The following is a 57,671-nucleotide window of genomic DNA, read 5'->3' on the forward strand; positions in this document are numbered from 1 at the left end:
TTCAGCGCTTTTTTTGTTTCTTTGTCTAAATCGGAACTCGGCAAATGACTCTGGCTTAAATCTCTACCGCGTATATAAGAGTGATTGGTAAAACGGGGGGAAGTCACAGCGTCCTTCAAACCAACATCTAACTTTTCAGCCTCTAATTCCATTGGATCAGATTGAAAAACCACAGGGAGCGATGATGACACAAACAAATGACTTAAATATTGATCTACAGCATCAAAATCCTGCGACTGATAACGGTCCACATGACTTAATACAACGCCATGTGCAGACTCGATTTGATCTTTAAAAATAGCGTGTTTGGTATAACGTTCATCATGAAGAGTGCGAGCATCTAGGACGCAAAATACGCCACTAAGCAACAACACATCACGATAAATATCACCGCGCAATTGTTGAATGATTTGCTTAGGATGACCAAGGCCGGAAGGCTCGATAAAAATGCGATCAGGGTTATGTTGGCGAATTAATTGGTTCAACCCCTGCTGAAACGCAGCCGACGTTGTGCAACACACACAACCACCAGCCACCTCTGTAATGGCAACGCCTAAGTCCGAGTAAAATGCCCCATCTAAGCCAATGTCACCGAACTCGTTTACCAGTACAGCCCATCGCTCATTAATTGGTGACTGCTCTAGCAAATGATGAATTAACGTCGTTTTACCTGCGCCTAAAAACCCCGTTACCAATGTAACTTTTATTCCTTGATAACGCATGTGCTGACAATCTCAATTGTTTGTAGGAATGACACTAGAAAGAATAAGAGAAAATAACACTTGCGATGCCATCAGTCTTCTTTTTATCTTCTAATGCGATGCTATTATGGGTAAGGCTATAAACGGCTTTCATTTGCAGGTTATCCCTAAGTTTTACATTAAAAGAGGTTTCAGATTTAGACGTAGAGTTTTTATCACTCTCTAGAGCGGTATCGGTACTTATGCCCTGTTGAAACGTCACATTAGGGTTAATTTCATATTCATATTGAAGCTCAATATGAATAATCGCATTTTTTTCCTCTTCCCCTGCATCTGTTTGACTAAACGAGTAACCTGGCCCAGCGCTGTAATCTAAAAAAGAAGACTCATCCTCATATATTCGGCCGGAATAACCAACTGACAAAGTGTTTTGATACTCGTAGCCACTAAACCTATCATCAGTGTAAGAACCATAAACAAACACCGAACTATTCTCCTTGGCTAGTTTATAGTCACTCTGGGCAGACAAAAACGTTTTATGGGCCGTTGTTTGGGTCTCTTCATCGTCATTATTTTTTCCGCGTTTATATAAAACGTCTGCTTGGTATTTTGCTTTCCACTCTCTAAAATCTTGTTTTATTGTTGCTTTAGTCTTCAAAGCAGTACTTTGCATATTGCCAGTCGTGGAGATAAGCCCTAATTCAAGCTCTAGGCTTAAGGGCTCTAGCGGTACAGATGACTTCTCAGCGTAACTTAATGTCGCGAAGCAAGCCCCAAAGGCAAGTACCACAATTCTCAAAGGCTTCATCTGGATGCATTCCCTCTATCTCATCAAACAAATTTCATTCTGGCGACAAAGAAACCGTACGGAAGGTCTTAATTGTTAAAATAGACTTTTACCTTCTTTCCAAATAACGCCATTAGATTGAAATGATATTTTTGCATTGATAGCAGACCATCACAGTCAACTTACTGTTAACTATATGAAAAATATTGGATAAGAAAACGACCAAACAAACATGCTGACACAACGCATTCAAATGCTATTGCGAACCTTTACATTGTTATTCACGTCTTTGCTTTGACGGATAAGCTCATCTCCTGCATCTGCACGGTCAGATTTCGCCAAGCGATCATAGAGTAATACATTGACTGAAGCGGCAAGATTCATACAGCCAATAGTGGGAACAAAGACCACATAGTCAGCGCGGTCGACGACTTTCTGATCAATAGTCCCATCTTCTGGCCCAAAGATGTACAACGCTTTTTCAGGGTGTATGAAGTGTGGCAAGGGCGTTGCGCCTTGAATTAAATCAACGCACACAATCTTGGTTCCTTCCTCTACCGCCTCTATCATGGTTGTCACACCAAGTGATTCAATATTTATTAACGGAATAGAAGACGACGCTTTTTTGGTGTCGGTAGACATTTTCGAAGCACGATCATAACGTTGGCCCGAGTACAAAACTTGGTTGACCTGATAACAACCAGCGGCTCTCATAACAGAACCAACATTGGAAATACTTTTAGGATTGGTTAGCCCTATAGACACGAACTCTTTTTTCATCGAAGATTTACTACACTAGTATTGACAGAGATTCGGCATAATAACACTTTTCGCCACCACAACGGCCTGAATAAATAACCTAACTTCACCACACAATGACGGCCATTCACTTACCTTAGTCAGGGAAAAGCATGAAACTTCTCAAGAAATTTGGCCTTACTTTACTCGCTGCTGCCAGCTTCCAAACTCAAGCAGCTTCCGTTTGGAAAGTGACTTCTGGTGCCAACACACTTTATATTGGCGGCACTATTCACCTGCTCACACCTCAGGACTACCCGCTCCCTAAAGAATACGAACAAGCTTACCAAGCAGCCAATAAGATAGTATTTGAAACCAATATGGACACCATAAGCCAACCGGGATTTAAACAAAAAATGCAGGAAGCGCTGTCCTATTCGGATGGCACGACCATCGACGAAATTCTATCCGCTGACACATTTAGCTCGCTTAAAGCCTATCTAGATAGCCGACAAATCCCTATCACAGCAGTACAAAACCTCAAACCAAGCGCGCTGGCTATTTCACTTAGCCTAATCGAACTCAAGTACCTCGGATTTACCAGTGAGGGGGTTGATCAGTTTTATGCACAAAAAGCTCAGAAAGACCAAAAAGCCCAAGGTTGGCTAGAAGAACCAGAGACACAAATAGACGTACTGAAAGACCTACAAGAACAAGACAACAACGCGGTAATTAACTACGCACTTGACGATATCAAAGACATGCAAAAAACCATGACAGATCTACGTGAAAGCTGGCGAAAAGGCGATGTAGAAACCATGGCAAAAATAGAACTAGAAGACTTTCAAACAGACTACCCAGACATTTATCACTCATTATTAGTGAAGCGAAACAACCTATGGATACCACAAATTGAAAACATGCTAAACGACGATAACGTCGAATTTATTATGGTGGGCGCCATGCATCTGGCCGGTCCAGACAGCCTACTGAAAAAACTCAAAGCCAGTGGTTACCAAGTCACACGGTTATAGTTTTAACAAACTAAGCAACGCTCAGTACACCTAAAGAACACCCAAAAGCCAAGGAATGGCCATTTTTTCGCTTATATTCAGTATAAAAGTGATTATTTGTTGCGATTTAGCTCCCAAATTTGACCTATTTTTTTTATACTTGCGCCCGAAATAAGAGACTGACCAAATGATCAGTTAATACACTTCCCTCGGTGAATATTAAGGTCCCCTCATGCTCGAACGTTATTTTCAACTAAAAGCGCACAACACCACGGTACGCAATGAAGTTGTTGGTGGTATCACAACCTTCCTAACAATGGCCTACATTATTTTCGTTAACCCTTCTATTCTTGCCCAAGCTGGCATGGACCAAGGCGCAGTATTTGTTGCGACCTGTCTTGCTGCCGCTGTTGGTTGCTTGATTATGGGGTTATACGCAAACTACCCAATCGCCCTAGCTCCAGGAATGGGACTCAATGCTTTTTTCACCTACGGTGTAGTATTAGGCATGGGCTACACTTGGGAACAAGCTCTAGGCGCAGTTTTCCTATCCGGTATTCTTTTCATCTTTATCAGTATTTTTCGAATTCGCGAATGGGTTATTAACGCCATTCCGTCTTCGCTTAAACTTGGCATCGCTGCGGGTATCGGTCTTTTCCTAGCCATGATTGCATTGCAAAACTCAGGCATCATTGTGAAAAACCCTGCAACTATAGTGTCAATGGGTGATCTTTCTTCTCCCTCTGCTATCTATGGTCTACTAGGCTTTTTTGTTATTTGTGCTTTAGCGTACTTAAACGTGACTGGTGCAGTAATGATCGGCATCCTTTTTGTGACTGTCTTATCTATGCTATTTGGTCAAAATGAATTTGGTGGCTTAATCTCTACACCACCTTCCATTGCACCAACATTCCTAGCAATGGACATCGAAGGTGCTTTCCAAATAAGCATGTTAAGTGTCATTTTCGCTTTCTTCTTCGTCGATTTATTTGACACATCAGGCACTCTAATCGGTGTTGGCCAACGTGGTGGCCTACTAGACAAAGACGGCAAACTGCCTCGTTTGAAAAAAGCGTTATTGGCTGACTCTGGCGCAACAGTTGCAGGTGCAGCATTGGGCACGTCTTCTACAACAAGTTACATTGAAAGCGCATCTGGCGTTGCTGCTGGCGGCCGTACTGGCTTAACCGCTGTGGTTGTGGCTTTATTGTTTATCCTTAGCTTATTCTTCGCACCACTAGCTGGTTCTATTCCTGCTTACGCTACTGCAGGCGCTCTGATGTACGTAGCAGTACTAATGACAAGCAGTCTAGCTAAAGTTGACTGGGATGACATTACAGAAGCGGCGCCAGTGTTAATCGCGGCCTTCACAATGCCACTAACCTACTCAATCGCAGATGGTATCGCGTTATCTTTTATTAGTTACGCCGTTATCAAACTGCTATCAGGCCAAGGCAAACAAGTTGGTGTTGCGGTTTATCTACTAGCGGCTTTGTTTATCGCTAAATTCTTTATCTTCGTCTAAACAAGACAAAGAAAGACCTATAAAAAAGCAGGAACAGAGGGCAACCTTGTTCCTGTTTTTTTTCGGCTTCGCAAAATTCACAAACTACTATATGATGCGCCATCATTTTCCCCTCTCCAAGTGAACAAAACATGTCAGACAATGCGCTCTACACGGACTTATCCGGCTACTACGATTTAATGTGTGCCGATATTAACTATCAAGCACAAAGTAATAGCGCTCATAGGTTTCACCAAATTTTCGGCAATGGTGGTAAGCGCCATCTAGACTTGGCTTGTGGAACCGGACCACATATCCAGCATTTTCAGTATGAAGGCTATGAATGCAGTGGCTTAGACATTAATCAGCCAATGTTAGATTTGGCTTTGCAGCGTTGCCCAGATGGACTCTTTACTCTAGGGAATATGTGCGATTACACGACAGCAGAACCCTATGATCTCATTACCTGTTTTCTTTATTCTATTCATTACAGTGGTAATTTGAACAACCTAAAAAGCTGTATAGAGAGCACTCATAAAGCGCTTAAAACTGGCGGGATATTTTGCTTCAACTCCGTAGACAAGAACCACATAGATAATACGCTATCGGCGAAACACAGCGTCGACTATGAAAACAGTATTTTTTCGTTTGGGTCTTCTTGGTTTTATCGAGGCGAAGGCGAACAACAAACTCTCAAGCTTAGCATTGATAAAACAACACTCGATCAAACCCAGCACTGGACAGATGAGCACCCAATGGTAGCGTTAAGTTTCACAGAGCTGCAAAACCTTTTAGCACCGTATTTTGATGTTCATGTGTTTGAACACGAGCACGACAAAATCGTGGCTTGGGAACAGCTTTCTGGCAACGCTATTTTTGTGTGTATCAAAAAAGAAAACGCGAATTGACTCGAGGTATCATTAATTCATCGAGCGATATTTCAAAATCAAACTAATAATTTCATGATCGCTAACGGTAGAAGACAAGGACTCATTGATAGAGCGTCTTTGTGGTAAACGGATATTGAATTTACTTTTTAGTAATCCAACTACTTGCGAATCAGAATTAGGGTCAAAGGATTGACTGGCAAAAATACTAATGCGCTGTAAAAGGAACTCTTTTGCTGTATTTATCATGTATTACCTATAATTTTTGGGAAAGCTACAAAGCAGCGCACAGTAAAAAACCATAAACACCAGCCGAGCTTGCTTCTAATATGAGCCGGATTACTCACTTTGTCCACTAATGCTTTCCCTTAATTTGAAATTCTTACTTCACATGCAAGGGCAATCTTATCTCAACCAACAATCCACCCAATGCGCTACGGGCTGCGTGAACGCTTCCCTGATGCTGACGAATAGCGTTTTCAGTAATTGCCAAGCCCAAGCCTGTACCACCACTGTGCCTGTCTCGCGCGGTTGAAACACGATAAAAAGGCCGAAAAATGGAGTCCAGCTCATCATCAGGAACACCTTCACCATCGTCTTCCACTTGAATAAGCAAGGCATCTGCCTTAGCGTCTAAAGAAACTCGAATCTGATGTTCCCCATAATGGATCGCATTCCGAATAACATTTTCTAAGGCACTCATTAATAATTCAGGGTGACAAACAATAAAACACTCAGGAATAGTAGAAACGCTCAGCACTTTTCCCATTTGCTCAGCTTCAAACTGGCTGTCTTCTAATAATTCACCACAAAGGCTAGAAAGCGGTTGAGCTTGACGATTCAAATGACTGTCCACTTGCATACTGGATAGCTCCAATAGCTTACCTATCATCTGCTCTAATCGCTGAGCTTCGGTATCAATGCGGGTCAAATCAGAACTTTCACCTAACTTTCTTCTTGCTAATGCTTGCGCCATTCTCAACCGAGTTAAAGGCGACCTAAGTTCATGGGAAATATCAGACAATAAGCGTTGTTGGCGGGAGATCATCATATTGACCGCCTCAACCATTTGGTTAAAGCTTGCCCCCGCCTGACGAAATTCAGACGTACCTTTTTCAAGCTCTGGATCGATTTCAAATACCCCCTGCGCCACTCGTTGCGCGGCCTTCTCCAACCGACGCGCAGGCTGACTTAACGCCCATGCCAACCAAAGCAACAAAGGCGTACTGACCAACATTACAGCCAATAGCAAGCGCAATGGATGATCAAATAATTGAATCAAAAAATGTGGTGGCTCACTCCAACGGGTGCCAACATACAAAAAGTAATCCCCCTTCGCCAGACGAACAGGAAGCGGTCCCGAAATCATAGTTCGCCCATACAGCCTTTGTTGAGGGTTCTGGGGGTTATCAATCGTCGTGACAAAGTTGCGCAGCGCCTTATAACTAAAGTCTGGACGACGATCTGTGGTGATCACATTACCATCAAGATCGGTAATAAAAAGCCGTAATCTATTATCACCGCCTCGATGAGACCAAGCTTCCAAATGATGCAGCACAGACTCTATACTTTGCTCAGTGGCAAAAACACGCTCAGCTCTGTCTCGAACTTCCAGCATCCGCTCATAATATGGGGGTGGAATATCACGAGGTTTGCGTGGGTCAAAGTGTGGCAAAGCCAAGACTGCCAAAATAACCAAACACATGGTGAACCAGAAAATAGCAAAGATGCGGCCATATAAACTGGTGATTTTGGGAAGCCTCACTATTCGCCCTCCACCAGCAAATAACCACGTCCACGCAAAGTTTTAATACGCGGCTTTGCATTAGGCCAATCAGGTAATTTTTTGCGCAGATTGGATACGTGCATATCAATCGCACGATCAAACGCCGCCAGCCTTTTACCAAGCACGTCTAAACTTAGCTCTTCTTTCGTTAACACCTTACCTGGATGCAGTATGAAGTAATGCAGCAACGCAAACTCCGTACTGGTCAAATCCAACAATTCACCGTTACAAAAAGCCTCTAAGCGTCCGGGATACAATTTAACATCCCGATACACGACTGCCTCATTTTGCGTCTGGCCTTTACTGGTTTGGGTGCGTCTGAGAATCGCTCTAATTCTTGCCAACAGTTCACGCTCACTAAAAGGCTTAGGTAAGTAATCATCTGCCCCCAACTCTAGGCCTATGACGCGATCGATTTCTTCTCCTTTGGCGGTCAGCATCAGCACAGGCACATCCCATTTTTCACGTAACTGCTTAAGCGTCTCAAAACCATTCAGTTTAGGCATCATCACATCAAGCAACACCAAATCGACGCTATCCTCCATGGTAGCCAAGCCCTCAATACCATCATAAGCGGTCGATACGACGCAGTTTTCAAAGGACAACACTTCCTTAAGCAAATCGCTCAACTCAACATCGTCATCAATAATCAAAATATGAGGCATGAAAAATCCCTAAAACAAGACGGACACAATAAATCAACAAACCCATTTTACGTCGAAAAACACACCGCAGCGTGGCATTTACGATACTTTACTTTGAGCAGACGTCAGTTTACCTAGCAACCTCTATTCTACTTCCATGCCTGCAAAGCGCAGTATTTATTTACTCTAGCCATTACTTAGTATGGAAGGAAAGTCCCATGAAAATAGCCAAAAAACTTATTATAGCGTCTGTTGTACTACCTCTAATCGTAAGCACGAGTGCCTTTGCCTTTGGCGGAAAAGGCCACAAGGGACCTCATGACGAATGCCGCCCAGGGTTTGGCTTTGATCGCAGCATAATGAAAGACTTAGATTTAACCGATGCACAAAAAGATCAATTCAAAGCATTGCGCCAAGCCAACAAAGCTGAAATGAAAAAACATGTCAGAGAAGACAAACCAAAAGCAGAAATGAGAGCCGAACGCACCCAGAAAATGAATGAATTATTGCTAGCGGAAACCTTTGATCCAGCAAAAGCAACCTCCCTTGCCCAAGCACTTTCTGATAAACAAGTAGTACGTCAAGTTGACATGCTCAGCAAGCAACACAAAATGCTAAGCATCCTAACGCCTGAACAAAAAGACAAATTCGTTGAATTACAAAAAGACCGTCAGGAGAAATGCGCAAACGACATGCCTCGCCATAAAGGCAAAGATCAAAAATAACCTGTCATACTGTCATAGACATAAATAAAACGGCCAACGGCCGTTTTATTTAGCAGACTCTTAATTTCGCTTCCAAATTCTTGCTACAGCTCTGTCACTGCCGAGTAAACCAACAATTTCACAGACCAAGCCGGTAAGCGAAAATAATAAAATAGGAATAACTCCCGCCGCTTCCTCCGTTACGATAGTCACAGCCAAAGAAGCAGACGCAATCACAAAACACAGTGCCCCTAATACAATCAATATTATGCGGTGAGATTTTTTGTATTCATATTCGCCAACACCCGACTCAAACATAGCCAATAATGGCGCACAAAGTTGTCTCATTGCTTTTTTCATAATGCCTTCTTCATTCATTAGAGGAGTTTGTATCCACTGATCAAAAATTTTCTGATATAGAATGCCTTTTATATCATCACCTTGGGTGAGAGATTAGGGCAACAACTCAAAACTTTACAATATTTGATTAAAGTTTGCCCGAATAGAACCGATTACGTGGAGGTAGGAATCAAGTTAGCACATGATAAAGATTCACACCTTTGGAATTTTCGGAGAAAAATATGAAAAATATTATTGCAACAGGAGTTGCAGCGGCTGCAATTTCCTTGTCTATGAACGCGAACGCTTCTCCACTGACGTTTATTGATTACACAATGGGCAACATTGATTATGATAGTGGTGCAGATGACGGTGACTATTCCGCATTTACTGTCTCTATCGATACACTCGTTATTCCACTTATTTCAATAGAATCTATCGATTTTAACGATGCTGATATCTTAAAATTCGGTATAGGCGCTTCTGCAGGTATTGGCCGAGCTAGCCAAATATATGGACTGGTTCACTACAATGACTATGATGATGAAGATTCTGACTTTAGCTTCAGAGTTGGCTTGAATAGCTCGCTTACCGATCGTGTTGAAGCAAGATTGTCATACACAATGTACTCAGACCAAGACACGTTAGACAACACTAAATTGTCCTTAGGTTATTACTTCACACAAAATTTCTCTTTGGCAGGCAACTATCAGATAGCAGACGATTACAACATTATGTCTGCAACAGCACGATTGAGCTTCTAAAGCCATATCACCGACTGCCGATCATAAAAAAGGCTGAAGTTAATCACTTCAGCCTTTTTTCTAACTAACATTTTCTAACCGCTTAGCAAACTTTCGTTAACCAGTTATGCTTGTCTTCTGCTTTACCCCATTGAATATCATTCAATGCTTGACGAAGCTTCTGAGCAATAGGACCTGGTTCACCAGTACCAACTTGATACTCTTTATCGTTATGGATAAACGTACCAACCGAGGTTAATACCGCTGCTGTACCAGACAGAACCGCTTCCACTCCTGGCTTAGCAGCACGCTCTAACAATTCAGCGACTGTCAAATCACGCTCAGTCACAGTCATTCCCAGATCCGCAGCAAGTGTCAAAATAGAAGAACGCGTGACGCCATGTAGGAAAGAAGAATCCAAACCTTTTGTGATGATTTCATTACCATCGATCAACAAGAAGTTAGCGGCACCAGTTTCTTGTACGTCGCCATTTGGGCAGAACAAAATCTGGTCTGCTTGCACTTCTTCTTTCGCTTTAGAGATAGGGCCCAACGCACTTGCGTAGTTACCACCACTCTTGATCATGCCCATGTGAGGAGCACAACGCATACCCGTTTCATCCAACAAAAGACGAAGCGCTTTCGCACCGCCAGTAAAGTAATCCCCTACTGGAGACAATAATACATACAGCATAGAAGTTGCTGTTGGTGCAGCCGCTTTACCCACTGCCGCTTCTGTTCCAATATGAGTAGGACGAATGTACATAGACCCTGGTGGCTCAGGAACGTCGCTGCCGAATTCAGCAACCACATCCAAAATCATTTTAGCGACTTGTTCTTCGTTGATAGTAGGCAAAGACAAAAGACGGCTACTTTGCGCTAAGCGCTTAATGTTTTGATCCATACGGAACACATGCACACTACCATCTTCATGGCGAAACGCTTTTAATCCTTCAAAACACGTACTTGAGTAATGTAAGACGTGAGCACCTGGATGCAATTGAATGCTATCGGATGCCACAATACTCTCTTCATTCCATTTACCATTTTCGAATGTTGCCAATGCCATCTTAGGCATGAACACGCTACCAAAAGCCGCCATTATTGTTTCCTATGTCGTTAAATGATTAAGATACCGATCTGCACAGCGGTACCATCAAGGCCAAGAATTTATTTTTTTAACCAATCTGCAAATAGTAAAACGGAAATCAGCCCGAAGAAAGTAAATCGTCAAACTCAAATCTGTCGAAAGGTATATTTCCAGTATATTTGCTAAATTAAAGAAGAGATAGAGGCAGATATCATTCAGAGGCAGCTAATATGATGCGATTACCGCCCGCATTTTTAGCCTTATACATAGCTTGATCCGCGTATTGCACTAAGTCCAACGGTTGTTTACCGTTTTCTGGGAAACGAGCTATTCCAATACTCGCCGACACGTTTACCACCACGCCATCAATATCAAACTCGTTAGCCAGTTCAGCACGAACTTTCTCTGCAACAGACAACATCGCATCATCGCTGTGAGCCTTGTTGAGAATAATCAAAAACTCGTCACCACCCAAACGTCCCACAGTATCAGATTGACGTACACAATCGCCTAACCTTTTAGCAATTTGCTGTAACAGTAAATCCCCAACAGCGTGCCCGCAGGCATCGTTTACCTCTTTAAAACCATCAACATCGATAAACAATACAGACAAACCAACCCGTTCTCGTTCAGCCAGAGACAAAGACGACTGCAAACGGTCTAACAGCAAGGTTCGATTAGGCAGACCAGTTAGATCATCATGACCAGCCGCGTATAACAACTGCGCTTCCATCTTCTTACGCTCTGTAATATCGTGAGCAACCGCAATACGAACTTGATGCTCTTCAGACCACCTAGCGGACCACAGCACATTAACCACGTCACCGTTTTTACGTACCCAACGATTTTCAAAGCGCGGTTGTATTTCACCAGAAATAATCGTATCGACGGTATCCAACGTTTTTACCTTATCTGCTGGATAAACCATACGCACCATAGGTGTTCCAATCACTTCCTCTGGCGAATAGCCAAACATAGCTTCAAACGCCGCACTGACAAAGACAAAATAACCATTGCGATCAACAATACAAACCGCGTCCAGCATCAGCTCCATTACATCAGCAAGGTCAATATTGAGTTCTTTGTTATTCATAAAGCCGCACACCTGAAAACATAGCCATGTCATTGTGAGAATATAAAAGGCGAGCAACACAACCCCGTCATCTAAATGCTGATTATCAATGGAGTTTACATAAAAAATCTACGGCAATTACATAATGTAACGAGATTAGCCCAAATCAAAACAACGAAAAATAATAGAAGCCATAACCAGTCACAGCGATATTCACTAAACACGTCAGCCAAAACATCGCTAAAAATCGCGGTTTCTTTGTCTTATGCCGAAACATTTTTTGTCCCATCAGAGCACCAAACCAACCACCTAAAAAAGACAACCAATGCAAAGTCGACTCAGGCACTCGGCGCTTGCCACGCTTAGCGGCCGACTTATCCATACTATAGAAACCAAAAGTAATCAGACTTAGAAAGCCATAAAAAACAAACACATAAATCATTTCAACTCGCTTAGGCTATCAAACCAAAAATCAGATATTTACGCCCTTTTAATAACGTAATTAAAAAGTAAAAGAAAGGAAACAAAGCAGTCCGAGATGAACTCTTCCAAGCTTCTCCAGTCTGAAGAAATAACCGATAAGTAAATTGGAGATTATAAATTATGAATATCAACTCACTGCTAAGCAGCGTTATGGGTTCTACAAGTTCTGGAGTAGACAAAGCCGTCAGTAAAGCCAAATCAGGCTCAATGCCCGGTGGGTTAATGGGGGGCGCGGCCGCTGGCGGATTAGCCGCCATGTTATTGACCAACAAAAAAGCCCGTAAAATGGGCGGTAAAGCCATCAAATATGGCGGCATGGCCGCCGTAGGTGGAATGGCTTACAAAGCGTGGCGTAATCACAAAGAAAGCCAAACCACGACACAAATTACCAACATTGAACCGAATCAGAGCTTCGGCTCATCCACCACACCCGCGGTTCCAGCCGGCAGCATTTTTGACCTTGCAGAAGAAAAACCAACTCAGCAAGTTGAAAACATGCGCCTAATCTTAATTCGAGCCATGATCAGCGCCGCCAAAGCTGACGGCCACATAGACACCAGCGAACAAACTCGGATCGAACAACAAATTCGTGATCTTGGCATCAATGCAGAAGAGCAAAGATTCCTTATAGAGCAACTGCGCGCTGACAGCGACCCAATCACCATTGCACGCCTATCAGAAAGTGAAGAGCAAGCCACAGAAATCTACCTTGTCTCCATGCTCGCCATCGATATCGACACAACAGAAGAACGCCATTACCTAGATCGTCTAGGAGACGCACTGCACTTGCCAACGGACCTACGCCAAAGCATCGAGCACGAAGTGAAGAATGCACAAACGCTTTAACGATATAGACCTATTTGCCAACAAAAAGGCGCTCTATAAACAATATAGAGCGCCGACAAATTAATCACTTATCACACTATCGATTGATTTTACGGCGAATGGCTTCCATACGTTTTCGATTCACCCCAAAGTCAGAATGACCAACTCGTGACGCCGAGCGAATATCGATCGTCACTTCGCCATTTCGCTCTTGCGAGAACAAAAACTCCACATCGTCCACAAAACGAAACACCAAAGACGTAAATTCAGCATGAATATAATCTGCGTCATTCACCACCACCTTAGCGCGTTTAGAAGACTCCAGCACGGCCAACACCTTGTCATGAGCGTCGACACTGGAACCTTTCACAACGATAGGTTCAATAAAATGCTTATCATTGGTTTGAGCCTGACTGCTCACACAATTGGGCGAGTTAGGACAATCCGCCAACTTCCCATTAGTAACCCCTAAATTCGGCATAATACTCGAACACCCCTGCAATAAAAGAAACACCAGTAAATAGAAAAGCTTTCTAGTGAACATATTCAATCCTAATGCCGAACAACGCTACTACGCAATGTCACATTCAATCTCGTTCTGTAACTTTTCCAGCTCATCAAGAATTCGAAGAAATTTTGTGCCAAAGCGAGTCACACGATATTCCACTCTAGGTGGTACTTCATTAAAGTCAACGCGTTCCAAAATACCAAATTTTGTATTTTTTCTCAGACACTCATTAAGCACCTTCGTCGTTAACCCCTCAACACTTCGGACCATGGCCCCAGGTCGATTAATGTCATTTGCCAACAGCTGGTAGATGGTTAATGACCATTTACAACCATAAATAGTCTCAACCATACGCGCACTTTTTTCAGGTGCAGACTTCTTTGGAAATATTTTTTCCTGTTCTTTCATAAAGATATACCAATAAGTACCTACCGCACCAAATTGTGCCTAATTTTCAATAGTCTACGGGGATTGTAATCTACTTCCACACTTTAATATTTACCTGTAGAGATAATCAAATGAAAAACATAAATAGTTCTTACGCTTTAATTCTAGGCGGCTCTAGCGGAATGGGATTTGCGACAGCAAAGCAACTACTCAAACGTGGCATTCCAACCATCATTGTGGGCAGCTCCACGACAAAACTTGCGACCGCTAAACAGGAACTTGCCGAATTGGGACATATTGAAACGCTGCAAGCAAACTTATACGAAACCGATGACGTTCAACGCATACTGGATTTTGTCGCTAATCATGACAGCCATATAGAGTATTTCGTAAATGCAGCGGGTAAATTCAAACCAACGGCATTTTTAGAACACGATCATAAGGATTACGATGCGTATCAGGAACTGAACCGTGCGGCATTCTTTATATCTCAAGCCGTCGCCAAAAACATGGCATCTAATGGCGGCGGTTCAATTGTACATATTGGCTCAATGTGGGCAAAACAAGCCATCAAAGCCACACCATCGTCGGCTTACTCAATGGCTAAAGCTGGCCTGCATGCACTCACACAACATATGGCAATGGAATTAGCTGACCAGAACATTCGCGTCAATGCGGTTTCTCCTGCAGTGGTAAAAACCCCTATTTACGAATCCTTCATTGACCCAAGTGCAATCGATGAAACACTCGCTACATTTGATGGCTTCCATCCAATTGGAAGAATTGGCACAGCCGAAGATGTCGCCAAGACAATTAACTTTCTACTAAGCAGTGATTCAAGCTGGGTAACTGGCGCTATTTGGGATGTGGATGGTGGCGTAATCGCAGGCCGAAACTAACCCCTTAATCAAAAATCCCCATTCACAATCCTACCAATAGGGTCGTGAATGGGGACTTATCCCCTAAATATTTAAACTAAGGAGTCTACAATGACCCAACCAAACCGAGTTTTTCTTTATGCTGAACTTCAAGTGTCAGCACCATTTACTGAAGAAGTATGGCAGGAAGCTAACCCAGCGATGCAAACAGTCACCGGGCTTAGAAATAAAACCTGGTTAAGCGGCATCAACAACCACTCCGTTGGCGGCTTCTACGAGTTTGATTCAGTACAAAACGCCCGCGCCTACGCAGAGGGCATGTTGTCCGATATAGCCAAATCAATCAACGCCAGCCTCAGCATTAAATTATTTGATGGTGACGTCGTGGCCGAAGCAAGTAAAGGCATGAGCTCTCCCTACTTCAACGCCCAACAGCCATAAGGGTTTTCCTTTAACCCCCTAACCTTCTCCTTTTTATTTCCAAGGGGAAGGCGGAGGATGGGGTTGTTCTTTGGGCCTTCAAGTATATTTGTTACTTCTCAATGACTTTGAGCTGCAAGTTTATTCCGCCCTGCTGGGCGGGTAACTTTTGCCCTCTGTTTAATTCAGAAAAGTACAAAAGTAACCAAAAGGTCTCTTTATCGGGCTATCGCCCAAACGTCTCATTCACTTTGCTTAACATCCTGATTAGCAACACGACTTTTATCGTAAGGCATAGATTGATCTTGCTGCTGGAGAGAGCCTTTCCGTTAATGACTCGGAAACTCCATAGAGTCGCGCAATCGACTATCTAATAGAAAACGCGTCGAGCTGACTTCTTCGTAGCTATTCGTGTAAAACCAAAACGTAGGGCATCATTAGCGCAGCGTAATGTGCCGCTGAAAGCGAAGCTTTCATTCTCGTCACTTTGGCCCTAAGCGGTCTTTATGTTCCATTCAAACGCTTTGGATTCACGACATTTATTCCGTCCTGCTGAGTGGGTAACTTTTGCCAATCGATGCAAAAACGCCAAGCGTTGAGAATCCATCTTAAATGCTTTGCTAGTTTACTTTTCACACAAATCGCACGATTTAATTAGATTGATCATTTCATGCGACTAACTATAATATTACTTTAGTTCCAAATTTGGAGATTGAATATGCACACATTAACAGCAAATGATGCTAAGCGTAATTTTGGTGAACTTCTGCTAAGCGCCCAACGTGAGCCAGTTAAAATTAGCAAAAACAGCAAAGATGCCGTAGTGGTAATGTCTATCAGAGACTATGAAGAACTAGAAGCAATGAAAACGGACTACCTTAAACATTGTTTCGAGTCAGCTAAACAAGACTTGGCGCAAAGCAATGTGGTTGATGGCGAAGACTTCCTAAGCGCCTTGTAACCCATTATGCAAAAGACAAAATACAAACTGAGTAAATTGGCTCAAACTCATTTACAAAAAATTAAAAGCTATACCGCCCAAAATTTTTCTGAAACACAGTGGCAAAACTATAAACACACATTACTAACTGGGTTTCAAATGCTAGCCGACAATCCAGACGTAGGCCGTAGTTGCGATGATATTTTTCCAAACAGTTTTTACTTTCCTGTTGGAAAACACACGGCTTACTTTACAAAAGAAGACGGTTTTATTTTGGTAGTAGCTGTACTCGCTCAATCACAACGCCCACAAAACCACTTGTAGTTAAATCATTAAGCCCTGCTGAGCGAGGGCTGAGTCCCTTCCCCTTTTGTCTTCCAAGGAGAAGGCGGAGGATAGGGTTGTTCTTTGATCGAGCTTTCGCCCAAAAGTCTCATTTATATTATTTACAAATAATGTTTACTGGAACTCCACGTGCTGTGGCAGTGTAAACACCAACACCTAAAGACCCATTAACAAGCTGTCCTTGATTTCCAGAAAAGCCACCGTAAACATTAAACTGATAACCCAAAATTGCATTAAAACCATTTCCAATTGCTCTTTTGAGCATATCAGATTTAAGCGGCCTTTCATCGATCTCATTTAGATATGAATGCCGTCCATCATTATATTGGTTATAAGTGCCAGCTTGACTCATTGAATACATTGAATCAGTTTTTATAACTTTACACCCATCCACTGGATACAAGTCAGTGGTAAAAAAACCCAAAAAATCTGATGCTGATGCTGATGCTGAAAATAACATCAAAATAGCTAAGAAACGCTCCATTATACCACCTTGCACTTTAATCCATTTTTAAGGGGCAATAAAATAGCCGACTAAAACTAGGTATGCAATTACCAAAAGAGAATTTTTTATAGATGAAAATCAGAAGTAACCAAAAGGTCTCTTCTAGGGCTTTCGCCCAAACGTCTCATTCACATTGTTTAACATCACGTCTAGCAACACGACTTTTATCGTAAGGCATAGATTGGTTATGCTGCAGGAGAGAATCTTTCCGTTAATGACCCTGAAACTCCATAGAGTCGCGCAACTTCGTCGCGTCGAAGGGGTAACGCCCCTGTTCAACGGTGAGGGCTTCTTCCGAATCCGTTGCAACGCTTTGTTAAGTTGCTTATATGTAAAAATCAGCATTAGCCAACTCGACATTCGAACCCGACAGATCAACTATTTCACCACAGACCCACATTGGGTGCCCTTCATGAAGAAATTTTAACTTTGCGATATCCTTTTCTTTGCTAACCTCGATATATGTACCGAATAGTGGTCGTTCTGTATCTAGGCGAATTCTGTAACAGTCCTCTTTTTCAGTAATTCCTTTATATGCACATTTCCACTGTACTTTTAGACCAAAATAGCTTTTCTCTCGGTGCTCCTTATCAAAAGGTTTAGCGCTTGAGATATCTGCATCAATTTCCGTATAAGAAGGAGAAATATTGTATTCATCGACATCAAAAGGTGGTGGCGTGTCATATTCGTCAATACGCGCAAGAAAAGGATACATTTGATGCATAAAGTCTTTACTTGGACCGGAGGAAGAGTCTTCTTTTCTCGCAGAAAGCTCCACTGTATTACTGTCAATTTCTTTTACTGTAAGAAAAACCTTAGACTCTAACTCAGTAAGCCGGCTCTCGAAGTCTTCAACATTAAGATTCTGTTTTCCACTTTCCGGCTTCAAACTAAATATTGAGTAGAAAAGCGCAACGATACAAGCAGCAACCTCTAATATAAGTCCTTTTACAAGCCACTCTCTTTCAGCCTCAGTTGGAGTACCGAAGCCAAGAAATACAACACCTAGAGTGCCTAGAACAGCTAAAGCAAAGAGAACAATGAATACCCAAAACAGTATCCATTTCATTAGTTGAGTTGATTTATCCACATTTCCTCTATTGAACTTAACATTTTGTTAATGCGCATGCGCATTTACACAGATTGGAAACCTTCTTAATATTACTATAAGTCACTGACTCTAAAACCATAAATAGAGATATCAACAAAAGTTAAAACAGGAAAAACGAGCATGCGTGTTATTCCTTTTATCTAGAGCGAGTTATTTCTACACTGTAGATTCTTATTCATTGATATTAGAGGACTTTCTTACTTACCTCCAGCACAAAACGCGCACAACCAGTTTATTTAAAATGGTTAAACGAGCAAAAATGCCTTCATCTCAAAAATAGACTGTATATCCACCCATAAATTGTGTTTTAAATTTCATCCAAAAATAAAGCCGGTATCACGTCAAATAGTATCTACCTAACCTATAAAAAATGATTCCCGCCTTCGCGGGCACTTGTCCCCTTGTGGGAAATGGCTTGCACCGGGTACGATGAAATCGGCGGATCACGGTCGTACCTCCCTCATCCGCCCTACAAAAACCAGCATCACACATGAAGTCAGTTCGACGCGACGAAGTTGCGCGCCCCTATGGAGTTTCAGGGTCAGTTAAAAAACCCCTCCCCTCCACCAACAAAAACAATCTATGCCTTACGGTAAAAATCGTGTTGCTAGACGTGATGTTTAATAATGTGAATGAGACGTTTGGGCGATAGCCCGATAAAGCGAATTTTTGGTAAGTTTTGTGGATCTGGACAAAAGTTACCCGCTCAGCTTTTTCCTGAATTAAAAAGCGGAATAAACCTGCAGCTCGGAGCTATTGAGAAGTAACAAATATCCTTTAAAACCCAAAGAAATAACCCCATCCTAACCTTCCCCTTGAAGAAAGGGGAAGGAACTAGCCCGCTCAGCAGAGCGGAACCAAGCTTGCAAGCTAGGAATCGCTGAGAAGTAACTATTTGACCTTATAAAAACAAAAAAAGAGGCCGAGGCCTCTTTCTAGTCGATCTTAAAAAAGATCTAAGATTTATCACCGGAAATCCGGCTACCCACCGCGGAGGTCTGGTCTTTATACTTAGCGTTATCACGTTTGTTGTAAGGACGATCCGCAGAACCCGACATGGTTTCGAAGTTGATGGCACCGATGGTCATGCCCGGACTTAGGGCGATGGGTAGTTTGCCGCCGTTGAGGAATTCTAGAACGATGCCGCCGCTCCAACCTGGGTCGATGCGGTGTGCGGTGACGTGAACCATTAAGCCAAGGCGTGCCAAGGAAGAACGTCCATCCAGCCAACCAACTAGGTTGTCAGGTACAGTGACAGATTCTTTGGTGACGCCAAGTACGAGTTCGCCCGGATGGATGAAGAAAGGTTTGCCGTCTTCGACAAGAATTTCTTCACTCATGACAGATTCGATGACTTTGCTTAAATCAGCCTTTGAGCTGCTTAGGTCAAGGTAAGGCGCTGGGTGACCTTGGAAAACACGGAACGAGTTGCCCAATCGTAAATCAACAGAAACACCGCTGATGACGCTGTTGTCAGGGCGCGGTTCGATCACAATGGAACCTTCGTCTAGGGCTTTAATTATATCTCGGTCACACAAACGCATTACTTTTCCTCAATCGTCACTCATGCCAATAATAGGCATCGCTGTTTGTTCATTTTGCTGGGATGCAAGGGTAGCACCAAGCTTGCGAGCAATCGACTGATAAATGCCTGCAGTATCACTTTCGGGTGCATTTACCACGATTGGTCGGCCTGCATCGCTCTGTTCGCGGATCGCTAGGCTTAGTGGCAGTTTACCTAATACATTGACATCGTATTCTTTGGCTAGGCTCGCGCCGCCTTCGTCGCCAAAAATGGCTTCATGATGACCGCAATTAGAACAAATATGCGTGGACATGTTTTCAACCACGCCCAACACTGGAATTTTCACCTTGTTGAACATTTCTATGCCACGACGAGCATCAAGCAGTGCGATGTCTTGAGGCGTGGTAACAATAACAGAACCCGCCACGGGGACTTTTTGCGCCAGCGTCAGTTGAATGTCGCCTGTACCAGGTGGCATGTCGATAAATAGGTAATCAAGGTTATCCCAATCGGTTTGCGTTAGGATCTGCATCAAGGCACCAGTCACCATTGGGCCGCGCCATGCAACAGGCGTGTCTTTGGTGGTTAGAAATGCCATGGACATCACTTGCACACCAAATGCCGTTGGTGGAATAAAGAATTTCTCGTCACGAACTTGTGGGCGAGTGCCCTCTTCAAACCCTAGCAACATACCTTGGCTTGGGCCATAGATATCGGCATCCAAGATACCGACACGAGCGCCCTCTTTTGCCATAGCAAGAGCAAGGTTAACCGTGGTGGTGGACTTGCCCACGCCACCTTTGCCAGACGCTACGGCGATGATATTTTTCACGCCTTTCATGCCTGGAATGCTGCCTTGTGTGGCTTGGCTTTTAACTTGAAAGTCGATGTCTAACACCAAGTTACGAGAATCGCCCAAGAGTTCTTTGATCTTGGCTTCTAGTTGAGCTTGTTGTTTTTGCGCAGGATAGGCGAGCGTTAAAGTGACATGAACTCGGCTGTCGTCTGCAACAACATTCCAAACAGCACCATAAGGTTGGCCGCTGTTGTCGTCGATTAGGGTTTCTAAAGTCGCCTGTAGTTGGGCATCAGTTAGCATGGGGGCTCCTAGTTAGGCGTATTTTAAAGAGTGTTTATTTTATAACGTTGAGCCAAGTGTGGGGGCAAATTGCAGAAAAGCAAGACTTGGAACGCAGACTAGCGCTTGCACACGCGGGATTGGGACTTATAATGTCGCTTTTCTAAGACTATCTATCCTTTAGGCGCTTTATTCATTCGTCATCTGTGCCTATTTATTGATAGAATACCCGACCTTTTTTAATCCAGTAGGCTTATCAAAAATGGCACAAACGCAACGCAAAATTTTAGTCACCAGCGCCCTTCCTTATGCAAATGGTTCTATCCATTTAGGGCATATGCTGGAGCACATCCAAACCGATATCTGGGTGCGTTTTCAAAAAATGCGCGGCCATATTTGTACAGCAGTGTGTGCGGATGATGCACACGGCACGGCGATTATGATTAAAGCCGCGCAAAATGGCATTACATCAGAAGAGTTAATCGAGGGTGTTCGCCAAGAACACATGACGGACTTTAACGACTTCTTGATTGGTTATGATAACTATCATTCCACGCATTCTGAAGAAAACCGTGAGTTCTCAAACAGCATTTACAAAGCCCTTCGTGATAATGGCAAAATCGCTGTTCGCTCTATCGTACAAGCGTACGATCCAGAAAAAGAAATGTTCCTAGCTGACCGTTTCATCAAAGGAACGTGTCCTAAGTGTAAAGCAGAAGACCAATACGGCGACAACTGTGAAGTCTGTTCTGCGACTTACACGCCAATGGAAATGATCAATCCGCGCTCTGTCTACTCTGGCGCGACACCGATCGAAAAAGACTCTGAGCACTATTTCTTTAAATTGCCAGACTTCCAAGATTTCCTAGCAAAATGGACCCGCAGCGGCACCTTACAGGACCAAGTAGCTAACAAGCTATCTGAATGGTTAGATTCTGGTTTGAAAGAATGGGACATCAGCCGCGACGCACCTTATTTTGGTTTTGAAATCCCAGATGCACCGGGCAAATATTTCTATGTTTGGCTAGATGCACCAATCGGTTACATGGCGAGCTTTAAAAACCTGTGTGATCGCACTGAAGGTCTAGAGTTTGATGATTACTGGGCGAAAGATTCCGACGCCGAGCTTTATCATTTTATCGGTAAAGACATTATCAACTTCCACGCGTTGTTCTGGCCTGCCATGTTAGATTGTGCTGGCTACCGCACACCAACAGCGGTGAACGCACACGGTTATGTAACCGTTGACGGTGAGAAAATGTCTAAATCGCGCGGCACCTTTATTAAAGCGCGCACTTACTTGAAGCATTTGGATCCGCAATACTTGCGTTACTACTACGCTGCCAAGCTGAACTCTCGTGTTGACGATATCGATCTTAGCCTAAGTGATTTCTTGCAACGCGTGAACTCTGACGTGGTTGGTAAAGTCGTTAACATTGCTAGCCGTACAGCCAGCTTCATCAACAAGAAATTCGATGGCCAATTAGCCAGCGAAGTGAGCGAAGCGCAAATGATCCAATCTTTCGTTGATGCAGGCGATGTTATTGCTGAGCACTTTGAAAGCCGCGAGTACGGTAAAGCCATTCGTGAAATCATGCGTCTTGCTGACGTGGCGAACGAATACATTGCACTTCAAGCACCTTGGGTATTGGCAAAAGACGAAGCAACTTTACCGAAAGTTCAGGATGTTTGTACCGTTGCCTTGAACCTATTCAGCATATTGGCAACTTACCTGAAACCGGTTCTACCAAACATGGTTGCTGACGCAGAAGCTTTCCTTGATAAAGAGCTAACATGGGACAACCGCAGCGAATTGTTGTTTGGTCGAACTGTGAATAAGTTCAAACCGTTAATGGGTCGTATTGAGCAAACTCAAATAGATGCCATTATCGAAGAAGGCAAGCTAGAAGCCGCGGCGGAAGCAGCTGCAAAAGAAGCAGCGCAACCGACTCAAGTAGAAACGGAACTAAGCAAAGAACCTATTGAGGCGGAAATTAACTTTGATGATTTCGCTAAAGTAGATTTGCGCATTGCTTTGATCGTTAAAGCCGAGCACGTTGAAAAAGCCAATAAGCTGCTAAAACTGACGTTAGACATTGGTGGTGAAACACGCACTGTGTTCTCTGGCATTAAGTCTGCTTATAAGCCAGAAGACTTAGAAGGCAAGCACACGGTGATGGTGGCGAACCTTGCACCACGCAAGATGAAGTTTGGCATGTCCGAAGGCATGGTATTAGCGGCAGGTCCAGGTGGTGAAGAAATTTACCTACTAGAGCCTCACGCTGGCGCAAAACCTGGCCAACGAGTCATGTAAGCCACAAAACACCGGCTTAAACAGCCAAAACAAGCAATGCAAACCAATGCTCACCTTAGTAAATAAGAAAGATTCTTAATAAGGTGAGCATTGGCATTAATATAGAAACATAAATCGAAATTATATAAGCGTAACCTATTATCTATATACTTAATCGGACTAAAAATGCGAGATTTTTAGCTTTGTTAGTTATAAGCAGATTGGTATAGTTACGCTCACAGATGCTTTTTCTCTTAAGGTATCTAAAACCACATAATATTCACCGCATACTTTGGATTTGAGATGACTGAATATCTCCTGATACTGGTCAGTACTATTCTGGTTAACAACTTTGTACTGGTGCAGTTTTTGGGCCTGTGCCCTTTTATGGGCGTGTCCGGGAAACTAGAAACCTCGATTGGCATGGCAATGGCGACAACCTTTGTTTTAACCTTGTCGAGCCTATGCAGTTACCTGACTTATACCTACATACTTCAGCCATTTGGTCTTGAATACCTACAAACTATTTCTTTTATCTTGGTCATCGCTGTTGTTGTACAGTTCACTGAAATGGTGGTTCATAAAACCAGCCCTCTGCTTTATAGAGTATTGGGGATTTTCTTACCTCTTATCACCACAAACTGCGCGGTATTAGGGGTGGCATTACAAAACATCAGCAAACAGAATGGCTTTGTTGAATCGATTCTTTATGGTTTTGGTGCGGCCGTTGGTTTCTCTTTCGTACTGATTCTATTCTCTGCCATGCGTGAACGTATTAACGTGGCGGACGTGCCAACTGTCTTTAAAGGCTCTGCTATTGGCATGGTTACCGCTGGCTTGATGGCACTTGCTTTCATGGGCTTCACCGCCCTTGTACAGATTTAGGAGCTGGCCATGTTGACTGTTTTGCTCGCTATCGGAATCTTAGTACTTCTTTCGCTTATCTTTGGCGCTATTTTGGGTTATGCCAATGTACGTTTTCACGTGGAAGGCGACCCAATCGTCGATCAGATCGACGCCCTTCTACCACAAACCCAGTGTGGTCAGTGTGGTCATCCGGGTTGTCGCCCTTACGCCGAGGCCATTGCTAACGGTGAAGCGATCAACCATTGCCCACCTGGCGGACAAAGCACCATCCAGGCCTTGGCCGATTTATTAGATGTGGAAGCGGTGCCACTAGACGGCGATCACGGCACAGAAAGCGCAAAACGCGTTGCGGTTATTCGTGAAGACGAGTGCATCGGTTGCACCAAGTGCATTCAGGCGTGTCCTGTGGATGCGATTTTAGGCGCAGCAAAACAAATGCACACTGTTATTGCAGATGAATGCACAGGCTGTGACCTGTGTGTCGAACCTTGCCCGGTAGATTGTATTGATATGGTAGAAATCGGCGTGACAGCGAAAACTTGGTCTTGGGACAAACCGCAGGGTATTGCGGCGACTTCATTAGATATTATTGCCACCGACCGCCAAGCGGAGGTTGCACACTGATGCGAACAGAAAAACCACAAACAGCGAAAGTTTTCTCTTTTCATGGCGGCATTCATCCGCCAGAAAATAAAGCGCAATCTTTGCAATTACCCTTAGGCAAACCAAGTTTACCGAGCGAGCTTATTTTACCCCTTGGCCAACACATAGGCCAAAGCTCTCGACCATTAGTCAAAGTCGGCGATAAGGTACTAAAAGGCGAAACTATCGCCATTAATAATGGCTTTTTAAGCAGCTTTTTACACGCGCCAACCTCTGGCACCATTACTGCGATAGAAGAACGCCTGATTGCTCACCCATCAGGGTTAAGTGACCTTTGTATTGTCCTTACGCCAGATGGTAACGAAACATGGACCGACCTCGAGCCACTAAACAATTGGCAAGACATCAGTAAAACAGACGTTCTGGCTTATCTGTCTGAAATGGGCATTGTTGGCATGGGCGGTGCGGGCTTTCCGACACAAGTCAAACTGCAAGGCGCACACAAGAATCCTCTCACGCATTTTATTATTAACGCGGCAGAATGTGAGCCTTACATCACTGCCGATGACATGCTGATCCGTGAAAAGACCTTAGAACTGGTTGCTGGCATCGAGATACTGCAACACCTTGTTGAAGCTGAAAATGTAATCATTGGCATTGAAGACAATAAGCCCACTGCCATTGCTGCTTTAAAAACAGTACTTACTCAGCGCAATAGCGACATTCAATTAGCCGTTGTGCCGACGAAATACCCTTCTGGCGGTGAAAAGCAGTTAATTCAGCTGTTAACAGGCAAAGAAGTTCCAAGTGGACAATATCCAGCCGACATCGGCGTGCTATGCCAAAACGTCGGTACTTGTGTCGCAATTCACGATGCCATTACTCAGGGCAAACCGTTAATTTCACGCTTTACCACATTGACTGGCGACGCGCTAAAAAGCCCACAAAACGTCGAAGTGCTGTTCGGTACGCCCGTCGCGCACCTATTAGAATACGCCGATTATGAATCTAAAAAGCTCAGCCGCTTAATCATGGGTGGTCCAATGATGGGCTACACCCTAGATTCAGCTGCGGTGCCAATAGTGAAAACCAGTAACTGCATCTTGGCTGCCAGCAAAAAAGAGCTGCCTGCGCCAGCACCCGAACAAGCTTGCATCCGTTGTGGAATGTGCGAACAAGCTTGCCCTGCGAGCTTGTTGCCTCAGCAACTGCTTTGGTTCAGTAAAAGCCAAGAGTTCGAAAAAGCCGAACACCACAACTTATTCGACTGCATCGAATGTGGCGCTTGTTCTTATGTTTGCCCAAGTAGCATTCCTTTAGTGCAGTATTATCGCCACTCCAAGAGCAGCATTCGTGAAGCCCGTGAAGCCAATGTAAAAGCAGACTTAGCTAAGCAACGCTTTGAAGCACGTAAAGCTCGCCAAGACGCAGAAGCCGCGGAAAAAGAAGCGAAGCGCCTTGCTCGTCAGAAAGCAACGACCAACAAGGCTACCGATGCGAAAAAAGCCGCACCAGCAAAAGCGACTCCTACGGCTGCCGCTGCGCCTGCAACTAACGACGAATCGAAAAAGCTCAAAGTGGATATCGCCATTGGCAAATCCAAATTGAAGAAGCTACAAAAACAGCTGCTTGAAGCGCAAGAAAACGAACACGTGGAAGAGATCAGCAACTTGCAGCTGCAAGTGACTGATCAAGAAAAAGCTATTGCTGCACTTGAAGAACAATTGGCTAAAACGCCTAGCGCAGCACCAGCTGCTCCAGCCGCCAACACAGAAAAAGCCACTCCAGCACCAGTAAGTGACGAGCTGAAAAAAGCCAAAGTTGATGTGGCTTTGATTGGCGTAAAACTGAAAAAACTACAGAAGCAACTTGTCGAGACACCTGATGATCAGGAACTGAAAGACAAGATTGCAGCTTTTGAAGCTGACCTGAAAGCCGCTCAAGACATAGTTAGCAAGCTCAGCAGCAATGCTCAATCAAGCACGAATGCGACAGCAGCTGAACCAAAAGCCGTAATGAGCGATGAATTGAAAAAGCTGAAAATCGATGCAGCCATCGCGAAAGCCGCGGTAAAAAAAGTCGAAAAAGCCCTTAAAAAAGCGGAAGAGATTAAAGCACCTGAAGCCGACGCTATTCGCCAACAGCTAAAAGAAGCACAACAGCGCGCCGACGAACTGGAAAAAGCATTAGCCAATCCAGAAACAGCAGCGCCCAAAGCGGCTCCAGAAAAAGCAGCACCAACCGCTGAAAATACGGATGCCGAGGCCGCGAAGAAGCGCAAAATCGATCTCGCTATCGCCAAAGCCGGTATCAAAAAAGCAGAGAAAAACATTCAGCTTTTAAAAGACCAAGGCAAAGAGGAAAGCGAGATAGAGGCATCAGAATGGCCTAAAAAGCTTATTGAAGCACAACAAAAGCTAGCCGCTCTTGAAGCTGAAGAAGGCGCGCCTGCTCCAGTAGAGAAAACAGCGGAGCCGGTTGCGAACAGCGAAGCCAAAGCCGAACCAGAAATGGATTTGGCAACGCAGATTAAAAAAGAGAAAGTCGCCGTTGCCTTAGCCAAAGCGCAAATAAATAAACTGAATAAGCGTTTAGAAAGCACGCCAGAAGAAGCAGAAAGCATTAAACAAGAGATTGCGGCTACCGAGCAACGTCTGCAAAGCGCCGAAGCCTTGTTAGAAAAACTTATTCATTCGCAAACCAACATGCAAGAGAATCGTTAAATGGCATTATTGAGGATTACCTCCCCCCACACACAACGTGCAGGACGTCGCACCTCTTGGGTGATGCAGATGGTCATTTTAGCGACCGTTCCTGGCATAGTCGTACAGACTTGGCTATTTGGCTGGGGAACGCTAATCAACCTAATGATTGCCAGTATCACGGCATTATTAAGTGAAGCGGCTATTTTGGCGATTCGTCGTCGTGCCGTTGGTTTCTTCTTGAAAGATTATAGCGCCCTATTAACCGCCGTACTATTAGGTGTTGCCCTACCGCCTGTGGTGCCTTGGTGGGTGACAGTAACCGCTGTCGCCTTTGCGATTATCTTTGCCAAACAACTCTATGGTGGCTTGGGCAATAATCCGTTCAACCCGGCGATGGTCGGCTATGCCATTGTACTGGTGTCTTTTCCTGTGCCTATGAGCCAATGGCTTGGCGTACAAAGCATGATTCCTGCAGGCGAGACATTGTCTTTCATGCAAAGCTTACAAGCCATTTTTCACCAGCTGCCAGTGATCGATAGCTACACAATGGCAACGCCCTTAGATGGCTTCAAACACAAAGATCTTTTAGATTCACAAGCCGCATTCAGCAGCATTGCCGCACTTCAAGGACCAAGCTTAAACAGCTGGCTTTGGGTGAATGCAGCCTATCTGGTAGGTGGTCTTGGACTGATCTGGTTACGCATTATCACTTGGCACACGCCAGCAGCCACGTTGGGTGCATTACTGGTCATGGCGGGTGTTTTTCACCTGTTTGACCCAAGCAATACAGCAACGCCTTTCTTTCACCTAACCACTGGCGCAGCCATGTTTGGCGCGTTCTTTATTGCTACCGATCCTGTGTCTTCTTGCACCAGTAATCGCGGCAAACTGATTTATGGCGCAGGCATTGGTATTTTGATTTACATTATTCGCTCTTGGGGTGGCTATCCTGATGGTGTGGCGTTTGGTGTCTTGCTGATGAACTTCGCCGCACCGCTAATCGACTACTACACACAACCGAGAACGTATGGCCATAAAAAAGCTAAGACAGGCTTAAAAATTGGGGAAGATAACTAATGGAATTGTTCGCCTCTATTCGTCGTAACAGTCTTGGTCTGGGCATCTTCGCGGTACTGACAGCGGGGCTTATTGCCATTACCCACCAGCTGACTGATAACACCATTAAGAACAATATTTTGGATGCGCAAATTTCAGCCTTCAACGAAATACTGCCAGCCAATCTGTATGATAACGACTTAACCAAAGACACCGCGATTCTGCCAGCAGATCCTTTATTGGGGAGCGACGAAGGCATTAAAATCCATATCGCTCGTAAAAATGGTGAAGTCTCTGGCATCATTTTCGAAACCATTGCGCCTCGTGGCTATAACGGCAATTTAGACATGCTGGTCGCCATCGATAAGAATGGCGTAGTGACTGGCAGCCGAGTGATTAGCCACAAAGAAACACCAGGACTTGGCGACAAAGTAGACCTCAAGAAATCCAAATGGATTTTAAGCTTTGCCAACAAGTCGTTAGACAATCCTAGCTTAAAAGGCTGGGGCGTGAAAAAAGACGGTGGAGACTTTGACCAATTTACCGGTGCGACCATCACCCCTCGCGCTGTGGTTCGCGCCGTAAAAAATACCCTTATTTATTTTGATCAACACAAAGATACGCTATTAGCGTATTAGGACAGACTAATGAAAATGAGCGCAGAAACAGCCGCAAGCGACGCTACTCAAGAAGAGAGCAAGCCAAGCGCCAATTACGCTGAAATCATTTACAACGGCATTTGGAAAAACAACCCTGCCTTAGTTCAATTACTTGGCTTGTGTCCTATGTTGGCGGTAACCAGTACCGTCGTTAACGCCTTAGGTCTTGGCTTAGCGACTTTGGTGGTATTAGTCGGCTCCAACATTGCGGTGTCTATCATTCGTAATTACGTGGCGGATGCAGTTCGCCTACCAGCCTTTGTGATGATCATCGCTTCGTTCACAACCTGTATCGAATTAATCATGCAGGCCTACACTTACGAGCTGTATCAAATTTTGGGTATATTCATCCCGCTCATCGTGACTAACTGTGCGATTCTTGGTCGTGCTGACGCCTTTGCCAGCCGCAACCCTGTTCTGCCTTCTGCATTGGATGGCTTTATGATGGGCTTGGGCTTCATGTTTATCCTTGTTACCTTGGGCGCAATGCGCGAGCTCATCGGGCAAGGCACACTGTTTTCCGATATGCAGTTATTGTTCGGTGATATGGCAACCCATTGGAAAATCGTTGTTTTTAACGACTATCCAAATGTCTTATTCGCAGTCTTACCACCGGGTGCTTTTATTGGCTTAGGTTTGTTGATTGCCGGTAAAAACTACCTAGACGAACGTGAGAAAAAACGCATCGCAGCACAAAAAGCCAAAGACGGCCCAAGCGCATCAAAGCGTGTTCGTGTGACCGGGCAAGTAAGTTAACCCTATTATCTATAAGCTCCTCCCCCTGCTAAGGGGGAGGTTGGGAGGGGGTCAAAAAATTAACAACCCCATCCTAGCCTTCCCCTTGAAGATAAGGGGAAGGAATAAAAAGCTCTAAGCTCCTCCCCCTGCCAAGGGGGAGGTTGGGAGGGGGTCAAAAAATTAACAACCCCATCCTAGCCTTCCCCTTGAAGATAAGGGGAAGGAATAAAAAAGCTCTAAGCTCCTCCCCCTGCCAAGGGGGAGGTTGGGAGGGGGTCAAAAAATTAACAACCCCATCCTAGCCTTCCCCTTGAAGATAAGGGGAAGGAATAAAAAAGCTCTAAGCTCTTCCCCCTGCCAAGGGGGAGGTTGGGAGGGGGTCAAAAAATTAACAACCCCATCCTAGCCTTCCCCTTGAAGATAAGGGGAAGGAATAAAAAAGCTCTAAGCTCCTCCCCCTGCCAAGGGGGAGGTTGGGAGGGGGTCAAAAAATTAACAACCCCATCCTAGCCTTCCCCTTGAAGATAAGGGGAAGGAATAAAAAAGCTCTAAGCCCCTCCCCCTGCCAAGGGGGAGGCTGGGAGGGGGTTAAAAAATGAACAAAGGCAATTTATTTTGAACAAAGAAAAACGCTACGAGATTTTTTCTCGCTTACGAGCTGAAAACCCAAATCCCGTAACAGAGTTGGAATACAGCTCGCCTTTTGAGCTTTTGATTGCGGTGCTATTTTCAGCACAAGCCACGGATGTGAGTGTCAACAAAGCCACGCGAAAGCTTTTCCCTGTTGCCAACACGCCAGAAACCATGCTTGCACTCGGTGTTGATGGTCTCAAAGAGTACATCAAAACCATTGGCTTATTTAACGCCAAAGCCGAAAACGCCATCAAGACTTGCCAAATCCTTATCGAGAAACACAACAGCGTTGTTCCAGAAACAAGAGAAGAACTTGAAGCTCTTCCTGGCGTAGGCCGTAAAACCGCTAATGTTGTTTTGAACACTGCCTTTCGCCAAGTCGCTATGGCTGTCGACACACACATCTTTCGTTTTAGCAACCGCACTAAAGTTGCACCAGGTAAAAACGTCTTAGAAGTTGAAATGAAACTGCTAAAGTTTGTCCCGAAAGAGTTTCTTTTGGATGCACACCATTGGATGATACTTCACGGTCGTTATATCTGCGTGGCGCGCAAGCCCAAGTGTGATGCCTGCATTATCGAAGATTTGTGTGAGTACAAAGACAAAACTTCAAACTAATCTGATCAAGCTGATTTAGTTAACTAAAGGCTAGCCTAAGTTTAAATAACATCGAATTTATTAAACCTTTTCAGCTCGGCATTCTTACCCTATTAAGATTTTATTTTTTAGAGGGAAAATGCCATGAGTCACCGTTTAACCCAAGCTCAACTTGATGCCCATTGGATGGCCTACACAGGCAATCGTCAATTCAAAAAAGATCCTCGTATTATCACTTCTGCTGCGGGCAACTATTACACCGACAGTGATGGCAGAAAGATTTTTGACGGTTTGTCTGGCTTATGGACTTGTGGCTTGGGACATAGCAATCCTGCAATTAATGAGGCGGTGGCACAGCAAGTTAAGACTCTCGATTACTCCCCTGCGTTTCAATTTGGTCACGAAAAATCTTTCTTACTGGCTGAGCAGATTACTGAATTTATGCCCAAGGGACTAAACCGTGTTTTTTTTACCGGCTCTGGTTCTGAATCGGTCGATACCGCATTAAAAGTTGCGCGCGCTTATTGGCGTAAAAAAGGCATGGGTACTAAGACCAAGTTTATCGGCCGAGCTAAAGGCTATCATGGCGCAGGGATTTCAGGTTTCAGCGTCGGTGGTATTCCTGCGAACCGTACGCTATATGGTCAAGGTTTAGAATCTTATCACTTACCTCACACCCAAGTTCCGGGCAGCGAATTTTCTAAAGGCATGGCCGAACAAGGCAAAGAACGCGCTGAAGATTTGCTTAACCTAATCATGATGCACGATGCGTCTAACATTGCGGCAGTTATTGTTGAGCCTATGTCTGGCTCCGCTGGCGTTATCGTTCCACCAAAAGGCTACTTGCAGCGTTTGCGTGAAATCTGTGATCAGCACAATATTTTGCTTATCTTTGATGAAGTAATTACCGCTTTTGGTCGCATGGGCGCAAAAACCGGTGCAGAAGCTTTTGGGGTGACGCCTGATGTGATTACCATGGCAAAGCAAGTAACCAATGGTGTTATCCCAATGGGCGCTGTGGCTTTCAAGCAGGAGATCTACGACACCTTCATGGATAACGGTGGTCCAGATTATATGTTGGAAATTCCCCATGGCTACACCTATTCCGCTCACCCTATTGCCTGTGCAGCAGGTTTGGCTTCCCTTAATGAAATCAAGCAACAAGGATTGATTGAACGAGTAAACAGTATGAGTTCAGCCTGGGAAAACAGCGTGCATCAGCTAAAAGACGCCAGCTCAATCATTACCGACATTCGCAACTACGGTTTTGCCGCAGGCATCACCATTGCACCTATTGATGGAGAACCCGCTAAGCGTCCGTTCCAAATCGCCATGGCCATGTGGGAAAAAGGTTACTATGTACGCTATGGTGCCGACACCATTCAACTAGCGCCACCTTTTACAACCGAACAAGCTGAAATAGATAGCCTAATCAACGCATTGGGCGAAACCATTCAGCAACAAAGCTAAAAAAACCTACCTTAGTCATGCTTCTTTAATCAAGATGTTGTCCGTCTGATATAGGCAACATCTTGATTCATATCATTTTTATCTAGCTATCACTTCCCTGTTATCTTGCACTATAATGGCTACCCTAGAAGAGTCATACGACCTTGGATCTTCACTCAGTAAAGGATACACCAATGTCTATTTCACATTCGCCTTATGTCCGTTGTTTTTGGACAGGCACACTGTATTTAACAAATGGCAAAGTAATGCCAATCCATTGCACACACATTTCAACACAAATGATAGAAGTGGAAGCCCCAGAAGGTTTGCAAGGGTCAAAATTAGTAAAGCTAGAGCTGAAGGCAATTCATGAAGGGAAGACAGCCACACTAAAAATATTGTGCGACCCACAACTAGATGTCTTTAACGAGCATAATAAGCACTACATAAAACTGTCTTATCATACGATTTCAAACAAAGATCGGGAATTTATCAAAGAATTTGCTGACGCTCACTCCTAGCTTATAACAAAGACAAGCTAGGACAGCGGCCGATCTACTCTTTATATATCTTGCGTTATTCAGAGTCGCCTGCTGATTTCTTCGCTGCGTCTTCCGCTTTCTTCACGCGAATTTTAGAACCATCAACGTCCATACCGTTTAGCGTTTTGATCGCCACTTTGGCTTCGCCAACTTTTGGCATCTCAACAAAGGCAAAACCTTTTGACTCACCCGTTTCCTTGTCCATTACAATAGTGCAAGACTGCAAAGCCCCATGAACAGCAAACAAGCTTCTTAGCTCTTCTTCTGTTGTATTACGGGCAAGGTTTCTGACTAATAATTTCATATATTTCTCTTTATAAATAAAAAAGGCATGGACGTTATGCTCCATGCCTTTGAGTGTGTATTGCTATTCTAGTTCATTAAGGCACTATAATCTTAACTTTTCAATTTTTTTCTATAGCGAACTTCACTATATCTGTGGTTGAAAGACCACCACTTTGACTAAGAATATTCATCTTATCCAATTCTATTTTAGCCTTATAAGAACCCAACTCTTTAGCCTTTTCCAACCAAAATATATAACTATCTTTATCTTTTTTAAATGAAAGATAATTGTAATACTCCTCTTTGCTTTCAAAATTCACATCTAAATCACCATTAAAAGCTTGAGCGACAATGTAAGCACTGCGGCTATGTCCTAGATCAGCCGCTATTGAGGCCAGAGCTATAGCTATTTTATAATTAGTCTTAATATAATTACCTTCTAATAAAGCTCGAGAAAATTCAAACAATGAATCGACGTCGGCTTTTTCAGATGCCTCTATATGTTTTTCTAAATTAACTAATGCATCAACATTAATAAGTTTAATTTTTTCATAAAAAACCAAGTTATTTTTTTTAAAATACTGCTCTAACAATGACAATCTACTTTTCTGAAAAGTCTTAAAACTTTTCAGAAGAACATACCAACACAAAGCTAAATTTAGCAAGTAGCTGATTGCTACTAAAGTGTAATACAGATAATTTGGAACGCTTCCATAAAGCTCTTTAGGAGCAAAAACAATATTTATAAGGTTAATAACTAAGATACCTAATAACAGAATATATAGAGACTTTCTAAGCCCCGCTAATCTATTTTGTTTTGACCAAGTTTTTTCTGCTTGCTGTGACCTTAAAAGCTCTTCTGAACTAATAGGAAGAGAAGAGGCCCGTTGATAACTATCACTCTTAAGCAACATCCTAAGGGCATTCATTGATTCACTTTCCATATAACTTCCTATATTTATTCAGTTAAGTGACGCTTAACACAAAACACTAAAAATAGCATTTGACTCTAGCTTGTTAAGACAAGGTTGTCTCAAACAAGGCCAACAATTTTTCACTGTCGACTTCCATACAAACCTGCGTCATTGGCACATCGTTCCAATGAGGTTCAGGGAAGCTCATACCTTGTGGCGCAAAAATCGTTTGACCGATACCAATGCCTTCACAGGCTACACGCACAGCACCTAGCTCTACACCAAAAATACTTGGGTCCATTACATAAGCGATAGTTGATGCATCATGGAAGTAACAACCATCCATATCGAAACGGCTGCTGTAGAAATTAATGTAATGCTGCGCACAATCGTACAAGAAGCCACCTTCTGTTGGGTTGGCTTTTTTGATGCGTTCTAAAACAGTGTTATCCAATAACACCTGATGAGTCACGTCTAAACCAATCATGGTCACTTGCCAAGGCGCGGTGAAAACCAAATCAGCAGCATGAGGGTCGTTCATAATGTTGGCTTCAGCTACTGGCGATACGTTACCGTATTCAATTGCTGTACCGCCCATTAGAACCACTTCATCAACCAAGTTGGCCACTTCTGGATCAATCTCAAGCGCTTTTGCCAAGTTACCCAATGGACCAAGCGCGATAATAGTCACTTCACCTGGAAACTCACGGACAGTATCAACAATAAATTGCGCAGCACTTTTATCGATGGCTTTACCTTTTGGTGCTGGCCAATCAATATTACCGAAGCCATCTGCACCGTGAACAAAATCTGGATGTGGACGAGGTGCTATCTTGCTTGGTACGGCAACGCCTTTGGCAACAGGCACATTCACTTTCGCAATCTCAGTCAAAGTGATGGCATTTTGCGTTGCCAACTCTACCGACACATTACCGAACGTTGTCGTTAACCCCAATACTTCAAGCTGTGGCGCTTGAAAGGCGAAAAAAATCGCCATTGCATCATCTATACCTGGATCCGTATCAATAATAATTTTACGAGCCATGTTTCAATTCCTCTTTTAGCTATTCGTTGTTGGCTATGTATTTTGGCTAACTGTTCTTGGCAAGAAAGGTCGTCACTTCATCCTGTGTTGGGATCGAAGGCGCAGCGCCTAAACGCGTCACGCAAATTGCAGATGCTGCACAAGCACGAGTAATCGCCTGTTTCATGTCCTCCCCCTTCATTAAAGAGGACAAGCAAAAGCCAATAAAGGTATCTCCCGCCGCGGTGGTATCCACCGCGTCAACGGAAAATGCTTTTACAGATAGGTGCTCTTCCCCATCAAAATAGCAGACACCCGCTTTACCAAGCGTCATGAGCACAGCAAGCTCAGGATAAGCTTTTGGAAACGCCTCAATCGTGCTATCTATGTCTGATGTACCAATCAAATCCATGGCTTCAACTTCGTTAACAATTAACAAATCAACAAAACCAAGTACTTTCTTAGTAAGTTCTGCGTCCATAGGCGCAGGATTAAAGGCAACCTTAACCTTGTTTTCTTGCGCTTTACGCATAGTGTATTCGATCAAGTTGGTTTCATTTTGCAACAAAACCCAATCCCCTTCACTCGCCTTAGAAAGCACGTTATCGATTTGCTCTTCTGTTAGCGCGTGGTTCGCACCTTGGTACAAAATAATTGAATTTTCTGCTTCTTTAGTTAATTGAATAATCGCATGACCCGTTGGCACATCTACGCGCTTAATTAACCCAGTGTCGACACCAAGAGACTCAAGCTGATCAATAACCGCTTGCTCGCTGTGATGAATTGCACCGACATGTTTTACATCCGCACCAGCCTTCGCTAAAGCCACAGATTGATTCGCGCCTTTACCACCCAATAAACACTGATAACTATCAGAAGCCATTGTCTCGCCAGGTCGAACAAAGTGATCAAGTCGATAAAGATGGTCGAGGTTAATCGAGCCCACGTTATAAATTGCCATTATTCCATTCCTTCATTGCGAACATGCTTTTCAATACACATTCTTAATAAACATTGACCAAGCGTACAAAAATAAAAAACGCTCCAATTCTGCAAGAACGGAGCGTTTTTTAAAAGCTTATTTTTCTATAACAACACGTAATTACTTGTTGTTATCTAGAAAGCCACGGCCTTTTTGAGCAGCGATACGCATACGAAGTGCATTCAGCTTAATAAAGCCAGCTGCATCTTTCTGATCGTAAGCACCTGCATCGTCTTCAAAAGTAGCGATAGAGCTATCGAACAAGCTGTTATCCGATTTACGACCAACAACCGTTACGTTGCCTTTGTACAATTTAAGACGAACCGTACCGTTAACGTATTTCTGAGATGTATCGATCATTGCTTGCATCATGCGACGCTCTTCAGACCACCAGAAACCGTTGTAAATCAATTTAGCGTAACGCGGCATCATTTCATCTTTCAAATGCATAGCTTCACGGTCAAGAGTAATAGACTCGATCGCACGGTGAGCTCGCATCATAATAGTGCCACCAGGTGTTTCGTAACAACCACGAGCTTTCATACCAACAAAACGGTTTTCAACGATGTCGACACGGCCAATGCCGTTCGCGCCACCAATCTTGTTCAATGTTTCCAAGATAGTTGCAGGTGACATTGCTTCACCGTTGATAGAAACTGGGTCACCTTTTTCGTAACCAATTTCAATGTAGGTTGCTTCATTTGGCGCATCTTCAGGAGATACAGACCAACGCCACATATCATCTTCTGGCTCTGTCCATGGATCTTCCAACTGATCTCCCTCAAAAGAGATGTGCAGTAGGTTAGCGTCCATAGAGTAAGGAGATTTTTTCTTCTTAGTAGAAAAATCCACTGGGATGTTGTGCTTCTCACAGTATGCCATCAAGGTTTCACGAGACGTTAGGTCCCATTCACGCCAAGGAGCAATAACTTTAACACCTGGTTTCAATGCGTATGCGCCAAGTTCGAAACGTACTTGGTCGTTACCTTTACCAGTTGCGCCGTGAGAAATGGCATCAGCGCCTGTTTCGTTGGCAATCTCAATCAATCGCTTAGCGATCAAAGGACGCGCAATAGACGTACCCAATAGGTATTCGCCTTCGTAAATAGTGTTAGCACGGAACATTGGGAAAACGAAGTCACGAACAAACTCTTCGCGCAAATCTTCAATGTAGATTTCCTTAATACCCAACGCTTGAGCTTTAGCGCGAGCTGGTTCAACTTCCTCACCCTGACCCAAATCAGCGGTAAATGTAACCACTTCACAGTTATACTCTTCTTGAAGCCACTTCACGATTACCGAAGTGTCTAGGCCGCCAGAATAGGCAAGCACTACCTTCTTCACGTCAGACATTATCTCTATTCTCCTCAACGAGCTCGCGCTCCCACGCCAATGCTTTCAAACCAGTACATGGCGGCGCAAATAATTTAAAAAAGGGGCTGTAAGTGTAAGATTTCGATTCTTGCTTAGCAAGTAAAAAGCCCCGTTTCACGCAGATAATTCCGCGAAACGAGGCTCTTTTAATAAATTTGAGGCGTTCTGAAAATTTATCAATCAACTTGCGTCAATTTTTTCCAAACGAATAGTCACACGACGGTTACGCTCTCGGCCTTGGCTCGTATTATTACTTGCTGATGGATAGCGTTCACCATGATATCGAGAAATGATTTTAGCTGCAGGGACGCCTTTCTCTAATAAATACGCAGTGACTTTTTCTGCTCTTTCCTTTGACAATTCACGGTTATCTCGACGAGAACCAATAATGTCCGTATGACCATCAATATAAATGTACTCGACACTTGGATCAGACGATACGTACAAAGCCACCAGATCCAAACGCGCTTTGATACGATCCGTAAGGTTAACGCCATTGGTTGGAAACAGAGCCGCTGTTCTGGCAATTTGATCGTAATTCACCGGTAACAAGCTTGCCAAACAACGTCTAAATTCATTGTAAGCAGGGGCAAAGTTTATATTGGACAGGCCCACTTCCACTGTTTCACGGTTATTTTCCCATGCGGTTCCAGCCACCACAGGGTGCCGACCTCGATCCAAACTGCTAAGCATACGCTCAGCTACCTTGCCACCCACTTCAACCGTTAACCCGTATCCAGGATAAGGCAAAATATCCAACGTTTCTGGTTTAGACCCCGGAGCCCAGTCTGGAGCTTGTGAAAGGATATACACTTGACCCGGTCCCAGCTTTTCATTGCGCGGCTGAAGAATAAACTTCATCGGCTCGCCCGCTTCTTTAATAAAATGGCCTTCCCCATAATTAGGAACAGGGTGCGTTAAACTGCACGAAAAAATATCACCCGAAAGCAACCATTCGGAATCGGTAATTCCGGATTGGTAATGGGTTATGGCATTGGCATGTACAAAGGGAGCACAAGCTAGCAATAAAAAAGTGGTGCGAATTAGAAGTTGTTGGGGAATTCCCATTTAGACATCTCGTTCAAGCATTATCAAATGTGTTATGATCAGATCCTATTGTACACCGTTACTGTTGATCAAGCGGCAGAATTAAGGACCTTCTTTTGTCAAACCATGAAATCAAAGATAGATTCCGCGGCTTCCTACCTGTTGTTATCGACGTAGAGACCGCAGGCTTTAATCAAAAAACAGATGCTTTGTTAGAAATGGCTGCCAGTATCCTAAGAATGGATGAAAATGGCGACTTATATATCCATGAAACACTAGAATTTTTGATTAAGCCGTTTGAAGGCGCAAACCTTGAAAAAGCAGCGCTAGAATTCACAGGCATAGACCCTTTTGCACCAGATAGACAAGACATGCCAGAAAGCGAAGCGCTTGGCCAAATGTTTAGCAAGGTGCGAAAAGAGCTTAAATCTGTTGGCTGTAAACGTGCCATTTTGGTTGGTCATAATGCCGCCTTTGACCACGGATTTTTAAACGCGGCCATCGAGCGAGTGGATATAAAACGCAATCCATTCCATCCGTTTTCTAGCTTTGACACCGCCAGTTTAGCAGGCTTGGTGTTTGGGCAAACGGTTTTAGCAAAAGCGTGTGAAGCGGCGTCTATTCCGTTTAGTAACGCAGAAGCGCATTCTGCTAAATACGATACAGAAAAAACCGCAGAACTCTTCTGTGAAATGGTAAATCGTCTAAAACGTCTTGGCGGTTGGCCACTGGTTCAGAACGAAGCAGAAGATAGTATGGAAGCTATTTTCCATTCCGGAAAATAACGCCATAATAAAAACGGGCTGACTGATTCATGCCCGTTTTCTTTTACCATTACGTGGGCATGCTTATGCAAGGAAAGCGAATTTTATATTTAATGTTAGGATGGTTTTCTCTCATCACTGGCATTATTGGTATTTTTCTCCCTTTACTTCCCACTACGCCCCTAGTGCTATTGGCGGCTTGGTGCTTTTCAAAATCCTCCGAACGATTCCACATCTGGCTCATTGAGCATAAATTTTTTGGACCGATAATCAACGACTGGCAATCTTCTGACGGCATCCCCAAAAAAGCCAGAAATCGAGCCATCATTTTTATGTGGGCAGGAATGGCCATATCGATCTTTATTGTTTCGCGTATTTGGGCCACGATTGGACTTGTCTTTATTGGCATGTGTGTGACAACGTATTTATTACGCTTACCTTTACGAACTGAAAGTACAAACATGACAAAAGAAAAAGACGAAGACGCTTAAACTATTCTCTTATTACTTATTTTTTAAAGGCACTTTATTCTATGACACGCCGACATTTTCGACATTTTGTCTTTTATCCATTTGCGGGGTTAACTGGCTTAATCACCCTCACTTGGCTTGTTACGCCATTTATTGCGGAGCATTTCCTAAAAAACTACTTCCAAGAACAAAATGAAGATCTCACTGTCGGCAAACTCTCTGTTGATTTTTTTCCGCCTAAAATAGATTTAAAAAACATTGTCATTAACGATAAGACCCAAGACACGCTCACGTTAAAACGTGCCATCGTTGAGGTTGAAATATGGCCACTCTTCACGAAAACAGTTCATATATCCCAAGCTAAGATCGACGGCCTTAATCTGCTCGTTGCGCAACAAGAAAAAGACTGGATCGTGGCCGGCATTAATACGTCGCAATTCGCCACACCGGAAGATCAACAAAGGCCGGAGCCAGATACCACAGCACAAGTCGAAGAAGACACCAGTACACCTTGGTCAATAAAACTTCCGGCTTTCACCTTCACAGACAGCCAAGTCAAACTGTCTCGCCAACCGGACTTGAATGCTCCAGCGCAAACCGACACGCTGACCATTTCCCAGTTATCCATCGAAGATTTATCCGGTCAGGCACTGACATGGGAAGGTGACATCGCGCTATCGGCCTTACTGAATGACACCACCTTGTCTTTAGACAGCCAATTTGATTACTCACCAGAGCAAGCCAGCGCGGATCTTTCTATTCAAAATACGCGCCTTAACTTAGAAAGCTTTCGTCACTTTATGCCTGCCCCTTACAATGAAGGTAAAGGGCTGTTAGAGCTAGAAGGTAACCTGCAATTTTCTCAACAACTCGTTAATAACGCGCCTGTTTTTGATATTAAAGACTTGTCATTAAACGCTCAAATCGACAACCTAGATCTGCCATTAAATAAGCAAGACAAGGCCATTACAAAGTCAACAACACTCGCACTGTCAGACACTAACGTTCATTTTGTTTCTGCTGAACAGCTAAACCTTAAAGGGACACTGGATCTGCAATCCACCCAGTCATCCTTTAACCAAGGAGAGCTGCAAACACAATTTGAGAAGCTAGCTCTAAACGTGCCTTTTGATGTTTCGCGAAATAATGCGGACTTAACCGCAAAAGGTAAGCTAGATATGCAACTGGACATGCCAGCTTTTGCGCAAGCAGACCTTAACGCAAAACTTAATAGCGTAAAACTAAGCACACCATTTGATGTGACACAAAATGAGCTAGGCTTAACAGCAACGGGTGACCTAGATTTACAGCTAGGCAAATCGCTTATTGCCCAAGCGCAGCAACAAATAGAGTTTGAAGGCCTAACACTGCAAGCCCCTTTGGATATCAAACAGAATGAAGAAAACGGATTAACAGCTAATGTCGCCTCTACCGCGCTAGATTTAAATGAACTTGCTTTGTCGTTAGACAGCCTTGCTGTACAAAACAAACAGTTACGCGTGGCTTTAAACGAAGTGAATGTTTCGATGGATTCATCGGAAGCCATTACAGCTTCTTTAATTGCCGACATCCAAAGCAATGGACTTACTGTACAACAATCAGGAAATACCGCTAACTACGACACGTTCAACCTAACGAATACACTTGCATTACAAAAAGACAGCGACAGCTTGATAGCAAAGAACTCTCAACTGTCGATCGATATTAAAGGGTTAAATGCCACTCAAAGCGATGAAAAGCACATCTCACTTGGTGCGGCAACGCTGACAGCAGATCAACTTAATGTCGATCAAGCAGGCCAAGCATCGCCACGTATAGAAGGTATTAACCTTAATTTCAGCAGTGATTCTCTAGACAGCAAGTTAACCAATAACAAACGCATTGCTTCGTGGAAAAACGCGGGTATCAGCAACCTTTCTTTTACCCAACAAGACAGTGACTTTGATGCATCCTTAGCGCAATTAAACGTTATGGATTTCACTTTCTCTGAGCTGATCAGCGCACAAAATGACAAAGCTGCGCTACCCGCGCTTGGTCATCTAAATAGCCTTAAAGTAGAACAACTAAAAGCCAATCAAGATGGCGCAGACATTAAGAATATCACCGCAGATGCGCTTGATATTAATTTAATGCTGGATGCCCAACAGCAAATTGAAAACCTGGTGTTTACAGAAGCGGAACCGCAAACAGCGCCGACGAAAAATACTCAAAAAACACAAGTTCCAAGACCTGAAGACGCCAAAAACGCACTTGAGAGCGAACAAGACACAGGCTTTAAACCGCCTTATTACGTCATTCTCGGCGCCTACGATACGACAGGAAAATCTCGCTTTTACTTCCAAGACAAAAGCATTTCTCCCATGCTGAAACGCGCATTGGACATAGAAACCTTATCGCTACGCAACCTAGACACCACAAACAAAGATCAAGCCACAACGTTTGCTTTTAAAGCGCGCAATGGTAAGTACACTACATTACAAGCTGATGCGACCGTTTGGCCTCTCGCCGACAAACTCACGCTAAACAGTGACGTTGTGGTGCGCGAGGCAGAATTACCGCCTTTCTCTTCTTACATTGCCAATATCTTGGGTTATCAAATTGATTCTGGGCAGTTGGATTTAGATCTTAAACTTAATGCTAAAGATGGCGTATTAAATGGCAGTTCAAACATCGTCTTAAGGGAGTTTGATTTAGGTGGTCGCCAAGAAAGCAACTCCGTAATCAAAGCGGGTGCTGTCCCTTTAAACATTGCCGTTAGCGTATTAAAAGACAGCGACAACAACATTGATTTGAATATCCCGCTTTCTGGTGACATAGAAAACCCAGAATTTGGCTGGACTGATTTCTTGTTCTTGCCGGTTAAGAAGGCGCTTTATACTGCTTCTAGCACTTACTTGATGCAAACCTTCATTCCTTACGCCAATGTCATTAGCATCGCGCAGTTTGCAGGTGATCAGCTACTTAAAATTCGTGTCGAGCCGTTAATATTCGAAGCGGAAGACGAAGCGTTAAGTGACACTCAGGACACCTTCCTAGAACAACTGGTGGCGCTCATGAAAGACAAAAAAGACAGCCAGCTAAAAGCATGCGCTATTACAAGCTTCCTGGATTTAGGTCTTGAGAAGCCACCTGTGTCTATCGATCAAGACACAAGAGATGAGGCAATTAATCTAGCGCAAAAACGCGCGGAGAACTTGAAAGACTATTTGGTTAACGAAGGCATCGCCTCTTCTCGCGTCTATTTATGCTCACCTGCAATAGACCTTTCTCGAAGCAGCAAACCAAGAATCGAACTGAACTTCTAACGCTTCTCCCAAAACATAACCGCAGTGGCACCAACCACTGCGGTTTTCTGTCAAAAATAAGTATATTCCCTAGTGAATTATGGACTCTTCCATAAACGACAGGCGTCATCATTGAAATTCCTCCATAAAAAGCCATTACTAATTAAGGAAAGCCTGACAAGCATCAAGTGCGAAACCGCTTAAGTAGGCTAACCTAAACTTAAAGTAAATACTTAAAGGAGACAGTTATGCCGATTGAAGATCATGCTCTAGTAAACGAATTTCCTGAATTCAAAGAGGATATCCATCAGCTAAAAATGGATGATGCGCATTTCCGAAAACTCTATGATGAGTACAACCATCTCACCAAATCTGTCGAAAAAATGGAGCAAGAAATCATTCCCGCAACGACAGCAGAAGAAGAACAGCTCAAAAAACAACGCCTTCAGCTAAAAGATACGCTTCAAGGCTACATTAAAGCCACCAGACTAGCCGCTGAAAAAGCCTAGCAGTCCCTCGGGCAGAACGGCTTATATTAATCGCCGTTCTGCCTCTTACCCTGGCCTCCGCCTCCCTCTTTGATTCCTTACATTCTTAGCCCAAGACCGAGAACACCTAGTACAAAAAACACACAAGGTGTATTTTGAATCTTTTGTAAATCAATTCTCATTTGTAAATGAATATCATAAACAATACCATACGCAGCTTATTCATTTATCCTTGGTTTACCTATGACATTAAGAACCACCTTACTGATGATGCAAGCCTGTGGAGCGCTTGCTTTTTCTACAGTGATTTTTGCCGAAAATACCGCCAATGGCATCACACAAGACAGTTATCTCAATGATGGAGATAACAAAGTTAAGGATGGATCCAACATAGAGCTACAAACGCTTCAGGTGCAAGGCCGCGCACTGTCTTACTACAAGGAAGATGAAGCAGCACTTGCTACTCGCACCGCCACGCCGATTGATGAAACACCTCAGTCTGTTCAAGTGGTGACAGAAGCCTTGATTGAAGACCAAGCCGCACGACAAATCACCGACCTGTATCGATCCATTTCCGGTATGTCACAAAATAATGTATCCACTGTGACGTTACGAGGCTTTAGCCAAGACGAAGTGCTCTACGACGGCCTTAAAGGCGACCCATTCGGTGATTTTTCCATTCCACAACTCTTTACTATTGAGCAAATACAGGTCCTCAAGGGCCCATCTGGTGCAATCTACGGTGCGGGTGAACCTGGCGGTGTCATTAACTATGTAACCAAAAAGCCGACATATGAGCAGAAAAACACCCTCAAAGTCAGCGCTGGCAATAAAGACTTTTTGAGCGGCAGCGTGGAATCATCTGGCCCAGCTAATAAAGACGCCTCGCAACGCTACCGTGTTGGCATTTACTCAGACGGACAGGATTCATACCGTAACAATGTGGAAGAAGAAAACCAGATTATAGATCTTGGTTACGCTTGGGACATGGATGAAAACAACACGCTTACCGTTCAGTACACAGACATTCATCAACACATTTCTGGAGCACGTTTACGCGGCATTCCAACCGATGACGATGGTAACTTCTTAGCGGATACTTCTTGGAATAATAACGAAAAAAGTGATTACCAAGAGCTGGACGCACAAGTCTTTCAGGCTCGCCTAGACCACAGCATCAACTCATGGCTGGACAGTAATGTCTCCGTTCGCTATTTCGAAAACACGGAAAATCAGAAATACCATGAAATAAACAAACTGATCGACAGCAATAGCGATGGCACAATAGACACCACACAACGACAATATCGTGACCAAGTTCGTTCTCGTGAAGGTATTACTTTCGCAGGCAACTTAATTGCCGAATTGGACGATCATACCGTGTTAGTCGGGAGTGATTACTTTCACCAAAAAAATAGCTTTTTGTATTACCGAGCAAATAAAGGCGATGGCGTTTCAAATCTTAGTTTAACTAATCCTATCTACGGCCAAGATGATGTTAATAGCTACACCCTGAATTTAAAGACTGATGAAACCACAACAACGGATCAAATTGGTTTGTATATTCAAGATCAATGGAAAGTCACCAACCAGTTAGACTTACTCGCTGGCGTTCGGGTTGACCGCTTTGAAGAAAAATACCAAGACCACACATCCAACAACGCCAAGCAAGACTACAACGACACAGGCTACTCCAGCCGAGTTGGTGCTACCTATCGAATCAATAACAACTGGAAGCCTTATGTGTCTGTTTCAACTGGCTTTGTGCCACAAGACGCTGCAGACCAACAAAAATCAGCCAACAACACCCTGTTCGACCCAGAAGAAAGCCAACAATTTGAAGCTGGCGTACGCAGCTATTGGTTTAACAATCGCTTAAACATTAACCTTGCTGCATACCACATCACCCGTGAAAACATCTTGCAAGAAGACCCAAATAACAGCGACTTGCTGGTGTCATTTGGTAAAGTGCGCAGTCAAGGCGTTGAACTCGATATCATGGCAGACATAACGCCTCGCTGGGTCGCTAATGTGAGTTACGCCTACAATGACACCATCGTAAAAGAAGCCAACGACGGCATTCAATACGCAAACGGAGACCGTTTTGCTAACACACCTTATCACCAACTCGGCTTATGGACTCGCTACGACTTCCCTAGCATAGAGTCCTCTATTGCCTTTGGAGCCGACTTCGTTAGTGACCAGATCAACCGCCAGGGTCAAACTGTAAAACCTTACACGGTTTACGACATGTCTTGGCAGACACAATGGCAAGATTGGCGATTCCAGCTAAACATCAAAAACCTGTTTGATAAAGAATACGCTGTCAGTGGATTCACTGAAAAGATTGGTTCATTCGTCGGTGAACGTCGTCGTGTTTACCTTTCTGCCGCGTACGACTTCTAATCAACAAAAGTGAGAGAATAAAACCAGCCAAGGTAACAACCCCATCCTAACCTTCCCCTTAATAAGGGGAAGGAACTAGAACATGCCCTTAGCTCCCCCTGCTAAGGGGAAGGCTGGGAGGTAGTGAATTTGCAGACTAGTAACAACCCCATCCTAACCTTCCCCTTAATAAGGGGAAGGAACTAGAACGTGCCCTTAGCTCCCCCTGATAAGGGGAAGGAACTAGTACGTGCCCTTAGCTCCCCCCTGCTAAGGGGAAGGAACTAGTACGTGCCCTTAGCTCCCCCTGCTAAGGGGAAGGAACTAGTACATGCCCTTAGCTCCTCCCCCTGCTAAGGGGAAGGGACTAGAACATGCCTTTAGCTCCTCCCCCTGCTAAGGGGGAGGCTGGGAGGGGGTCTTGCTCGTTTGAGCAGCCCCAAACGCCCCAATACAGATAAGTATTTTGACCCAGATCAAAGACTAGCCATTTAAGCGATTAAACGCCCCTCTCCTCTCTTGAGTTGAACCATTGGCTAGGTAAACTCCGCCCGTTTTGATCTATCGGTGCACCTCATGTCTAAGCAACAAATCTTTAAGCCAGAATTGCTCTCTCCAGCTGGTTCATTAAAAAACCTTCGTTATGCCTTCGCCTATGGCGCAGACGCCGTTTACGCTGGACAACCACGTTACTCCCTAAGAGTGCGCAATAACGAGTTCGACTTAGAAAAGCTGGGCATTGGCATTAATGAAGCACACGAGCTGGGCAAAAAGCTCTACGTGGTCAGCAATATCGCGCCTCACAACGCCAAACTAAAAACCTACTTACAAGACTTAGCACCTGTCATTGATCTAAAGCCAGATGCGCTTATCATGTCTGATCCAGGCTTAATCATGATGGTTCGCGAAGCCTTCCCAGATCAAGCCATTCACCTTTCAGTGCAAGCTAATGCAGTCAACTGGGCTACGGTGAAATTCTGGCAACAACAAGGTATTTCCCGCGTCATTTTATCCCGTGAGTTATCACTGGATGAGATAGAAGAAATCCGCCTAAAAGTGCCCGATATGGAATTGGAAGTCTTTGTGCATGGTGCGTTATGCATGGCGTATTCTGGTCGTTGTTTATTGTCTGGTTACATGAACAAGCGTGACCCAAACCAAGGCGCTTGCACCAATGCGTGTCGTTGGGAATACAATGCCCACGAAGCGACACAAGACGACGCTGGCCAGATCATTGCCAGCAGTAACGCTTCAGTGCAAATCCAAGAACCCACAGATCAGCTATTTTTACTGCAAGAACGTGGTCGTCCAGACGAATACATGCCCGCGTTTGAAGACGAACATGGCACTTACATCATGAACTCGAAAGACTTACGCGCCATTCAGCATGTAGAGCGCTTAGTCAAAATGGGCGTGCATTCATTGAAAATCGAAGGCCGTACCAAGTCCTTTTACTATTGCGCCAGAACCGCACAAATATACCGCCAAGCCATTGATGACGCCGTGGCAGGCAAGCACTTTGATAAAGGTCTAATGAGCAGTTTAGAAAACCTCGCCAACCGCGGTTATACCGATGGTTTCTTACAACGCCATCGTCATGTGGATTTGCAAAATTATGAAACCGGTAACTCCATCAGCGAACAACAACAGTTTGTTGGTGAAGTCATCGCGAGCCATGATGACTCTCTCACTATCGAAGTGAAAAACCGCTTCAGTTTGGGTGATTCTTTAGAGTTGATGACACCGAAAGGCAATGTCACCTTTCAATTAAGCGAACTCAACGACAAACAAGGTCGCCCTATCGACGTTGCCAAAGGCAGCGGCCACGTGGTGTCTATCCCTTGTCCTCAAGGCATCGATGCTTCTATGGGCATCCTGATGAGAAACCTATCGCAAGGACAGACTACACGCCAACCTCACGCTACTACGATGGCATAGAGGCAAGGCAATGGCACTATTAATCAACGACCGCTGCATAAACTGCGACATGTGCGAGCCCGAATGCCCGAACGAGGCCATCACCATGGGCGCGAAGATTTATGTCATCGATCCAGATAAATGCACAGAATGCGTTGGTCACTACGACCAACCCACCTGTGTTGCCGTCTGCCCGATCGACTGCGTCAAACCAGACCCAGACAGACGCGAAACAGAAGAAGCGTTATACGAGAAGTTTGTAGAAATGTATTTTGATACCAGCGTTTAACGCCCTACCAATATCAAACACACCTTAGATAGCAGGCAAGTTCTGCGCTAACCATTGCTGGAATTGTGCTTTCGGTAATGCGCCAGATAAACGAGCCACTTCTTTGCCATGATGGAAGATCATCAAAGTCGGAATAGAACGAATATTATAACCACCAGCCGTCGTTTGGTTCTGCTCAGTATCTAACTTCAAGAAACAAGCTTGGGTCGACATCTCGCTCGCGACTTGCTCGAAAATAGGCGCGAACTGCTGACAAGGCCCACACCAAGACGCCCAAAAATCGACGACCACAGGTAAGCCATTGTCGTTGATATAACGTCTAAAATTATTATCGCCGCCCATAATGGGGCTGGTTGAAAGAACGGACTTTTTACACTTGCCACAAAGAGGTTTATTGCCAAGCTTGTCTTTCGGCACTCGGTTTTTTGTCCTGCAGCTTTGACAAACGATTTGGATAGGAGAACTGGTCATAGTAACCTCGTGATCAAGTACTTTTATTAACAAAGCTCGATTAAATCGAAATCCTGAACAGTTGCCAACCTAGAAAAGCAAAAAGCGGATCACTTGATCCGCTTTTGTTGTCTTAGTTAGTCACATTTAACTCACGCCACTAAGTTATTCTTCCACATCCGCATGAGATTCCGCTTCGAAACTTTCCACCTGCTCGAAGTTTTCCATCCAGAAATAGGAACTCACCAAGCTAAACTGGCGGGTTGTGCCTTCGTCTGCCACTTGCTTAAGCTGCCAAACAAGACCTGGCGCTTCAGGAAAGTCCGTGCCTTTGATTTGATCTTCGTATAAACGATTGATCAGAGCATCGTCGCCCTGCCCATTGGCTAACAAGCGCACAACAGAAGCATGCAAGGACTCATCAAATATCGCCATGTCTTCAGCATGTCCCGCCGTTACGGTTATCGCAAGCTCAACGCCTGTTGGCTTCGCAAAGGTGCCATTGAAGGCTTCACGCAATAAACCATATGCATTGAAAAAGCGCTCATGAAGCAGACAATCTGGGTATTCCTCCCAAGAACGATCGTCCATCATGTCGTGACTGACTTGGTCTATTTTGCCTTCCGCCAGCTCTGGAAATAAATGCGTCATTACAGCCTTTGCTGCATCCGCAGGCTCAAGATCATTAAGCGACATCATGCACATCTCGCGCAGCTCTGCGGCATCCATCTTCTCTACGTCATCCTCGAAATCCATAATGCTCAAAAGAGCACGATAATCTTCGTCAGACCACGCGTTTGGAATCTTGCTAATTTTCTTAAAGGAATCGATTTGAACGGAAAACGTAACTTGCATCTAGCACTCCTATTTGAACGCCACATTGCAGGGAATAAAACTGGTAGGCGTTTTAATTAGCCAATAAAAAACCTTAAAAAATGAACAGGTCGAACAACCAATGTACAGGGTGTAGAAGTAAGATGCTATGCATAGGAGGAAATGAATTTAGCAAATATATTGATACAAGCGTCAACAAACGAACGCAATGAGCTTTGGCAATTTATACAGCTAAACCATTGGTATGGGTGTTAAAAAGAGCTGAGTGTTGAAAGATCAACACTCAGCTTAGACCGATTAGAAATGTTCTTGTGCTGCTTTCAAAATAGCTTGAGCGGCTTTTTCATCGCCCCAACCACTGATCTCAATACCGCCATCAGCGCCTTTATAGCTAGAGAACCAAGTCGCTAATAAATCCGTGACATTTGGGTAATCAGCATTTAACTGCTGCAAGCTAGTCACACCAGAAAATGGCGATTCGTTCGTTAGCACGCCGATCAATTTATCGTCCTGCTCACCATCATCAATCATCTTCATTACCGCAATCAAACGTACTGGAACCACTTCTCCACGCGGTACAGACTGACCCAAGATAATCACATCAAGTGGATCGCCGTCACCACCAAACTCTTTAGGTAAGGCAGTACGAGGGATAGAACCGTAGTTTGCCGGATAGCCAAGATAATTAACGATACGAGGCTTATTCTTTTTGTATTCCCAAATAATTTGGTTATCGTGCACTTTGCTCAACTCCCATTTCGCCGATGTACCTGCTGGAATCTCCACAATGGCATTAATGTCACCGTCTTGGCTGACCGCTGGGTAATCGTTATAACTCATATTTGCCGCAAGGGTCGTTGTATCAAGCATTTTTAAAGTTGGCGCATGTTTCACAGACAAGTCATAGCTCAAGCCATTCCCAGAAGCACTGGTTTTATAGCGCAGCATATAATCGACCTTACCGCCTTTTTTCAGCAATTTATCCAAGCCTTTTTGCTTGAATTCACTAAACTGCCCCATCTCTTTTACCGATAGATTAGACTCACCAACATTCGATGTATTCATCGACAGAATTGCCTTGCTAGTCGCTTTAATTGCCTCGGCATAACCATCCATAGAATTCAAATCGAAATTATCTAAATCTACTTTTTTACGTAACTCTCTCGTCCAGTAAAACTCTAAAAAAGGCACTGGCTGCTTTGGCTTATTCCAACCGACGTCACGAGAGAAATACATCAGCCCACGATAACGGTCGTTGGCAAAGTTATGGATACCAAGTTGTTTAGGTAACTGATCGGTAACAATGGCTTCACCTTTTGCACCATACAACCAGACATTGCCGTCTTTCTCCATCGCTTGCCAAAACTGCGACATATCTTTTAAATCACTGTAATCTTTATCTACTACAACATTGACACGAAAATCCGCTCCGCCCTCAGCCATTTGGTAAAAAGCATTAAAAGTATGATGACCATCCGTTAAGTAATACTCGCCATTCGGCGCTACAACAATGGTCTTCATATCCTTTTTATTAGCACCGATTTTTTCGTCACACTGAAACGTACTTGGTATATTGGGATGAGCATTTTCAGAAAAAGAAGTGACGCCTTTTTGCCCATTCGCCTCACATATTTCATCAAAAAGCTTTTCACGATCAAACTGGAAACGGCCTAACTTATACATTATCTGATCATAACCAACCGCAGGTTGGGTTGGGTGTAACTCACTCAAAGTTACCGCAACCACATCCCCTTGATGAACATCATTGGCATAAACTGGCAGAGCAACAGTACTAACAACACAAGCACTGGCTAAAAGCGTTTTAAAAGACATCACCGTCCCTCATATTTGATTAAGAATACAGATATCTTAATCGAGAGATGTTACAAGTAAGTGTCGGGGTGCCTTCATAATCCGCCTTACTAAAACACAAGCGTTACCATTCCAAACGCCACGACGCCACATAAAATGGGCAAGCCCATAGAGTGAGTACGCGTCCACACGCCATAGGTAACCAGTACCCCAACGCCTGTCGCTAACCAAGCCAAAATGTCAGGGTGAGTCGGCACTAAAGAAGTACCAAACATGGCAGCAATCATCGTTGGGCCTAAAATGGTTAACCACGTCGGCATGGATCCGATGCCATCCTCTGTTTGTCTTTTCGCCAAGCTTCGCTTCATCCAAATGTACGGTAAAAGACGAATTAAATAGGTGCCAACAGCAATGCTGACCAGCGCCAGCCACATAGACATACCCATGCTTACTGCCCTCCCAAAATACGTTGGTTTTTAAGTGCGTAAAACAGCACTGCACCGCTCATAGCCGCTAAGGGAATAGCGACATTCGGGTAACCTAGCACCTTCAGAATAACTGCGGTCACAGCAGACATCGCAATCGTGAGTGACCACAAGCGATTATTGCAACGAGGCAAAATTAAAACGAAAAACAAAGCGGGCAATGCAAACGGTAAAACATCATTGATTAATGGCCAGCGTTGCGTCAATTCTCCCCCTGCAATCGCCCCCAATGCGGTACCTAAAACCCAACTTAGCCACGCCAACACTGCTGCGCCTGTGTACCAACCTATGCGCGCCTGATCTGGAAGCTGCGGTAGACGGGCATGAGCAAGCGCAAAAATTTGATCGGTCAAACCGTGCATTAATGGCAACCACTTCTTATCTTGGTTTAAATAAGGCGAGAGGTTTGGCCCATAAACAACGTGTCGAGCATTAATCAACAGCGTCATAATGACCACCAGCCATAAAGGGGCACCAGAAGCCGCCATAGCAACAAACAGAAACTGTGACGCACCAGCGTAAATAAAGGCTGAAATGAGAATAGTCTCTAATACGCTAAAGCCAGACTGAATAGAAATCAGACCAAATGAAATAGCCACCGGAATGTAACCGCCCAGTAACGGAATCGCGTCTTTTACACCCTGCTTCCAAGGTGTTACTGCAAGGGTTTGTGTCGTTGTACTCATAATAAAACATCCTGTTTAACGTCATGCGGTTTGGAATAGGTAATGACCATCATCAAGGTTGCCCATGAATCGCCCGTTTGATAACTGTGTTCAACGTCGGCCGCAAACGTATGCGCCTTGCCGATCTCTAACTGGCGCAAGTCATTACTTTCCCCCGCCAACAACTCACCACTGATTAAAGTAATGGTTTCGGTCGTCCCAGCAATATGCGGCTCTGATTGCTTAATCGTGTGTGGAGCACAAGACATCCAATACACATCAACCCGAGGGTCGTCCTCACCTTGATCGATCAATCGAACCTGGACACCATTTTCACCCAAGGTCGACTCCAAACTGGCAACCAAATCCCCAAACGGAACATCCAGCTGTACCGCCAAACGCCAAATCGTCTCGATAGTTGGATTACCCTCACCTTGCTCGATACGAGACAAATTCGACTTCGCCAGCCCAGCATCCAGCGCCAGCTGAGACAAAGACAGCCCCTTTGCCATACGCATTTTTTGTATATTTCGACCCAACGAGCCGAGAATGGATTTATTCATCATGCTTCTCAAATTGTTCTTTATATAGAACGTTCTATATAAAGAACGGAAGAAAGTCAATGAAATTTTAGAGAATGGAATTTGTGAAACGGAGAATCAAAGGATAGCTCTACGCCTGTATTTAGAGCTTTTCGTGCTTTTAAGGCTTAGCCTATCTGGGTTTAACTTTACGCTACCCCTAATAATCTCACATTTAGAACGATTAGCATTTCTAGGATGGTCAATGAGGGATCATTGAATTAGTATAAGAAGCAGCAATTCAATGCTCATACCTTGGCCCGCAAATGCCTTATTAATAGGGATATTATGAAGAGAAGCTCATTTTCGACTAGAAGCTTGTTCTCAGGTTTGTATCTGCTTCTACTCAGTATGACTGGGATAGTGTATGGACAAGATATATTAACCCCCGAAGAACGACAGTGGTTGGCGGATCAGCCTGTTATTCACTTTGCTCCTGCACCCAATTATCCGCCGGTTGAGTTTTTCAATGAAAAGAATGAATACCAAGGGATTACTGCGGATTTTATTCGATTAATTGATCAACAATTTAATTTTGGCCTCAAGCTAGAGATAGTGCAGCTGGAAGACTGGAGTGAAGTTGTCACCCAAGCGCGCTCGCGCAAAGTCGATATGTGGGGCGCTGCGGAAAAAACGCCAGAGCGTAGCAAATATATGCAGTTTACTCGGCCCTATATACGGCTACCGGCAGTCATCATCGTTCGCAATGAATTCGTAGGAGAAGGTATCGCAGCGCTCGAAGGCAAAAAAGTCGCCGGCATTCGGGATTACGCCTCTTATGAACACCTACAAGAACATTACCCACAACTGGATACGATAGCTGTCCCTGATGTCGAGACAGGTCTGCGCATGGTGTCTTATGGATCTGCGGATGCAATCGTCGCTTCTAATGCGGCGGCTATTTACTATATTGAGAAGAATGGCCTAACCAATCTTAAAGTGATAGGCGAGTCCGGCTTTGAATGGAATTTACGTTTCGCAGTACGAGACGATTGGGCACCCTTGTTGTCCATCATGCAAAAAGGCTTAGACAGTATTACGGCACAGCAGAAGCGCGATATCTATCGATATTGGATCAACTTAGACTCAACCGATAATTGGTCCTTCGCGAAAGACTATCAGTTTATCGCCACTGTGATTGTTAGCGTAGTGTTTCTATTGGCCTTAATTGGTTGGGCGATACGAAGAAGAGCCCGCTTGAAGTTTCAGCGACTAACGCAACGTATTGAAGAACAAAAAAAGATAGAAAAAGAACTCAAAAAACTCGCCACAACCGATGCGCTAACGGGTACTTATAATCGCCGCGCTATTTTGGAAAAGGCGCAAGTCGATTATCAAAAGTGCCTGGATGAAGGGTTACCCTTTAGCGTATTGATGATAGATATTGATAATTTTAAGCAAGTTAACGATCAATACGGTCATGAGATAGGAGATAGAGTAATCAAGACCGTGGTCAATGTCTGCACTAACATATTGAGTGTCAAAAACATCGGGCATATCGGCCGTTTTGGTGGAGAAGAGTTTGTGATTATCCTCCCAATGATAGACCAAAAAGAGTCACATTTAGTGGCTGAACAGCTTAGGGGAAGTGTCGAAAAAGAGTCGATCCAATGTGCCGAAAACGCTTTGCACTTCGCAACAGTCAGCATTGGCTTGGCGTCTTTAAAAGACTCTGAAACGTTTGATGAACTACTAAACAACGCCGACCTAGCTATGTATCAAGCTAAGAAAGCAGGCCGTAATCGCACCGCCATTTGGCACGAGAAAGTCTGTGGGTAATCACCTGATTCCATTTTTACTACCAAACGCCAGACCCTATTAAAAGCATTTTAAAAAGGGTCTGAGTAAAATCAAAGCCCCCTCTTATACTCTAAATCTACTTTTGCCAAATGCGATACGTATAATCTAAGTTTGAACTAAATCGTTGTTTGAATACTTCACTATAGCCATCAGGAACTTGAGGAAAAAACACATCACCGTCAATATCTGTATGAACTGTCGATATATGCAGTGTATCAGCGCGATGGATAAGTGCTTTATAAATTTCTCCGCCACCAGACACAAATGCATGGTCGGTAACATTTTTCAGTGTAGATAATGCATTATCAATTGATGAAAAATAGAATACATCTTTATCGTCTGATTTTAACTCAGAGCGAGTAATTACCGCATATTTTCTATTTGGGAGCTTCCCCATAGACTCAAAAGTCTTTCTACCAACAATTAACCATTGATTATATGTCATAGCTTTAAACAGCAACTGCTCACCTTTAACAGACCAGGGTATATCTAAGTCTGAGCCTATTACACCATTTTCAGAAACTGCTGCGATTAACGATAATTTCATACGACTCCAGTGAGGATTAACGCCGCATTAAGCGGTGAGTAATAGTCTGCTAAAATGTGAAGCGAAGCGGAACCTAACCAACTGTTTTAGTTCCGTTTAAATTGACTTGTTATATTGCTTTATTAATAGAAGAGGGATAAATAAACCCGTTTGTCGTTAAAATGCAATTAACACCAGGACTTAACATTAAGTCATATTTAGGAATATTATTGTCTTCACAATAACTGTCATCAAGCTCTTTAATTACATTCTTGGAAGCTAATTCAGGAATTTTACGACATTCGTCAGCAATAACATTAGAGATGTTATAAATAAATTTAAAAATATCAAACCCTAACTCAATGACTTCATCATCACATTTCAATAGCAATGGTGTGCAATATGCTTTTGGGTCATTTAAAACATCAACACAATCACAGATGTCTAAAATAGAATCAAACTCTTTTTTTATGAATTTCTGCTTATCTTTATACCTACCATGACTCTCTGGAACAGTGTTTTTACTTACGAAATTACTTGCGGATTCAGCCCAAACTCTCATTGGGATAATCATTTGCTCTAGATGATACGGAGAAACATTATGTTCCAAATTAACGTAGATTCTAAGTTCATCTATATCATCTACATGATGAATGTAATTCCTTAAGATTCTTAACACTTTAAATTCTGGATAGTTAGCTAACTTAATATCAAACTTGTCTTTCATTTTATCTGCTAATGAATGTAAGTTATTAAGGTACGAGAAAAGAGTATTAATATCCCTTAATTCTGACTCTCTAATATCTACAATTTTATTCTGGCTATGAAAATACATATCCACAAACTTAAAACTTTCCATATAACTCCCAATGACAATTGCAATATAACGCCGCATTAAGCGGTGAGTAATAGTCTGCTAAAATGTGAAGCGAAGCGGAACCGAGCAAACAGTTACGAATCCAACTTGAATGCCTTGTTATGCTCCTATCTGATCTTGCACCAAGCTTGCTTCGTTTCAACCATTGAAATAACTCCGCCCGTTTGCCAAAATTCAGTTAATTTTAGTAACGCGCCTTTTGTTTTAGGTGATAAATCGATTTGCGCAGATACAAAGCGAGTTGCGTTTTCGTGCTCCCACTTTTCAGCATAAGACTTAGCTTTAAATGTGAGAAAAAACCTTTGAGAATTACCAAAATCTTTTTTTGATGTGTAGACATTTGAATACGAAGGGTTTAACTCATCATGGAACTCACTAAGTTCTTCACTTTTAATTATTAATGATTTCTTGTGTTTATTCCATTTTACGTAAGACTGAGGGATTCGATCTTTTCCTAAAGAATAACCAATAACATCAACTGTATCGCAAACCAAATCAAAGCTATCTGGTACTACATTTGATTCAGCAGCCATGCTTGAAGTACAAAAAAGTATGGCTGAAAAGATTACAGGGTATTTATTCATTCTATTTCTCGTTTAATAAGTAATTTAAGTTAACTAGCAATGTATTTTTATACGTATCGTTTGTGCCGTCATACTCTTTAAAAGCAGTATTAATATCAATTTTTTGAATTATCTTAAATTTATTGCTGAGTGGGTGATTAACGACCGAATATACTGGGCTAGATATACCCTCAAATTGTTCGATTGTAATATCAATTACTGAATCGTTGACTTCAATCCAATGATGAGAGTCACCATCTAAACTTTCACCTTTAACATAAAAGATATTGGAATTTGGAATAGCTTCTTTTATAGCCTTCCCAAGAAACACAGATGCGCCTTCACAACAATTTTTTGGGAAACCAGAAAACCAAGGTAAATCTATTTCATCTTTATATTGGCAAAAAAAACTATAGATTTTTTCAGCTAATATCATAACAACACCTTCTAGGGACATAACAATTAAGGGTTATACAGCAGCATAGCTGCGGCTATAAACCACTGTTGAACGGCTGCGTTGTCTATATAGGGGATTTGCTTTTTTCATGGTAGGGCTTCCCTGTTATCTAACTCGCTAAATACCAACGTCTGTCTGGACTATACCGCTTCAGATGGTCTTTGATCGCCGTTATATTGGTTCTTCATTTGCTCTTTTGTAGCGCGATTTGACCCGCGAGGCAAGCGATTCCCTCAGGCCTTA

60 protein-coding genes (1 of these 60 only partly in view) are annotated in these 57,671 nt (G+C 43.6%); 28 read left to right on the plus strand and 32 right to left on the minus strand.

What is annotated here, in order from left to right; all coding sequences use genetic code 11:
- The 3 genes from DFP75_RS07185 to DFP75_RS07195 form a co-directional block, all read right to left on the minus strand.
- Window positions 1–722: the 5' portion of a CobW family GTP-binding protein gene (locus tag DFP75_RS07185; RefSeq protein WP_110573727.1), read on the minus strand. Its footprint begins 316 nt before the window's first position; 722 of the gene's 1,038 nt are visible here — the first part of the coding sequence; it begins with the start codon at window positions 720–722; its stop codon lies off the left edge, out of view.
- 34 nt (window positions 723–756) lie between these two features.
- On the minus strand, window positions 757–1,509 hold the full coding sequence (locus DFP75_RS07190; protein WP_110573729.1) for a DUF481 domain-containing protein: 753 nt from the start codon (window positions 1,507–1,509) through the stop codon (window positions 757–759).
- A 228-nt stretch (window positions 1,510–1,737) separates the two neighbouring features.
- Window positions 1,738–2,268, minus strand: a complete 531-nt coding sequence (locus DFP75_RS07195) for an RNA methyltransferase (protein WP_110573731.1) — start codon at window positions 2,266–2,268, stop codon at window positions 1,738–1,740.
- Window positions 2,269–2,399: 131 nt separating this feature from the next.
- Between DFP75_RS07195 and DFP75_RS07200 the strand changes: the two genes are divergently transcribed.
- The 3 genes from DFP75_RS07200 to DFP75_RS07210 all read left to right on the plus strand — a co-directional run bounded on the left by DFP75_RS07200 (window position 2,400) and on the right by DFP75_RS07210 (window position 5,651).
- Window positions 2,400–3,260, plus strand: a complete 861-nt coding sequence (locus tag DFP75_RS07200; protein WP_110573733.1) for a TraB/GumN family protein — start codon at window positions 2,400–2,402, stop codon at window positions 3,258–3,260.
- Window positions 3,261–3,471: 211 nt separating this feature from the next.
- Entirely contained in the window at window positions 3,472–4,764 is a 1,293-nt protein-coding gene (locus tag DFP75_RS07205) for an NCS2 family permease (RefSeq protein ID WP_110573735.1), read from the plus strand.
- Between the two features lie 131 nt (window positions 4,765–4,895).
- A complete protein-coding gene (locus tag DFP75_RS07210; RefSeq protein ID WP_110573737.1) occupies window positions 4,896–5,651 on the plus strand; it encodes a class I SAM-dependent DNA methyltransferase in 756 nt (251 codons plus the stop codon).
- Window positions 5,652–5,663: 12 nt separating this feature from the next.
- On the opposite strand, the gene DFP75_RS07215 is transcribed toward DFP75_RS07210, so the two are convergent.
- From DFP75_RS07215 to DFP75_RS07225, 3 genes are all read right to left on the minus strand, one after another.
- On the minus strand, window positions 5,664–5,879 hold the full coding sequence (locus tag DFP75_RS07215; RefSeq protein ID WP_110573739.1) for a hypothetical protein: 216 nt from the start codon (window positions 5,877–5,879) through the stop codon (window positions 5,664–5,666).
- Between the two features lie 133 nt (window positions 5,880–6,012).
- Window positions 6,013–7,395 carry an envelope stress sensor histidine kinase CpxA gene (gene cpxA, locus DFP75_RS07220; protein ID WP_110573741.1) on the minus strand — a complete coding sequence of 461 codons (1,383 nt, stop codon included), beginning with the start codon at window positions 7,393–7,395 and terminating at the stop codon, window positions 6,013–6,015.
- Window positions 7,395–8,081 carry a response regulator gene (locus DFP75_RS07225; protein ID WP_110573743.1) on the minus strand — a complete coding sequence of 229 codons (687 nt, stop codon included), beginning with the start codon at window positions 8,079–8,081 and terminating at the stop codon, window positions 7,395–7,397. The genes cpxA and DFP75_RS07225 overlap by 1 nt, the downstream gene beginning before the upstream one ends.
- A 197-nt stretch (window positions 8,082–8,278) precedes the next feature.
- Here DFP75_RS07225 and DFP75_RS07230 point away from each other — a divergent pair, with 197 nt between their 5' ends.
- Window positions 8,279–8,785 carry a CpxP family protein gene (locus DFP75_RS07230; protein WP_110573745.1) on the plus strand — a complete coding sequence of 169 codons (507 nt, stop codon included), beginning with the start codon at window positions 8,279–8,281 and terminating at the stop codon, window positions 8,783–8,785.
- Between the two features lie 60 nt (window positions 8,786–8,845).
- Here DFP75_RS07230 and DFP75_RS07235 read toward each other — a convergent pair whose 3' ends face one another.
- Window positions 8,846–9,124, minus strand: a complete 279-nt coding sequence (locus tag DFP75_RS07235; RefSeq protein WP_110574451.1) for a hypothetical protein — start codon at window positions 9,122–9,124, stop codon at window positions 8,846–8,848.
- A gap of 221 nt (window positions 9,125–9,345) precedes the next feature.
- Here DFP75_RS07235 and DFP75_RS07240 point away from each other — a divergent pair, with 221 nt between their 5' ends.
- Window positions 9,346–9,867: a hypothetical protein gene (locus DFP75_RS07240; protein ID WP_110573747.1), complete on the plus strand. Its 522-nt coding sequence runs from the start codon at window positions 9,346–9,348 to the stop codon at window positions 9,865–9,867.
- 82 nt (window positions 9,868–9,949) lie between these two features.
- Here DFP75_RS07240 and DFP75_RS07245 read toward each other — a convergent pair whose 3' ends face one another.
- The 3 genes from DFP75_RS07245 to DFP75_RS07255 form a co-directional block, all read right to left on the minus strand.
- The gene (locus DFP75_RS07245; protein ID WP_110573749.1) at window positions 9,950–10,948 is read right to left on the minus strand and encodes a branched-chain amino acid aminotransferase; all 999 of its coding nucleotides are present in this window, start codon (window positions 10,946–10,948) and stop codon (window positions 9,950–9,952) included.
- Window positions 10,949–11,147: 199 nt separating this feature from the next.
- Window positions 11,148–12,029 (minus strand): sensor domain-containing diguanylate cyclase, encoded by an 882-nt coding sequence (locus tag DFP75_RS07250; protein ID WP_110573752.1) that lies wholly within the window; start codon window positions 12,027–12,029, stop codon window positions 11,148–11,150.
- A 145-nt stretch (window positions 12,030–12,174) separates the two neighbouring features.
- Complete coding sequence (locus tag DFP75_RS07255; protein ID WP_110573754.1) at window positions 12,175–12,450, minus strand: DUF1294 domain-containing protein; 276 nt, start codon at window positions 12,448–12,450, stop codon at window positions 12,175–12,177.
- A 161-nt stretch (window positions 12,451–12,611) separates the two neighbouring features.
- Between DFP75_RS07255 and DFP75_RS07260 the strand changes: the two genes are divergently transcribed.
- Window positions 12,612–13,337, plus strand: a complete 726-nt coding sequence (locus DFP75_RS07260; RefSeq protein WP_110573756.1) for a tellurite resistance TerB family protein — start codon at window positions 12,612–12,614, stop codon at window positions 13,335–13,337.
- A gap of 76 nt (window positions 13,338–13,413) precedes the next feature.
- On the opposite strand, the gene DFP75_RS07265 is transcribed toward DFP75_RS07260, so the two are convergent.
- Both DFP75_RS07265 and DFP75_RS07270 read right to left on the minus strand, forming a co-directional pair.
- On the minus strand, window positions 13,414–13,860 hold the full coding sequence (locus tag DFP75_RS07265; protein WP_110573758.1) for a DUF1499 domain-containing protein: 447 nt from the start codon (window positions 13,858–13,860) through the stop codon (window positions 13,414–13,416).
- A 27-nt stretch (window positions 13,861–13,887) separates the two neighbouring features.
- Entirely contained in the window at window positions 13,888–14,232 is a 345-nt protein-coding gene (locus DFP75_RS07270; protein WP_110573760.1) for a winged helix-turn-helix transcriptional regulator, read from the minus strand.
- A gap of 110 nt (window positions 14,233–14,342) precedes the next feature.
- On the opposite strand from DFP75_RS07270, the gene DFP75_RS07275 reads away from it, so the two are divergent.
- The 4 genes from DFP75_RS07275 (at window position 14,343) to DFP75_RS07290 (ending at window position 16,773) form a co-directional block, all read left to right on the plus strand.
- Window positions 14,343–15,110, plus strand: a complete 768-nt coding sequence (locus DFP75_RS07275) for an SDR family NAD(P)-dependent oxidoreductase (protein WP_110573762.1) — start codon at window positions 14,343–14,345, stop codon at window positions 15,108–15,110.
- Between the two features lie 90 nt (window positions 15,111–15,200).
- Window positions 15,201–15,530: a YdhR family protein gene (locus DFP75_RS07280; protein WP_110573764.1), complete on the plus strand. Its 330-nt coding sequence runs from the start codon at window positions 15,201–15,203 to the stop codon at window positions 15,528–15,530.
- A gap of 697 nt (window positions 15,531–16,227) precedes the next feature.
- Complete coding sequence (locus tag DFP75_RS07285) at window positions 16,228–16,470, plus strand: type II toxin-antitoxin system Phd/YefM family antitoxin (protein ID WP_110573766.1); 243 nt, start codon at window positions 16,228–16,230, stop codon at window positions 16,468–16,470.
- A gap of 6 nt (window positions 16,471–16,476) precedes the next feature.
- The gene (locus DFP75_RS07290; RefSeq protein ID WP_110573768.1) at window positions 16,477–16,773 is read left to right on the plus strand and encodes a type II toxin-antitoxin system RelE/ParE family toxin; all 297 of its coding nucleotides are present in this window, start codon (window positions 16,477–16,479) and stop codon (window positions 16,771–16,773) included.
- A gap of 118 nt (window positions 16,774–16,891) precedes the next feature.
- Here the strand turns inward: DFP75_RS07290 and DFP75_RS07295 are convergent, their stop codons facing one another.
- The 4 genes from DFP75_RS07295 to apbC all read right to left on the minus strand — a co-directional run bounded on the left by DFP75_RS07295 (window position 16,892) and on the right by apbC (window position 21,034).
- Window positions 16,892–17,278 carry a hypothetical protein gene (locus DFP75_RS07295; RefSeq protein WP_110573770.1) on the minus strand — a complete coding sequence of 129 codons (387 nt, stop codon included), beginning with the start codon at window positions 17,276–17,278 and terminating at the stop codon, window positions 16,892–16,894.
- A 346-nt stretch (window positions 17,279–17,624) separates the two neighbouring features.
- The gene (locus DFP75_RS07300) at window positions 17,625–18,389 is read right to left on the minus strand and encodes a hypothetical protein (protein ID WP_110573772.1); all 765 of its coding nucleotides are present in this window, start codon (window positions 18,387–18,389) and stop codon (window positions 17,625–17,627) included.
- Window positions 18,390–19,366: 977 nt separating this feature from the next.
- Window positions 19,367–19,954 carry a dCTP deaminase gene (dcd, locus tag DFP75_RS07305; RefSeq protein ID WP_110573774.1) on the minus strand — a complete coding sequence of 196 codons (588 nt, stop codon included), beginning with the start codon at window positions 19,952–19,954 and terminating at the stop codon, window positions 19,367–19,369.
- A 9-nt stretch (window positions 19,955–19,963) separates the two neighbouring features.
- Entirely contained in the window at window positions 19,964–21,034 is a 1,071-nt protein-coding gene (apbC, locus tag DFP75_RS07310) for an iron-sulfur cluster carrier protein ApbC (RefSeq protein ID WP_110573776.1), read from the minus strand.
- A gap of 241 nt (window positions 21,035–21,275) precedes the next feature.
- On the opposite strand from apbC, the gene metG reads away from it, so the two are divergent.
- From metG to DFP75_RS07360, 10 genes are all read left to right on the plus strand, one after another.
- Window positions 21,276–23,327 carry a methionine--tRNA ligase gene (gene metG, locus DFP75_RS07315; protein WP_110573778.1) on the plus strand — a complete coding sequence of 684 codons (2,052 nt, stop codon included), beginning with the start codon at window positions 21,276–21,278 and terminating at the stop codon, window positions 23,325–23,327.
- Between the two features lie 282 nt (window positions 23,328–23,609).
- Window positions 23,610–24,191 carry an electron transport complex subunit RsxA gene (gene rsxA / locus DFP75_RS07320; protein ID WP_110573780.1) on the plus strand — a complete coding sequence of 194 codons (582 nt, stop codon included), beginning with the start codon at window positions 23,610–23,612 and terminating at the stop codon, window positions 24,189–24,191.
- Window positions 24,192–24,200: 9 nt separating this feature from the next.
- Window positions 24,201–24,797, plus strand: a complete 597-nt coding sequence (gene rsxB / locus DFP75_RS07325; RefSeq protein ID WP_110573782.1) for an electron transport complex subunit RsxB — start codon at window positions 24,201–24,203, stop codon at window positions 24,795–24,797.
- On the plus strand, window positions 24,797–27,499 hold the full coding sequence (gene rsxC, locus DFP75_RS07330; protein WP_110573785.1) for an electron transport complex subunit RsxC: 2,703 nt from the start codon (window positions 24,797–24,799) through the stop codon (window positions 27,497–27,499). Before rsxB ends, rsxC begins: the two co-directional genes overlap by 1 nt.
- Entirely contained in the window at window positions 27,500–28,558 is a 1,059-nt protein-coding gene (gene rsxD / locus DFP75_RS07335; protein ID WP_110573787.1) for an electron transport complex subunit RsxD, read from the plus strand.
- A complete protein-coding gene (rsxG, locus tag DFP75_RS07340) occupies window positions 28,558–29,175 on the plus strand; it encodes an electron transport complex subunit RsxG (RefSeq protein WP_110573789.1) in 618 nt (205 codons plus the stop codon). Before rsxD ends, rsxG begins: the two co-directional genes overlap by 1 nt.
- A 15-nt stretch (window positions 29,176–29,190) precedes the next feature.
- Window positions 29,191–29,952, plus strand: coding sequence for an electron transport complex subunit E (locus tag DFP75_RS07345; protein ID WP_245927011.1), 762 nt, complete (start codon window positions 29,191–29,193; stop codon window positions 29,950–29,952).
- A 597-nt stretch (window positions 29,953–30,549) separates the two neighbouring features.
- On the plus strand, window positions 30,550–31,185 hold the full coding sequence (gene nth, locus DFP75_RS07350) for an endonuclease III (RefSeq protein ID WP_110573791.1): 636 nt from the start codon (window positions 30,550–30,552) through the stop codon (window positions 31,183–31,185).
- Window positions 31,186–31,308: 123 nt separating this feature from the next.
- Window positions 31,309–32,634: an omega-aminotransferase AptA gene (gene aptA, locus DFP75_RS07355; protein ID WP_110573793.1), complete on the plus strand. Its 1,326-nt coding sequence runs from the start codon at window positions 31,309–31,311 to the stop codon at window positions 32,632–32,634.
- 173 nt (window positions 32,635–32,807) lie between these two features.
- Window positions 32,808–33,134: a hypothetical protein gene (locus tag DFP75_RS07360; RefSeq protein ID WP_110573795.1), complete on the plus strand. Its 327-nt coding sequence runs from the start codon at window positions 32,808–32,810 to the stop codon at window positions 33,132–33,134.
- 55 nt (window positions 33,135–33,189) lie between these two features.
- On the opposite strand, the gene DFP75_RS07365 is transcribed toward DFP75_RS07360, so the two are convergent.
- The 6 genes from DFP75_RS07365 to DFP75_RS07395 all read right to left on the minus strand — a co-directional run bounded on the left by DFP75_RS07365 (window position 33,190) and on the right by DFP75_RS07395 (window position 38,802).
- Window positions 33,190–33,459: an RNA recognition motif domain-containing protein gene (locus DFP75_RS07365; RefSeq protein ID WP_110573797.1), complete on the minus strand. Its 270-nt coding sequence runs from the start codon at window positions 33,457–33,459 to the stop codon at window positions 33,190–33,192.
- A gap of 100 nt (window positions 33,460–33,559) precedes the next feature.
- Window positions 33,560–34,384: a hypothetical protein gene (locus DFP75_RS07370; RefSeq protein ID WP_110573799.1), complete on the minus strand. Its 825-nt coding sequence runs from the start codon at window positions 34,382–34,384 to the stop codon at window positions 33,560–33,562.
- A 73-nt stretch (window positions 34,385–34,457) separates the two neighbouring features.
- Window positions 34,458–35,399: a nucleoside hydrolase gene (locus DFP75_RS07375; protein WP_110573801.1), complete on the minus strand. Its 942-nt coding sequence runs from the start codon at window positions 35,397–35,399 to the stop codon at window positions 34,458–34,460.
- Window positions 35,400–35,445: 46 nt separating this feature from the next.
- Window positions 35,446–36,339, minus strand: coding sequence for a ribokinase (locus tag DFP75_RS07380; RefSeq protein ID WP_110573804.1), 894 nt, complete (start codon window positions 36,337–36,339; stop codon window positions 35,446–35,448).
- 141 nt (window positions 36,340–36,480) lie between these two features.
- The gene (locus DFP75_RS07385) at window positions 36,481–37,713 is read right to left on the minus strand and encodes an argininosuccinate synthase (RefSeq protein ID WP_110573806.1); all 1,233 of its coding nucleotides are present in this window, start codon (window positions 37,711–37,713) and stop codon (window positions 36,481–36,483) included.
- 201 nt (window positions 37,714–37,914) lie between these two features.
- On the minus strand, window positions 37,915–38,802 hold the full coding sequence (locus DFP75_RS07395) for a flagellar protein MotY (RefSeq protein WP_110573810.1): 888 nt from the start codon (window positions 38,800–38,802) through the stop codon (window positions 37,915–37,917).
- Window positions 38,803–38,897: 95 nt separating this feature from the next.
- Between DFP75_RS07395 and rnt the strand changes: the two genes are divergently transcribed.
- From rnt to DFP75_RS07430, 7 genes are all read left to right on the plus strand, one after another.
- On the plus strand, window positions 38,898–39,566 hold the full coding sequence (gene rnt / locus DFP75_RS07400; protein ID WP_110573812.1) for a ribonuclease T: 669 nt from the start codon (window positions 38,898–38,900) through the stop codon (window positions 39,564–39,566).
- A 65-nt stretch (window positions 39,567–39,631) separates the two neighbouring features.
- Window positions 39,632–40,036 carry a YbaN family protein gene (locus tag DFP75_RS07405; protein WP_110574455.1) on the plus strand — a complete coding sequence of 135 codons (405 nt, stop codon included), beginning with the start codon at window positions 39,632–39,634 and terminating at the stop codon, window positions 40,034–40,036.
- A 41-nt stretch (window positions 40,037–40,077) separates the two neighbouring features.
- Complete coding sequence (locus tag DFP75_RS07410; RefSeq protein WP_110573814.1) at window positions 40,078–43,320, plus strand: DUF748 domain-containing protein; 3,243 nt, start codon at window positions 40,078–40,080, stop codon at window positions 43,318–43,320.
- Window positions 43,321–43,547: 227 nt separating this feature from the next.
- Window positions 43,548–43,808, plus strand: coding sequence for an HP1242/YdcH family protein (locus DFP75_RS07415; protein WP_110573816.1), 261 nt, complete (start codon window positions 43,548–43,550; stop codon window positions 43,806–43,808).
- A gap of 222 nt (window positions 43,809–44,030) precedes the next feature.
- Window positions 44,031–46,193, plus strand: a complete 2,163-nt coding sequence (locus DFP75_RS07420; RefSeq protein ID WP_110573818.1) for a TonB-dependent siderophore receptor — start codon at window positions 44,031–44,033, stop codon at window positions 46,191–46,193.
- Window positions 46,194–46,748: 555 nt separating this feature from the next.
- A complete protein-coding gene (trhP, locus tag DFP75_RS07425; RefSeq protein ID WP_220032621.1) occupies window positions 46,749–48,110 on the plus strand; it encodes a prephenate-dependent tRNA uridine(34) hydroxylase TrhP in 1,362 nt (453 codons plus the stop codon).
- A gap of 10 nt (window positions 48,111–48,120) precedes the next feature.
- Window positions 48,121–48,378: a YfhL family 4Fe-4S dicluster ferredoxin gene (locus DFP75_RS07430; protein WP_100635319.1), complete on the plus strand. Its 258-nt coding sequence runs from the start codon at window positions 48,121–48,123 to the stop codon at window positions 48,376–48,378.
- Between the two features lie 24 nt (window positions 48,379–48,402).
- Here the strand turns inward: DFP75_RS07430 and trxC are convergent, their stop codons facing one another.
- From trxC to DFP75_RS07460, 6 genes are all read right to left on the minus strand, one after another.
- The gene (trxC, locus tag DFP75_RS07435; protein ID WP_110573820.1) at window positions 48,403–48,849 is read right to left on the minus strand and encodes a thioredoxin TrxC; all 447 of its coding nucleotides are present in this window, start codon (window positions 48,847–48,849) and stop codon (window positions 48,403–48,405) included.
- Window positions 48,850–48,993: 144 nt separating this feature from the next.
- Entirely contained in the window at window positions 48,994–49,683 is a 690-nt protein-coding gene (locus DFP75_RS07440) for a hypothetical protein (RefSeq protein WP_110573822.1), read from the minus strand.
- Between the two features lie 276 nt (window positions 49,684–49,959).
- Window positions 49,960–51,495, minus strand: a complete 1,536-nt coding sequence (locus tag DFP75_RS18490; protein WP_220032622.1) for a ParB-like protein — start codon at window positions 51,493–51,495, stop codon at window positions 49,960–49,962.
- 89 nt (window positions 51,496–51,584) lie between these two features.
- Complete coding sequence (locus DFP75_RS07450; protein ID WP_110573823.1) at window positions 51,585–51,920, minus strand: AzlD domain-containing protein; 336 nt, start codon at window positions 51,918–51,920, stop codon at window positions 51,585–51,587.
- A 2-nt stretch (window positions 51,921–51,922) separates the two neighbouring features.
- Window positions 51,923–52,645 carry an AzlC family ABC transporter permease gene (locus tag DFP75_RS07455; protein WP_110573825.1) on the minus strand — a complete coding sequence of 241 codons (723 nt, stop codon included), beginning with the start codon at window positions 52,643–52,645 and terminating at the stop codon, window positions 51,923–51,925.
- Window positions 52,642–53,187, minus strand: a complete 546-nt coding sequence (locus tag DFP75_RS07460; RefSeq protein WP_110574459.1) for a helix-turn-helix domain-containing protein — start codon at window positions 53,185–53,187, stop codon at window positions 52,642–52,644. The genes DFP75_RS07455 and DFP75_RS07460 overlap by 4 nt, the downstream gene beginning before the upstream one ends.
- A gap of 306 nt (window positions 53,188–53,493) precedes the next feature.
- Here DFP75_RS07460 and DFP75_RS07465 point away from each other — a divergent pair, with 306 nt between their 5' ends.
- Window positions 53,494–54,984 (plus strand): transporter substrate-binding domain-containing diguanylate cyclase, encoded by a 1,491-nt coding sequence (locus tag DFP75_RS07465; protein ID WP_110573827.1) that lies wholly within the window; start codon window positions 53,494–53,496, stop codon window positions 54,982–54,984.
- A 97-nt stretch (window positions 54,985–55,081) separates the two neighbouring features.
- Here the strand turns inward: DFP75_RS07465 and dfrA are convergent, their stop codons facing one another.
- The 4 genes from dfrA to DFP75_RS07485 all read right to left on the minus strand — a co-directional run bounded on the left by dfrA (window position 55,082) and on the right by DFP75_RS07485 (window position 57,407).
- The gene (gene dfrA, locus DFP75_RS07470) at window positions 55,082–55,552 is read right to left on the minus strand and encodes a trimethoprim-resistant dihydrofolate reductase DfrA (RefSeq protein ID WP_110573828.1); all 471 of its coding nucleotides are present in this window, start codon (window positions 55,550–55,552) and stop codon (window positions 55,082–55,084) included.
- Window positions 55,553–55,661: 109 nt separating this feature from the next.
- Window positions 55,662–56,390: a hypothetical protein gene (locus DFP75_RS07475; RefSeq protein WP_110573830.1), complete on the minus strand. Its 729-nt coding sequence runs from the start codon at window positions 56,388–56,390 to the stop codon at window positions 55,662–55,664.
- Between the two features lie 125 nt (window positions 56,391–56,515).
- On the minus strand, window positions 56,516–56,992 hold the full coding sequence (locus DFP75_RS07480; RefSeq protein WP_110573832.1) for a hypothetical protein: 477 nt from the start codon (window positions 56,990–56,992) through the stop codon (window positions 56,516–56,518).
- 1 nt (window position 56,993) lies between these two features.
- Window positions 56,994–57,407, minus strand: coding sequence for a hypothetical protein (locus DFP75_RS07485; protein ID WP_110573834.1), 414 nt, complete (start codon window positions 57,405–57,407; stop codon window positions 56,994–56,996).
- Between the last annotated feature and the right edge of the window lie 264 nt (window positions 57,408–57,671).

Source organism: Marinomonas alcarazii (assembly GCF_003208215.1).
GTDB lineage: Bacteria > Pseudomonadota > Gammaproteobacteria > Pseudomonadales > Marinomonadaceae > Marinomonas > Marinomonas alcarazii.

Coding starts and splice junctions, on each gene's coding strand:
- DFP75_RS07190 (WP_110573729.1), bottom strand. CDS start 1,509: ATGAAGCCTTTGAGAATTGTGGTACTTGCCTTTGGGGCTTGCTTCGCG.
- DFP75_RS07195 (WP_110573731.1), bottom strand. CDS start 2,268: ATGAAAAAAGAGTTCGTGTCTATAGGGCTAACCAATCCTAAAAGTATT.
- DFP75_RS07200 (WP_110573733.1), top strand. CDS start 2,400: ATGAAACTTCTCAAGAAATTTGGCCTTACTTTACTCGCTGCTGCCAGC.
- DFP75_RS07205 (WP_110573735.1), top strand. CDS start 3,472: ATGCTCGAACGTTATTTTCAACTAAAAGCGCACAACACCACGGTACGC.
- DFP75_RS07210 (WP_110573737.1), top strand. CDS start 4,896: ATGTCAGACAATGCGCTCTACACGGACTTATCCGGCTACTACGATTTA.
- DFP75_RS07215 (WP_110573739.1), bottom strand. CDS start 5,879: ATGATAAATACAGCAAAAGAGTTCCTTTTACAGCGCATTAGTATTTTT.
- DFP75_RS07225 (WP_110573743.1), bottom strand. CDS start 8,081: ATGCCTCATATTTTGATTATTGATGACGATGTTGAGTTGAGCGATTTG.
- DFP75_RS07230 (WP_110573745.1), top strand. CDS start 8,279: ATGAAAATAGCCAAAAAACTTATTATAGCGTCTGTTGTACTACCTCTA.
- DFP75_RS07235 (WP_110574451.1), bottom strand. CDS start 9,124: ATGAAAAAAGCAATGAGACAACTTTGTGCGCCATTATTGGCTATGTTT.
- DFP75_RS07240 (WP_110573747.1), top strand. CDS start 9,346: ATGAAAAATATTATTGCAACAGGAGTTGCAGCGGCTGCAATTTCCTTG.
- DFP75_RS07245 (WP_110573749.1), bottom strand. CDS start 10,948: ATGGCGGCTTTTGGTAGCGTGTTCATGCCTAAGATGGCATTGGCAACA.
- DFP75_RS07250 (WP_110573752.1), bottom strand. CDS start 12,029: ATGAATAACAAAGAACTCAATATTGACCTTGCTGATGTAATGGAGCTG.
- DFP75_RS07255 (WP_110573754.1), bottom strand. CDS start 12,450: ATGATTTATGTGTTTGTTTTTTATGGCTTTCTAAGTCTGATTACTTTT.
- DFP75_RS07260 (WP_110573756.1), top strand. CDS start 12,612: ATGAATATCAACTCACTGCTAAGCAGCGTTATGGGTTCTACAAGTTCT.
- DFP75_RS07265 (WP_110573758.1), bottom strand. CDS start 13,860: ATGTTCACTAGAAAGCTTTTCTATTTACTGGTGTTTCTTTTATTGCAG.
- DFP75_RS07270 (WP_110573760.1), bottom strand. CDS start 14,232: ATGAAAGAACAGGAAAAAATATTTCCAAAGAAGTCTGCACCTGAAAAA.
- DFP75_RS07275 (WP_110573762.1), top strand. CDS start 14,343: ATGAAAAACATAAATAGTTCTTACGCTTTAATTCTAGGCGGCTCTAGC.
- DFP75_RS07280 (WP_110573764.1), top strand. CDS start 15,201: ATGACCCAACCAAACCGAGTTTTTCTTTATGCTGAACTTCAAGTGTCA.
- DFP75_RS07285 (WP_110573766.1), top strand. CDS start 16,228: ATGCACACATTAACAGCAAATGATGCTAAGCGTAATTTTGGTGAACTT.
- DFP75_RS07290 (WP_110573768.1), top strand. CDS start 16,477: ATGCAAAAGACAAAATACAAACTGAGTAAATTGGCTCAAACTCATTTA.
- DFP75_RS07295 (WP_110573770.1), bottom strand. CDS start 17,278: ATGGAGCGTTTCTTAGCTATTTTGATGTTATTTTCAGCATCAGCATCA.
- dcd (WP_110573774.1), bottom strand. CDS start 19,954: ATGCGTTTGTGTGACCGAGATATAATTAAAGCCCTAGACGAAGGTTCC.
- apbC (WP_110573776.1), bottom strand. CDS start 21,034: ATGCTAACTGATGCCCAACTACAGGCGACTTTAGAAACCCTAATCGAC.
- metG (WP_110573778.1), top strand. CDS start 21,276: ATGGCACAAACGCAACGCAAAATTTTAGTCACCAGCGCCCTTCCTTAT.
- rsxA (WP_110573780.1), top strand. CDS start 23,610: ATGACTGAATATCTCCTGATACTGGTCAGTACTATTCTGGTTAACAAC.
- rsxB (WP_110573782.1), top strand. CDS start 24,201: ATGTTGACTGTTTTGCTCGCTATCGGAATCTTAGTACTTCTTTCGCTT.
- rsxC (WP_110573785.1), top strand. CDS start 24,797: ATGCGAACAGAAAAACCACAAACAGCGAAAGTTTTCTCTTTTCATGGC.
- rsxD (WP_110573787.1), top strand. CDS start 27,500: ATGGCATTATTGAGGATTACCTCCCCCCACACACAACGTGCAGGACGT.
- rsxG (WP_110573789.1), top strand. CDS start 28,558: ATGGAATTGTTCGCCTCTATTCGTCGTAACAGTCTTGGTCTGGGCATC.
- DFP75_RS07345 (WP_245927011.1), top strand. CDS start 29,191: ATGAGCGCAGAAACAGCCGCAAGCGACGCTACTCAAGAAGAGAGCAAG.
- aptA (WP_110573793.1), top strand. CDS start 31,309: ATGAGTCACCGTTTAACCCAAGCTCAACTTGATGCCCATTGGATGGCC.
- DFP75_RS07360 (WP_110573795.1), top strand. CDS start 32,808: ATGTCTATTTCACATTCGCCTTATGTCCGTTGTTTTTGGACAGGCACA.
- DFP75_RS07365 (WP_110573797.1), bottom strand. CDS start 33,459: ATGAAATTATTAGTCAGAAACCTTGCCCGTAATACAACAGAAGAAGAG.
- DFP75_RS07370 (WP_110573799.1), bottom strand. CDS start 34,384: ATGGAAAGTGAATCAATGAATGCCCTTAGGATGTTGCTTAAGAGTGAT.
- DFP75_RS07375 (WP_110573801.1), bottom strand. CDS start 35,399: ATGGCTCGTAAAATTATTATTGATACGGATCCAGGTATAGATGATGCA.
- DFP75_RS07380 (WP_110573804.1), bottom strand. CDS start 36,339: ATGGCAATTTATAACGTGGGCTCGATTAACCTCGACCATCTTTATCGA.
- DFP75_RS07385 (WP_110573806.1), bottom strand. CDS start 37,713: ATGTCTGACGTGAAGAAGGTAGTGCTTGCCTATTCTGGCGGCCTAGAC.
- DFP75_RS07395 (WP_110573810.1), bottom strand. CDS start 38,802: ATGGGAATTCCCCAACAACTTCTAATTCGCACCACTTTTTTATTGCTA.
- DFP75_RS07405 (WP_110574455.1), top strand. CDS start 39,632: ATGCAAGGAAAGCGAATTTTATATTTAATGTTAGGATGGTTTTCTCTC.
- DFP75_RS07410 (WP_110573814.1), top strand. CDS start 40,078: ATGACACGCCGACATTTTCGACATTTTGTCTTTTATCCATTTGCGGGG.
- DFP75_RS07415 (WP_110573816.1), top strand. CDS start 43,548: ATGCCGATTGAAGATCATGCTCTAGTAAACGAATTTCCTGAATTCAAA.
- DFP75_RS07420 (WP_110573818.1), top strand. CDS start 44,031: ATGACATTAAGAACCACCTTACTGATGATGCAAGCCTGTGGAGCGCTT.
- trhP (WP_220032621.1), top strand. CDS start 46,749: ATGTCTAAGCAACAAATCTTTAAGCCAGAATTGCTCTCTCCAGCTGGT.
- DFP75_RS07430 (WP_100635319.1), top strand. CDS start 48,121: ATGGCACTATTAATCAACGACCGCTGCATAAACTGCGACATGTGCGAG.
- trxC (WP_110573820.1), bottom strand. CDS start 48,849: ATGACCAGTTCTCCTATCCAAATCGTTTGTCAAAGCTGCAGGACAAAA.
- DFP75_RS07440 (WP_110573822.1), bottom strand. CDS start 49,683: ATGCAAGTTACGTTTTCCGTTCAAATCGATTCCTTTAAGAAAATTAGC.
- DFP75_RS18490 (WP_220032622.1), bottom strand. CDS start 51,495: ATGTCTTTTAAAACGCTTTTAGCCAGTGCTTGTGTTGTTAGTACTGTT.
- DFP75_RS07450 (WP_110573823.1), bottom strand. CDS start 51,920: ATGGGTATGTCTATGTGGCTGGCGCTGGTCAGCATTGCTGTTGGCACC.
- DFP75_RS07455 (WP_110573825.1), bottom strand. CDS start 52,645: ATGAGTACAACGACACAAACCCTTGCAGTAACACCTTGGAAGCAGGGT.
- DFP75_RS07460 (WP_110574459.1), bottom strand. CDS start 53,187: ATGAATAAATCCATTCTCGGCTCGTTGGGTCGAAATATACAAAAAATG.
- DFP75_RS07465 (WP_110573827.1), top strand. CDS start 53,494: ATGAAGAGAAGCTCATTTTCGACTAGAAGCTTGTTCTCAGGTTTGTAT.
- dfrA (WP_110573828.1), bottom strand. CDS start 55,552: ATGAAATTATCGTTAATCGCAGCAGTTTCTGAAAATGGTGTAATAGGC.
- DFP75_RS07475 (WP_110573830.1), bottom strand. CDS start 56,390: ATGGAAAGTTTTAAGTTTGTGGATATGTATTTTCATAGCCAGAATAAA.
- DFP75_RS07480 (WP_110573832.1), bottom strand. CDS start 56,992: ATGAATAAATACCCTGTAATCTTTTCAGCCATACTTTTTTGTACTTCA.
- DFP75_RS07485 (WP_110573834.1), bottom strand. CDS start 57,407: ATGATATTAGCTGAAAAAATCTATAGTTTTTTTTGCCAATATAAAGAT.